This is a genomic window from Arenimonas composti TR7-09 = DSM 18010 (assembly GCF_000426365.1).
Taxonomy (GTDB): Bacteria; Pseudomonadota; Gammaproteobacteria; order Xanthomonadales; family Xanthomonadaceae; genus Arenimonas; species Arenimonas composti.
This window is the reverse complement of sequence record NZ_AUFF01000008.1, coordinates 1-56,467: the sequence shown is the minus strand read 5'-3', so window position 1 is coordinate 56,467 and position 56,467 is coordinate 1. Positions and strand designations below refer to the sequence as shown.

The 56,467-nt window shown below is 71.8% G+C and carries 49 protein-coding genes and 1 riboswitch (1 of these 50 cut by a window edge); of the genes, 24 read left to right on the top strand and 25 right to left on the bottom strand.

Annotated elements, in window-relative coordinates; all coding sequences use genetic code 11:
- From K311_RS0111115 to K311_RS0111095, 5 genes are all read right to left on the bottom strand, one after another.
- Positions 1-377: the 5' end (the start) of a M16 family metallopeptidase gene (locus K311_RS0111115; protein ID WP_026817377.1), read on the bottom strand. It extends 1,021 nt beyond the left edge of the window; 377 of the gene's 1,398 nt are visible here — the first part of the coding sequence; its start codon is at positions 375-377; the stop codon falls past the left edge of the window.
- 89 nt (positions 378-466) lie between these two features.
- Positions 467-2,764, bottom strand: a complete 2,298-nt coding sequence (locus tag K311_RS17805) for a putative bifunctional diguanylate cyclase/phosphodiesterase (protein WP_051239994.1) — start codon at positions 2,762-2,764, stop codon at positions 467-469.
- A gap of 75 nt (positions 2,765-2,839) precedes the next feature.
- Positions 2,840-3,601, bottom strand: coding sequence for a glycosyltransferase (locus K311_RS0111105; protein WP_051239992.1), 762 nt, complete (start codon positions 3,599-3,601; stop codon positions 2,840-2,842).
- 64 nt (positions 3,602-3,665) lie between these two features.
- The gene (locus K311_RS0111100) at positions 3,666-6,740 is read right to left on the bottom strand and encodes an efflux RND transporter permease subunit (RefSeq protein WP_245570657.1); all 3,075 of its coding nucleotides are present in this window, start codon (positions 6,738-6,740) and stop codon (positions 3,666-3,668) included.
- Positions 6,741-6,742: 2 nt separating this feature from the next.
- Positions 6,743-7,843 carry an efflux RND transporter periplasmic adaptor subunit gene (locus tag K311_RS0111095; RefSeq protein WP_026817374.1) on the bottom strand — a complete coding sequence of 367 codons (1,101 nt, stop codon included), beginning with the start codon at positions 7,841-7,843 and terminating at the stop codon, positions 6,743-6,745.
- A gap of 126 nt (positions 7,844-7,969) precedes the next feature.
- Here K311_RS0111095 and K311_RS0111090 point away from each other — a divergent pair, with 126 nt between their 5' ends.
- The 3 genes from K311_RS0111090 (at position 7,970) to glnE (ending at position 13,527) form a co-directional block, all read left to right on the top strand.
- The gene (locus K311_RS0111090; protein WP_026817373.1) at positions 7,970-9,199 is read left to right on the top strand and encodes a magnesium transporter; all 1,230 of its coding nucleotides are present in this window, start codon (positions 7,970-7,972) and stop codon (positions 9,197-9,199) included.
- 155 nt (positions 9,200-9,354) lie between these two features.
- The gene (locus K311_RS0111085) at positions 9,355-10,569 is read left to right on the top strand and encodes a magnesium transporter (protein ID WP_051239990.1); all 1,215 of its coding nucleotides are present in this window, start codon (positions 9,355-9,357) and stop codon (positions 10,567-10,569) included.
- A 174-nt stretch (positions 10,570-10,743) separates the two neighbouring features.
- Positions 10,744-13,527: a bifunctional [glutamate--ammonia ligase]-adenylyl-L-tyrosine phosphorylase/[glutamate--ammonia-ligase] adenylyltransferase gene (glnE, locus tag K311_RS0111080; RefSeq protein ID WP_026817371.1), complete on the top strand. Its 2,784-nt coding sequence runs from the start codon at positions 10,744-10,746 to the stop codon at positions 13,525-13,527.
- 25 nt (positions 13,528-13,552) lie between these two features.
- Here the strand turns inward: glnE and K311_RS0111075 are convergent, their stop codons facing one another.
- Positions 13,553-14,527 (bottom strand): mitochondrial fission ELM1 family protein, encoded by a 975-nt coding sequence (locus tag K311_RS0111075; protein WP_051239989.1) that lies wholly within the window; start codon positions 14,525-14,527, stop codon positions 13,553-13,555.
- A 46-nt stretch (positions 14,528-14,573) separates the two neighbouring features.
- On the bottom strand, positions 14,574-15,467 hold the full coding sequence (locus K311_RS0111070; protein WP_026817369.1) for a hypothetical protein: 894 nt from the start codon (positions 15,465-15,467) through the stop codon (positions 14,574-14,576).
- 243 nt (positions 15,468-15,710) lie between these two features.
- Between K311_RS0111070 and K311_RS0111065 the strand changes: the two genes are divergently transcribed.
- The 5 genes from K311_RS0111065 to K311_RS16585 all read left to right on the top strand — a co-directional run bounded on the left by K311_RS0111065 (position 15,711) and on the right by K311_RS16585 (position 19,921).
- On the top strand, positions 15,711-16,292 hold the full coding sequence (locus K311_RS0111065) for a YceI family protein (protein ID WP_026817368.1): 582 nt from the start codon (positions 15,711-15,713) through the stop codon (positions 16,290-16,292).
- A 99-nt stretch (positions 16,293-16,391) separates the two neighbouring features.
- A complete protein-coding gene (locus K311_RS0111060; RefSeq protein ID WP_026817367.1) occupies positions 16,392-16,595 on the top strand; it encodes a zinc-finger domain-containing protein in 204 nt (67 codons plus the stop codon).
- Between the two features lie 15 nt (positions 16,596-16,610).
- Positions 16,611-17,720, top strand: coding sequence for a glycosyltransferase (locus K311_RS0111055; RefSeq protein WP_026817366.1), 1,110 nt, complete (start codon positions 16,611-16,613; stop codon positions 17,718-17,720).
- Entirely contained in the window at positions 17,698-19,032 is a 1,335-nt protein-coding gene (locus K311_RS0111050; RefSeq protein WP_026817365.1) for an O-antigen ligase family protein, read from the top strand. The genes K311_RS0111055 and K311_RS0111050 overlap by 23 nt, the downstream gene beginning before the upstream one ends.
- A 7-nt stretch (positions 19,033-19,039) precedes the next feature.
- Entirely contained in the window at positions 19,040-19,921 is an 882-nt protein-coding gene (locus tag K311_RS16585) for a lysophospholipid acyltransferase family protein (protein ID WP_154659540.1), read from the top strand.
- A 101-nt stretch (positions 19,922-20,022) separates the two neighbouring features.
- Here K311_RS16585 and lpxL read toward each other — a convergent pair whose 3' ends face one another.
- Positions 20,023-20,922, bottom strand: a complete 900-nt coding sequence (gene lpxL, locus K311_RS0111040; protein ID WP_026817364.1) for an LpxL/LpxP family Kdo(2)-lipid IV(A) lauroyl/palmitoleoyl acyltransferase — start codon at positions 20,920-20,922, stop codon at positions 20,023-20,025.
- A gap of 42 nt (positions 20,923-20,964) precedes the next feature.
- Between lpxL and waaA the strand changes: the two genes are divergently transcribed.
- Complete coding sequence (gene waaA, locus K311_RS16580; RefSeq protein WP_051239983.1) at positions 20,965-22,290, top strand: lipid IV(A) 3-deoxy-D-manno-octulosonic acid transferase; 1,326 nt, start codon at positions 20,965-20,967, stop codon at positions 22,288-22,290.
- 107 nt (positions 22,291-22,397) lie between these two features.
- On the opposite strand, the gene K311_RS0111030 is transcribed toward waaA, so the two are convergent.
- The 3 genes from K311_RS0111030 to K311_RS0111020 form a co-directional block, all read right to left on the bottom strand.
- Positions 22,398-23,735 (bottom strand): TolC family outer membrane protein, encoded by a 1,338-nt coding sequence (locus K311_RS0111030; protein WP_043797904.1) that lies wholly within the window; start codon positions 23,733-23,735, stop codon positions 22,398-22,400.
- Between the two features lie 17 nt (positions 23,736-23,752).
- Complete coding sequence (locus K311_RS0111025; protein WP_026817362.1) at positions 23,753-24,406, bottom strand: protein-L-isoaspartate O-methyltransferase family protein; 654 nt, start codon at positions 24,404-24,406, stop codon at positions 23,753-23,755.
- A gap of 150 nt (positions 24,407-24,556) precedes the next feature.
- Positions 24,557-25,198 carry a TetR/AcrR family transcriptional regulator gene (locus K311_RS0111020; protein WP_026817361.1) on the bottom strand — a complete coding sequence of 214 codons (642 nt, stop codon included), beginning with the start codon at positions 25,196-25,198 and terminating at the stop codon, positions 24,557-24,559.
- Positions 25,199-25,269: 71 nt separating this feature from the next.
- On the opposite strand from K311_RS0111020, the gene K311_RS16575 reads away from it, so the two are divergent.
- The 5 genes from K311_RS16575 (at position 25,270) to K311_RS0110995 (ending at position 33,039) form a co-directional block, all read left to right on the top strand.
- Positions 25,270-26,424, top strand: a complete 1,155-nt coding sequence (locus tag K311_RS16575) for an efflux RND transporter periplasmic adaptor subunit (protein WP_081683421.1) — start codon at positions 25,270-25,272, stop codon at positions 26,422-26,424.
- 7 nt (positions 26,425-26,431) lie between these two features.
- A complete protein-coding gene (locus K311_RS0111010; RefSeq protein ID WP_026817360.1) occupies positions 26,432-29,512 on the top strand; it encodes an efflux RND transporter permease subunit in 3,081 nt (1,026 codons plus the stop codon).
- 50 nt (positions 29,513-29,562) lie between these two features.
- Positions 29,563-30,258 (top strand): hypothetical protein, encoded by a 696-nt coding sequence (locus K311_RS17800; protein ID WP_052049146.1) that lies wholly within the window; start codon positions 29,563-29,565, stop codon positions 30,256-30,258.
- Between the two features lie 25 nt (positions 30,259-30,283).
- Positions 30,284-30,380, top strand: a riboswitch (TPP riboswitch).
- A 127-nt stretch (positions 30,381-30,507) separates the two neighbouring features.
- A complete protein-coding gene (gene thiC / locus K311_RS0111000) occupies positions 30,508-32,391 on the top strand; it encodes a phosphomethylpyrimidine synthase ThiC (RefSeq protein ID WP_026817358.1) in 1,884 nt (627 codons plus the stop codon).
- A 75-nt stretch (positions 32,392-32,466) separates the two neighbouring features.
- The gene (locus tag K311_RS0110995) at positions 32,467-33,039 is read left to right on the top strand and encodes a DUF4136 domain-containing protein (protein WP_026817357.1); all 573 of its coding nucleotides are present in this window, start codon (positions 32,467-32,469) and stop codon (positions 33,037-33,039) included.
- Between the two features lie 86 nt (positions 33,040-33,125).
- On the opposite strand, the gene ppa is transcribed toward K311_RS0110995, so the two are convergent.
- Positions 33,126-33,674 (bottom strand): inorganic diphosphatase, encoded by a 549-nt coding sequence (gene ppa / locus K311_RS0110990; RefSeq protein ID WP_026817356.1) that lies wholly within the window; start codon positions 33,672-33,674, stop codon positions 33,126-33,128.
- A gap of 183 nt (positions 33,675-33,857) precedes the next feature.
- On the opposite strand from ppa, the gene K311_RS0110985 reads away from it, so the two are divergent.
- Complete coding sequence (locus K311_RS0110985) at positions 33,858-34,214, top strand: Hpt domain-containing protein (protein ID WP_026817355.1); 357 nt, start codon at positions 33,858-33,860, stop codon at positions 34,212-34,214.
- On the opposite strand, the gene K311_RS18455 is transcribed toward K311_RS0110985, so the two are convergent.
- The 7 genes from K311_RS18455 to K311_RS0110945 form a co-directional block, all read right to left on the bottom strand.
- Positions 34,193-35,836: a hypothetical protein gene (locus tag K311_RS18455; protein ID WP_154659539.1), complete on the bottom strand. Its 1,644-nt coding sequence runs from the start codon at positions 35,834-35,836 to the stop codon at positions 34,193-34,195. The genes K311_RS0110985 and K311_RS18455 overlap by 22 nt on opposite strands.
- 131 nt (positions 35,837-35,967) lie before the next feature.
- Positions 35,968-38,034 carry a sodium-translocating pyrophosphatase gene (locus K311_RS0110970; RefSeq protein WP_026817352.1) on the bottom strand — a complete coding sequence of 689 codons (2,067 nt, stop codon included), beginning with the start codon at positions 38,032-38,034 and terminating at the stop codon, positions 35,968-35,970.
- A gap of 192 nt (positions 38,035-38,226) precedes the next feature.
- The gene (locus K311_RS0110965) at positions 38,227-38,532 is read right to left on the bottom strand and encodes a hypothetical protein (protein WP_026817351.1); all 306 of its coding nucleotides are present in this window, start codon (positions 38,530-38,532) and stop codon (positions 38,227-38,229) included.
- A 75-nt stretch (positions 38,533-38,607) separates the two neighbouring features.
- The gene (locus K311_RS16570) at positions 38,608-40,023 is read right to left on the bottom strand and encodes a hypothetical protein (protein ID WP_043797902.1); all 1,416 of its coding nucleotides are present in this window, start codon (positions 40,021-40,023) and stop codon (positions 38,608-38,610) included.
- Positions 40,020-40,811, bottom strand: a complete 792-nt coding sequence (locus K311_RS16565) for a D-alanyl-D-alanine carboxypeptidase family protein (RefSeq protein ID WP_051239980.1) — start codon at positions 40,809-40,811, stop codon at positions 40,020-40,022. Before K311_RS16565 ends, K311_RS16570 begins: the two co-directional genes overlap by 4 nt.
- A 68-nt stretch (positions 40,812-40,879) precedes the next feature.
- Positions 40,880-41,974 carry a DUF3617 domain-containing protein gene (locus K311_RS0110950; RefSeq protein WP_026817350.1) on the bottom strand — a complete coding sequence of 365 codons (1,095 nt, stop codon included), beginning with the start codon at positions 41,972-41,974 and terminating at the stop codon, positions 40,880-40,882.
- Positions 41,975-42,083: 109 nt separating this feature from the next.
- Positions 42,084-43,337: a 6-phosphofructokinase gene (locus K311_RS0110945; RefSeq protein WP_026817349.1), complete on the bottom strand. Its 1,254-nt coding sequence runs from the start codon at positions 43,335-43,337 to the stop codon at positions 42,084-42,086.
- A 163-nt stretch (positions 43,338-43,500) separates the two neighbouring features.
- Between K311_RS0110945 and K311_RS0110940 the strand changes: the two genes are divergently transcribed.
- The 3 genes from K311_RS0110940 to K311_RS0110930 are packed head-to-tail and all read left to right on the top strand — an operon-like array spanning position 43,501 to position 46,054.
- Positions 43,501-44,079: an adenylate kinase gene (locus K311_RS0110940; protein WP_026817348.1), complete on the top strand. Its 579-nt coding sequence runs from the start codon at positions 43,501-43,503 to the stop codon at positions 44,077-44,079.
- 24 nt (positions 44,080-44,103) lie between these two features.
- On the top strand, positions 44,104-45,462 hold the full coding sequence (gene mpl / locus K311_RS0110935) for a UDP-N-acetylmuramate:L-alanyl-gamma-D-glutamyl-meso-diaminopimelate ligase (RefSeq protein ID WP_026817347.1): 1,359 nt from the start codon (positions 44,104-44,106) through the stop codon (positions 45,460-45,462).
- A 1-nt stretch (position 45,463) separates the two neighbouring features.
- Positions 45,464-46,054, top strand: coding sequence for an LON peptidase substrate-binding domain-containing protein (locus K311_RS0110930; protein ID WP_026817346.1), 591 nt, complete (start codon positions 45,464-45,466; stop codon positions 46,052-46,054).
- A gap of 22 nt (positions 46,055-46,076) precedes the next feature.
- Here K311_RS0110930 and K311_RS0110925 read toward each other — a convergent pair whose 3' ends face one another.
- Positions 46,077-48,074 (bottom strand): bifunctional DedA family/phosphatase PAP2 family protein, encoded by a 1,998-nt coding sequence (locus K311_RS0110925; RefSeq protein WP_026817345.1) that lies wholly within the window; start codon positions 48,072-48,074, stop codon positions 46,077-46,079.
- A 71-nt stretch (positions 48,075-48,145) separates the two neighbouring features.
- Between K311_RS0110925 and K311_RS0110920 the strand changes: the two genes are divergently transcribed.
- The 5 genes from K311_RS0110920 (at position 48,146) to K311_RS0110900 (ending at position 51,745) form a co-directional block, all read left to right on the top strand.
- The gene (locus tag K311_RS0110920) at positions 48,146-48,994 is read left to right on the top strand and encodes an SDR family oxidoreductase (RefSeq protein WP_026817344.1); all 849 of its coding nucleotides are present in this window, start codon (positions 48,146-48,148) and stop codon (positions 48,992-48,994) included.
- Positions 48,991-49,410: a VOC family protein gene (locus tag K311_RS0110915; protein ID WP_026817343.1), complete on the top strand. Its 420-nt coding sequence runs from the start codon at positions 48,991-48,993 to the stop codon at positions 49,408-49,410. Before K311_RS0110920 ends, K311_RS0110915 begins: the two co-directional genes overlap by 4 nt.
- An 80-nt stretch (positions 49,411-49,490) precedes the next feature.
- Positions 49,491-50,021 (top strand): RNA polymerase sigma factor, encoded by a 531-nt coding sequence (locus K311_RS0110910; protein WP_043797901.1) that lies wholly within the window; start codon positions 49,491-49,493, stop codon positions 50,019-50,021.
- On the top strand, positions 50,018-51,055 hold the full coding sequence (locus tag K311_RS0110905; protein WP_026817341.1) for a FecR domain-containing protein: 1,038 nt from the start codon (positions 50,018-50,020) through the stop codon (positions 51,053-51,055). Before K311_RS0110910 ends, K311_RS0110905 begins: the two co-directional genes overlap by 4 nt.
- Before the next feature lie 111 nt (positions 51,056-51,166).
- Positions 51,167-51,745, top strand: coding sequence for a hypothetical protein (locus tag K311_RS0110900; RefSeq protein ID WP_026817340.1), 579 nt, complete (start codon positions 51,167-51,169; stop codon positions 51,743-51,745).
- Between the two features lie 28 nt (positions 51,746-51,773).
- On the opposite strand, the gene K311_RS16560 is transcribed toward K311_RS0110900, so the two are convergent.
- The 3 genes from K311_RS16560 to thiE are packed head-to-tail and all read right to left on the bottom strand — an operon-like array spanning position 51,774 to position 54,378.
- A complete protein-coding gene (locus K311_RS16560; protein ID WP_043797900.1) occupies positions 51,774-52,412 on the bottom strand; it encodes an HAD-IA family hydrolase in 639 nt (212 codons plus the stop codon).
- The gene (gene hemL / locus K311_RS0110890) at positions 52,409-53,701 is read right to left on the bottom strand and encodes a glutamate-1-semialdehyde 2,1-aminomutase (RefSeq protein WP_026817339.1); all 1,293 of its coding nucleotides are present in this window, start codon (positions 53,699-53,701) and stop codon (positions 52,409-52,411) included. Before hemL ends, K311_RS16560 begins: the two co-directional genes overlap by 4 nt.
- Complete coding sequence (thiE, locus tag K311_RS16555) at positions 53,698-54,378, bottom strand: thiamine phosphate synthase (protein WP_051239978.1); 681 nt, start codon at positions 54,376-54,378, stop codon at positions 53,698-53,700. The genes hemL and thiE overlap by 4 nt, the downstream gene beginning before the upstream one ends.
- A 26-nt stretch (positions 54,379-54,404) precedes the next feature.
- Here thiE and K311_RS0110880 point away from each other — a divergent pair, with 26 nt between their 5' ends.
- Entirely contained in the window at positions 54,405-54,626 is a 222-nt protein-coding gene (locus K311_RS0110880) for a rubredoxin (RefSeq protein WP_026817338.1), read from the top strand.
- Positions 54,627-54,641: 15 nt separating this feature from the next.
- On the opposite strand, the gene K311_RS0110875 is transcribed toward K311_RS0110880, so the two are convergent.
- Positions 54,642-55,493, bottom strand: a complete 852-nt coding sequence (locus K311_RS0110875) for a SirB1 family protein (RefSeq protein WP_026817337.1) — start codon at positions 55,491-55,493, stop codon at positions 54,642-54,644.
- A gap of 22 nt (positions 55,494-55,515) precedes the next feature.
- Entirely contained in the window at positions 55,516-55,968 is a 453-nt protein-coding gene (locus K311_RS0110870) for a DUF192 domain-containing protein (protein WP_026817336.1), read from the bottom strand.
- Between the last annotated feature and the right edge of the window lie 499 nt (positions 55,969-56,467).

Sequence of the window (56,467 nt, the reverse complement as noted above, 5' to 3'; positions counted from 1 at the left end):
TTGTTGGCGCCGCCGGCGGCTTCCATCGTGCGGTCGAATTCGCCGGGCGCGCGTGTCTTCGTGCCGTTGAACATCATGTGCTCGAAGTAGTGCGCCATGCCGGTGATGCCCGGGTACTCGTTGCGCCCGCCGACGCGGTACCAGGTGTACATCGCGACGTTCGGGATGTCGTGGTCGGGCCAGATCACGATCTTCATGCCGTTGCCGAGCGTATGCACGACGATGTCGGCGGCACCCGGCACGACCGCGCCGGGCTCGGCGGCGGCCGCGGCGCCGGTGGCGGCCGGGGTCGCCGGCGGCGCGGCCGGGCCGGCGGCATGGAGGGGGCTCGCGAGGGCGATCGCGAGGGCGGCGGCCAGCAACGGGACGCGTGGCATAGGGACTCCGGGTAGGGTGCGGCGAACACGCGCGCCGCAGCGCCGGCCACCCTAACCGCCCGCGTCGCCGGGCGGCAACCGGCCGATGGTCACGCCCGCAGCGGCTCCTGCATCCAGGCCAGGGTCGCGGCCAGCGGCATCGGCGCCGCGAAGTGGTTGCCCTGCAGGGTGTCGCACTTCCAGTCGCGCAGACAGGCGGCGTCCTCGGCGGTTTCGATCCACTCCGCGGTGACCGCGATGTCGAACTCGTGCGCCAGGCCGATCACCGCGCGGCAGATGCGGTCGCCGCCGTCGCGGCGCTGGCGCACGAAGGCGCCGTCGAGCTTGATCCCGGCCGGGCGCAGATGCGCCAGCCGCGCCAGCGAGCTGTGGCCGACGCCGAAGTCGTCGAGCACGACGCGCACGCCGAGCCCGCGCAGGGCTTCCACCGGCGGCACCAGTGCCTGCTCGTTCTCGCTGAAGGCGGTTTCGGTGATCTCCAGGGTCAGCGCCGGTGCCAGCGCCGGAGCGTCGCCGAGCATCGCGCTCACCGCCTCGATGTAGCTGCCGTCGAGCAGGCTCTGCGCCGACGCGTTCACCGACAGCCCGACCCCGGGCGCCGCGGCCTGCAGCCGGGGCAGGGCCTGCAGGGCCTGGCGCAGCACGAGGCGGTCGACCCCGGCGGCGAGGTGGTTGCGTTCGGCGACGGCGATGAAGCGCGCCGGCGCGATCCAGCCGGCGTCGCGGTGGCGCCAGCGCGCCAGCACCTCGAAGCCGCGCACGCGGCCGTCGGCGGCGGCGACGATCGGCTGGAACCAGGGCTCGATGCCGCCGTCGAGGATCGCCCGGTCCAGCGCCCGCGCCAGCGCTGCGTCCTCCTGCAGGGACAGCAGCATCGCCGCGTCGAACATCGCGATGCCGCCGGAACGGCCGGTCTTCGCGGCGTGCAGGGCGACCTCGGCGCGCTGCAGGAACTCCTCGCCGCGCAGGGCCTGGCCGGGTTCGCGCAGGGCGACGCCGACGCAGGCGTGCAGCACGCCGCGCGCCACCCCGGACAGCGCCAGGCCGGCGACCGCCTCGCGCAGCCTTGCCGCGGTGGCGAGGGCATGTTCGGGATCGGCGCCCGGCAGCCGCAGCGCGAACTCGTCGCCACCGATGCGCCAGGCGTCGGCGGCCAGGTCGGCTTCCCGCAGCCGGTGCGCGACGCGGGTGAGCACGTGGTCGCCGAGCGCGTGGCCGAACAGTTCGTTGACCGCCTTGAAGCCGTCCAGGTCGACCAGCAGCAGGGTCGCCGCGGTGTCGCCATGGCCTTCGGCGTCGAGCGTGCGCAGCAGGCTGGCGCGGTTGCCGAGGCCGGTCAGGGCGTCGTGCGAGGCCTCGTGGGCCCAGCGCCGGCTGACTTCGCCGAGCTCGCCGACGAGCAGGTTGAAGCGGCCGGCGAGGGCATCGATCTCGTCACCGGCGCCGCTGACCGCCAGCGCCTCGCGGCGGCCGCCGGCGAGCGCATCCAGTTCGGCATGCATGCGCTCGAGGCGGCGGATCAGCCGGCGGTCGACCAGCTGCCAGACGAGCAGGCTGCCGACGACGAAGATGCCGACCGCCATCGCCAGCAGCAGGATCCGTGCGATCCGCGTCTGCGCCGCCAGTGGCCGCGGATGATGCAGGTCGAGCCAGGCGGTCGGCTCGCCGTCGCTGTCGAGCAGCCGCCGCACCGTGTGCACCTCGTCGCCGTCGAGGCGCGAGCCGAGCGGGCCGGCGGGTTCGGTCGTCAGCCGCAGCGGCAGCTTCGCCACCGCCTCGATCTCTTCGCCGCGGCGGCCGCTGATCGCGCTGGCGAAGCCGATGACGCCGGCATCGCGGCTGCCTGCGAGGTCATTCGGATCGATCACCGCCGCGACCGCGACCAGGAACCACTCGCCGTCGATCGGCATCAGGAAGGCGCGACCGCCGCGGCGATTGTGGATGCCGCGCACGCGGCTGTCGGCGAGGACCGGACGCAGGCGCTCGGCCGGCAGCGCCTGCAGCTTCGGCGCCCGGCCAGGGGGCAGCACCAGTTCGCTGGCGTCGCGCACCTCGAGCGCGGGGCCGAGCACGAATACCCGGTCGACGCCGAAGTTGTCCATGCCGTCCGCGGTGATGTTCTCGGCGATGAAGCCGTTGTCGGCGCCGCGCATGTAGTCGACCGCGTCGACCCATTCGGCGTAGTCGACGACCTGGGCGCGCAAGCGCTCCATGCGTTCGGAAAGCAGCAGCTGCAGGCGGTCGGCGTCGTCGCGCGCCTTGCCCACCTCGAACGCGCCGAACTTCACGCCGATCACCGCGTCGGCCAGCGGCAGGGCGATGCCGACGACGACCAGCGCCATCAACAGTGTCGTCATCAGCAACCGCGAACGGATGCCGCGTGCCATCGGATTCCCCCTGGGTCCCGGCTGGCTTCCCCCGGACCAGCCTACTCCAGCCGGCGCCGGCCGGGGCCTCCGGGCTCAGCGGCCGTCGTACCAGTAGCGACGGGCGAAGTCGGGCAACGCCCGCGGATCGCGCAGCAGGCGCCAGCCGACCGCCGGCATCTGCAGCAGGTAATGCCAGTCGCCGTGCTCGTCCCACTTGCGGGTCGAGGTCACCGTCCTGGCCCGGCGCAGCCGGCGCAGGCGCTGGCCGCGACTGCGCCCCAGCCGCGACAGGCGGCGCATGAAGTCGACGTCTTCGGCGATCGCCCGGTCCTCGTCGTAGCCGCCGAGGGCGCGGAAGTCGGCGCGCCGGCAGAACACGATGCCGCTGTCGAAGCCGGTCGCCCAGACCACCGGCAGGCCGAGTGCATAAGTCAGGGCGATGCCGGCCGACCAGCGTTCCATCGTCACCCCGGTGGCGCCGCCGACGACCGCCGGGTCGGACATCGCCGCGTCGATCGCGAGGAAGGCATCGGGGTGGATGCGGCTGTCGGCATCGACGAAGCCGATCAGTTCGCCACGGGCCACCGCCGCGCCGCCGTTGCGGGCGGCGGCGATGCGCCGCGGCAGGACCTCGGCGACGCGGGCGCCGCGCATCGCCGCGATCGTCGGCGTGCCGTCGTTGCTGCCGTTGTCGGCGACGATGATCTCGATCGCCTGCGGATCGCGGCCGGCGAGGATCCAGCGGCCGCGGGCGGCGTCGATCGAGTCGAACAGCGCCGGCAACCGCGCCGCCTCGTTCCAGGCCGGCACCACCAGGGAAAACCGCACTTCGCCGACCGCGAGCGACATGTTCATGCGCGCATCGTCGCGCCGTCGGCGGCAGCGGCGGGTGAATGCGCCGCGCCGCGGTGCCGCCCGTTCAGGCGGCAGCCGGCTCGCGGCGGCGCCAGCGGGCCTTCAGCCAGCGCAGGAAGCTTTCGAGGCTCGCGAACGCCGCCGGGATCACCACCAGGCTCAGCACCGTCGAGGTGATCAGGCCACCGATCACCGCGACCGCCATCGGCTGCCGGAACGCCGCATCGGCGCCGAAACCGAGCGCGATCGGCAGCATGCCGGCACTCATCGCGATCGAGGTCATGATCACCGGCCGCGCGCGCTTGCGGCAGGCGTCGACCAGCGCGTCGTGCATCGACAGCCCGTGCTCGTCCTCGGCGACCACCGCGTAGTCGACCAGCAGGATCGAGTTCTTCGTCGCGATGCCGATCAGCATCAGCAGGCCGATCAGCGCCGGCAGCGACAGCAGGGTACCGGTCAGGAACATCAGGCCGAAGGCGCCGCCGGCCGACAGCGGCACCGCCATCAGGATGATCAGCGGGTGGCTGGCGTGGTTGAACAGCAGGAGCAGCACGGCGTACACGCAGAACAGGCCGGCCGCCATCGCCAGCGCGAAGCCGACGAACAGCTCGACGAAGATTTCGGCGTCGCCGTAGGGCTGGGTGCGCACGCCGGGTGGCAGGCTCGCCAGCGTCGGCAGCGCGTTGACCTCGTTCATGACGTCGCCGAGCGGGCGGCCACCGAGCTCGGCGGTGAAGGTCACCTGGCGGGCGCGGCCGAGGCGGTTGATCACCGCCGGGCCGCTGCCGCGGGTGATCTCCGCCACCGCCGCCAGCGGCACCGTGCCGCCGTTCGCGCTCGGCACCCGCATCAGCGCCAGCAGGTCCTCGTCGGAGAGTTGCTCCTCGGCCATGCGCACGCGGATCGGGATCTGGCGGTCGGCGAGGTTGAGCTTCGCAAGCCGCTGCCGGTAGTCGCCGCTGGTGGCGATGCGCGCGGCCTCGGCGATGTCGAAGGTCGAGACGCCGAGGTCGGCGGCGCGGCGCGCGTCCGGCACGATCACGATCTCCGGCCGCAGCAGCGCCGCGGTCGAGCTGATCGTGCCCAGGCCCTGGATCGTGCGCAGCTCGCGGTCCAGCGACTGCGCCGCCGCGTAGAGCGCACGCGGGTCGTCGCCGGCCAGCACCACCTGCATCTGCTCGCCCGGTTCGCTGCTGATGAAGCGCTGGCGCACGCCCGGGATCACCGCGAGCCGCTCGCGCACGATCGCCTCGAGCTCGTCCTGGGAACGGTCGCGGTCGCCGGCCGGGCCCCAGTCGAGCACCATCACCGCCTTGCGGGTGTCGGGGATGCCGCTGACGTTCGGATCGCCGAAATCGACGACGCCGCCGACCGTGGCGTAGGCCTGGCGCAGCTCCGGCAGGTCGGCGAGCAGGGCGCGGGCGCGTTCGGACACCGCCACGGTCTGCTCGAGCCGCGCCCCCGGCGGCAGCTCCAGGCTCAGGTTGCTGCGGCCGAGGTCGGAGCCGGGGATGAAGGTCGCCGGAATCGCCGCCGCGATGCCGAGCGAACCGATGAACATCAGCAGCGCGGCGAGCAGCGTGAGGCCGCGGTGCGCCAGCGCCCACTCGACGCAGCGCAGGTACCAGCGCATCACCCGGCCTTCCTTCTCCTCGTGTGCCTTCGGCTTGAGCTGGTAGGCCGCCATCATCGGCGTCAGCAGGCGCGCGACCAGCAGCGAGAACAGCACCGCGGTCGCCGCGGTCCAGCCGAATTCGAGGAAGAACTTGCCGGCGACGCCCGGCATGAAGGCCACCGGCACGAACACCGCCGCCAGCGTCGCCGAGGTCGCGATCACCGCCAGGCCGATCTCGTCGGCGGCATCGGTGGCGGCCTGCTTCGGCGCCTTGCCCATCGCCAGGTGGCGGTCGATGTTCTCGACCTCGACGATCGCGTCGTCGACCAGGATGCCGACCACCACCGCCAAGGCCAGCAGGGTCACCATGTTCAGGCTGAAATCGAACAGCCACATCACCCCGAAGGTCGGGATGATCGACAGCGGCAGCGCCACCGCCGAGATCCAGGTCGCGCGCCAGTCGCGCAGGAAGAACCACACCACCAGCACCGCCAGCAGCGCGCCCTCGTAGAGCATCGTCATCGACGATTCGTACGAGGCGTGCACTTCCTCGACCGTCGAGAACACCTGGGTGATGCGCACGCCCGGGTGCGCCGCCTCGAGCGCGCGCACCGCCGCCTCGACGCCGGCGCCGACCTCGATCTCGCTGCTGCCGCGGGTGCGGCTGATCGAGAACGCGACCACCGGCTTGCCGTCGAGCAGGGCGATCTGGCGGCGTTCCTCGTGGCCGTCGTGCACCTCGGCGAGGGTCGACAGCGGCACCTGGCGGCCGTCGGGCAGGCGGATCGGGAATTCTCGCAGGTCCTGGGCGGTGCCGACCGTGCCGACGGCGCGGATGGCCTGCTCGCCGCTGCCGAAGGTGGCGCGGCCGCCCGACCGCTCGAGCTGGCTCGCGGCCAGCTGCTGCGACACCTGGCCGGCGGTGATGCCGAAGGCCTGCAGCACGCCCGGGCGCAGGTCGACCTGCACCTCGCGGTCGACGCCGCCGGAGCGCCCGACCTGGCCGACGCCGGCGACGCCGAACATCGCCCGGGTCACCTCGTTGTCGACGAACCAGCTCAGCTCGTCCTCGCTCATGCCGTCGGCGGCGACCGCGTAGGTGACCAGGGTGCCGCCGACGACCTCGAGCTTGGCGACGACCGGTTCCTCGATGTCGGCCGGCAGGTCGGTGCGCACGCGCGTGGTGGCGTCGCGCACGAGGTCCAGCGCCTCGTTCTCGTCCTTGCCGATCGGGAACTCGACGAAGGTCGTCGAGCTGCCCTCGACCACGGTCGACACCAGGTTCTTGATGCCGGGGATCGTCGCGATCGAGTCCTCGACCTTGCGCGTGACCTCGGCCTCGAGCTGGGCCGGGGTCGCGCCGGGCTGCACGATCGTGACGGTGATGCCGGGGAACGAGATGTCCGGGAAGCGCGACACCGGCAACTGGCTGAAACCGACGAAGCCGACGATGCCGAGCAGGATGAAGGCGAGGATCGCCGGCAGCGGCCGGTTGATCGACCAGGTCGAGACGTTGATCGCCATCGTCAGTCCCCGGTGGCGGCGTCGGCGGCGTCGACGACGCGCACACGGTCGCCTTCGGACAGGAAGCCGGCGCCTTCGGTCACGACGCGCTCGTCGCCCTGCAGGCCGGAACGCACCTCGACCAGGCCGCCGCTGCGGGTGCCGGTCTCGACCCGGCGCTGCGCCACACGGTCGCCGTCGGCGAGCACGAACAGGTAGCGGTGGCCGTCGCGTTCGACGACGGCGGTGTCGGGCACGGTGAGGGCCGGGGCGCTGCCGAGGGTGAACTCGCCGGCCGCGAACATGCCGGCGCGCAGCGCGCCCGGCTGCGGCAGGTCGGCATAGACGGTGCCGGTGCGGCTGCGCGCGTCGAGCGCCGGGGCGACCGTGCGCACGCGGCCTTCGACGGCGTCGCCGACGTTGTCGCGCAGGCGCACCGCGGTGCCCGGGGTGATCCGCACGAGGTCGGCTTCCGGCAGTTCGGCGCGCCATTCCAGCCGGTTGTCGCGGATCAGCCGCAGCAGTTCCGTGCCGGCCATCGCCACCTGGCCGGGCTGCACGCTGCGCGCCGAGATCGTGCCGGCGTAGGGCGCGCGCAGCGTCGCGAAGCCGAGCTGCAGGCGGGCGTTCTCGAGCTGGGCGAGGGCGGTCTGCCGCTGCGCCCGCGCGGTCAGCTCGCCGGCGATCAGCTGGTCGGCGTCGCTGGCGGCGATCAGCTGTTCTTCCTTCAGCCGGCGCCCACGCGCGGCATTGGCCACCGCGACCTCGAGATTGGCGTCGGCCTGGGCCAGCGCCGCCTCGGCCATGCGTACCTGCATTTCCAGGCTGCGGGTGTCGAGCTGCAGCAGCGGCTGGCCGGCGGCGACTTCGTCGCCGACCTCGACCAGCACCTTCGCGATCCGCTGGCCGCCGACCTCGACCCCGAGCGCCATTTCCTCCCAGGCGGCGATCTCGCCGGAAGCGGCGATGCGCAGCGGCAGGTCGCGGGTCGCCGGCGTGGTGACCGCGACGCTGAGCGCGGCGGCGGACTCGGTGGTGTCGGGGGCGTCACCGGTGCCACCACAGGCGGCGAGCAGCAGGGCGACGAGCAGGACCGGGACGGAGCGCGAGGCGGTCGGGAACATGCGTGGAGGTCGGCGACGTGGGCCGGCGATTGTGGCAGATGCCCGTGTGAGCGCCGGCGCATGCGGGCTCCGTCCGTTCGGCTAGGCTTTAGCCCGACAACCCGATGCGACGTCCTGGAGACGACCGTGGCCGAAGTGCTTCCGTCCGCAACGCTTCCGGCCGCGCCGGACCTGTCCGCCCGCGCCACCCGCCTCGCCGCGCTCGATACCGCCGCTGCGGTCGACCGCCTCGCCGACTCGCCGGCGGCCGACGTCGCCCGCTTGCTGGCGTGCATGCCACCCGCCCGCGCGAACGACCTGCTGGCGGAAATGCCCCCGGAGCGGCGCAGCGCGGTCATCGCCGCGGCGCCGCCCGGCGTCGACTGGCAGGACAGCCAGCGCTATCCGGAAGGCAGCGTCGGCCGCCTGATCGAGGATCCGCCGGCGGTGTTCGCCAGTGGCACTCCGGTTTCGGTGGCCATCGAGACGCTGCGGGACGTGGTCAAGGTGCGCCTGGTCACCTACCTGTGGGTGGTCGATGCGCAGCAGCGGCTGCTCGGCGTCGTCGCCTTCCGCGACCTGCTCTACGCGGACCGCGAGCGCGCGCTCGACGACGTGATGATCCGCTCGCCGTTCGTGCTGCGGCCGGGCGCACGGCTGGTCGAGGCGATGCGCGAGGTGGTCACCCGCCACTACCCGGTCTATCCGGTCTGCGAGGACGACGGCCGCCTGGTCGGGCAGGTGCGCGGACAGGTGCTGTTCGAGCAGCAGGCCTTCGAGATCTCGGCGCAGGCCGGCGCGATGGTCGGTGTCGACAACGAGGAGCGGCTGGCGTCGTCGCTGTGGACCGCCTTCAAGTTCCGCAATCCGTGGCTGCTGGTGAACCTGCTGACGGTGTTCGTCGCCGCGGCGGTCGTCGGCTATTTCGAGGACACCGTCGACAGGGTCGTCGTGCTGGCGATGTTCCTGCCGGTGCTCGGCGGCCAGAGCGGCAACTCCGGCTGCCAGGCGCTGGCGGTGATGCTGCGCGGCATGACCCTGGGCGAGCTCAAGGGCATGCGCATCGGCGCGCTGGTCACCAAGGAGGCCGTGCTCGGCACCCTCAATGGCCTGGTCACCGGCGGCATCGCCGGCATCGCGATGTGGTTCGTGGTCTGGCGGCAGGACGGCGACAGCGCGCTGCTGCTCGGGCTGATCACGATGTTCGCGATGGCCTTCGCCTGCATGGTCGCGGGGCTGTCGGGGGCGACGATTCCGCTGATCCTCAAGCGCTTCGGCGCCGATCCCGCCACCGCCTCCAGCATCTTCCTCACCACGCTCACCGACGTCGTCTCCATGGGATCCTTCCTCGGCCTCGTCACCTGGCTGGTGCTGTGACGTAAGGCGCGTTCGCGCGGGCGGTTCGTTGCCGGTTGCGACCGCTGTGGTTGCGTCGGCAGCGCCGCCGCGGCGACCAAGCCCACGACGGCCGCACGCGCTTCGCGCGCCGGCGACGCTATGCTCCGCGACTTGTTTGGAGTGGGGAGTGGGTGATGACGGTGATCGACGATCCGGTGGTGGATCTGGAGGCGCGGGCGCAGCGACTGGCGGCGCTGGATCCGGCCAGTGCGCTGAAGCGCCTCGAGGGGCTGGCGACGACCGACGTCGCGGCGCTGCTGGCGAAACTGCCGCCGGCGCGCGCGAACCTGATCCTGGCGGCGATGGACGCCGCCTGGCGCGAGCGCGTGCTGGCGGCGGCGCCGGCCGGAACCGACTGGCGCGACAGCCAGCGCTATGCCGAGGGCACGGTCGGCCGCCTGCTCGAGGACCCGCCGGCGACGTTCCGCTCCGGAACGAAGGTGGCCGCGGCGATCGAGGCGCTACGCAGCGTCGTTCGCGAGCGCCTGGTCACCTATCTGTGGGTCGTCGACGGCGAACAGCACCTGATCGGCGTCGTCGCCTTCCGCGACCTGCTCTACGCCGACCGTGACGCCACGCTCGACGACGTGATGATCCGCAATCCCTTCCACCTGCGCCCGGACATGCAGATGGTCGAGGCGATGCGCGAGGTCGTCACCCGTCACTTCCCGGTCTATCCGGTCTGCGACGAGCGTGGTTTCCTCGTCGGCCAGGTGCGCGGGCACGTGCTGTTCGAGCAGCAGGCCTTCGAGATTTCTGCGCAGGCCGGTGCGATGGTCGGTGTCGAGAAGGAGGAGCGGCTGGCGACGCCTTTGCTGCGCGCGTTCCGCTTCCGCAACCCGTGGCTGCTGATCAACCTGCTGACGGTGTTCATCTCGGCGGCGGTGGTCGGCGTGTTCGAGGCGTCGATCCAGCAGATCGTGGTGCTGGCGATGTTCCTGCCGGTGCTGTCGGGCGTGACCGGCAACCTCGGCTGCCAGGCGCTGGCAGTGATGCTGCGCGGCATGACCCTGGGCGAGCTGCGGGCGCACAAGGTCGCGGCGATCGTGGGCAAGGAGGGCCTGCTCGGCCTGCTCAACGGCGCGGTGACCGGCGCCCTCGCCGGGACCGCGATGTTCGTGCTCGAGATGCGCGACGGCAATCCGGCGGCGCTGACCCTCGGCCTGGTGACCCTGGTGGCGATGGCCGGCAGCTGCGGGGTCGCCGGTGTCGCCGGCTCGCTGGTGCCGGTGCTGCTGCGCCGTTTCGGCGCCGATCCGGCGACCGCGTCGAGCATCTTCCTGACCTCGCTGACCGACGCGACGAGCATGGGCAGCTTCCTGCTGCTGGCCACCTGGCTGGTGCTCTGACCCGGTTTCCGGGACGCCGCCGCAACGGAATGTTGCGCTGCAACGTGCAAGCGGCGTGAACCCGGGCGCAGGATGCGCTGGCTTCCGACGTGGGGGAGGGAGCCGAAAAGCCTGCAGCTGCGACGCGCTGCAGGCTTTTCTTTTTTTCCGGGCCCCGATGACACAATCCGGCGCATGAGCACGCCGCCGGACCCCGCCCTCGAAACGATCGTCGACCGGGCGCTGTCCCGGCTGGCCGAGCGCACGCCGCTGCCGGCCTCGCCGAAACAGCGCGCGGCGCTGGCGCGGCTCGCGGTCGCCAGCGATTTCGCCCTCGACACCCTGTGCCGGCAGCCGGAACTGCTGGCGACGCTCGACGCCGCCGCGGCACCGCCACCGGCGCTCGCGCAGGGCCAGGAAGCCGACTGGCCGGGCCTGCTGCGGCGCTGGCGCACCGCCGAATCGACCCGCCTCGTCTGGCGCGACCTGCAGGGTCTCGACGACGTCGACGCCACCCTCGCCGGGGCCAGCCGGCTCGCCGACCAGGCGCTGCAGGCGGGGCTGGCGGCGTTGTCCGGATCGCTGGCGGCGCGCCACGGCGTGGTCCGCGATGCGAATGGGGCGCCGCAGTCACTGGTGGTGTTCGCGCTCGGCAAGCTCGGCGGCGGCGAGCTGAACTTCAGCTCCGACGTCGACCTCGTCTATGCCTACCCGGAATCGGGCGTCAGCGACGGCGCCCGCGCCCTCGACGCCGAGGCCTGGTTCACGCGCCTCGGCCAGCGCCTCGCGCAGCTGCTGGGCGACGTGACCGCCGACGGCTTCTGCCACCGCGTCGACCTGCGCCTGCGCCCGTTCGGCGCCAGCGGCCGGCTGGTGCTGAGCTTCGCGGCGATGGAGCAGTACTTCCAGCGCGAAGGCCGCGACTGGGAGCGCTATGCCTGGATCAAGGCGCGGCCGGTGGCCGGCGATGCCGCCGCCGGCGAGCGCCTGCTGGAGACGCTGCGGCCCTTCGTCTACCGCCGCTACCTCGACTACGGCGCCCTCGACGGCCTGCGCGAGATGAAGGCGCTGATCGCCGCCGAGGTGCAGCGGCGCGAACTCGCCGAGGACCTCAAGCTCGGCCCCGGCGGCATCCGCGAGATCGAGTTCCTGGTGCAGTCGCTGCAGCTGATCCGCGCCGGCCGCGAACCGGTGCTGCGCGGGCGCTCGCTGCTGCCGGCGCTGTCGGCGCTGGCCGATGCCGGCCACCTGCCGGCCGCGACCGCCGACCGGCTCGCCGCCGCCTACCGCTTCCTGCGCCGGCTCGAGAACCGCGTGCAGATGCTCGCCGACCAGCAGGTGCATGCACTGCCGGAGGCACCGCTGGCGCGGCTGCGCATCGCCCGCGGCCTCGGCTACCCCGATGTCGACGCCCTGCTGGCCGAACTCGACGGCCACCGCGGCGTGGTCGCCGGCGAATTCGCCGGCCTGCTGGAAGCGCGCCGGCGGCGCGCCACGCCGGGCGCGCTGGAGACCTACTGGCGGGCGCTGCCGGACGGCGGCGACCCGGCGGCGCTGGCCGAGGCCGGCTTCAGCGATGTCGATAGCCTCGATGCCGGACTGCGCGATTTCGCGCGCACGCCGGCGGTGCGGACGCTGTCGGCGCGCGGCCGCCAGCGGCTCGACCACGTGCTGCCGCAACTGCTCGCCGCCGCCGCCCGCAGCGAGGCGCCGGATGCGGCGCTGCCGCGCGGGCTGGCGTTGCTGGCGGCGGTCACGCGGCGCACGAGCTATCTCGCCCTGCTCGAGGAACAGCCGGCGGCGCTGGCACGCCTGGTCGACGTCAGCGCCCGCAGTTCGCTGCTCGCCGACCGCCTCGCCGCGCACCCGCTGCTGCTGGACGAACTGCTCGACGCACGCGCGGCCGGGCCACTGCCCGATGCCGCGGCGATCGCGGCCCTGGTCGAAGCAGCCGTCGCCGGCGCCCCGGAAGGCGACACCGAGACGGTGCTGAACGCCCTCAGCGAACAGCGGCAGGCGATCGCCTTCCGTTTCGCGCTGGCGACGCTCGGCCAGCGCCTGTCGCCGCCGGAGACCAGCGCCCGGCTGGCGGTGCTCGCCGAGCACGTCGTGCGGGCGGCGCTGGCGCTGGCCGAGGCCGATGTCGCCGTGGCGCATGGGCGGGTGCCCGGCGCCGGCCTGTGCGTGCTCGGCTACGGCAGCCTCGGCGGCGGCGAGCTCGGCTTCGGCTCCGATCTGGATCTCGTGTTCCTGCACGACGCCGCCGCCGACGCGATGTCGGACGGCCCGCGGCCGCTCGATGCCGGCCGCTGGTTCGGCCGCCTCGCGCAGAAGCTGGTGTCGCTGCTCGGCGCGGTCACCGCCGCCGGCAAGCTCTACGAGGTCGACGTGCGCCTGCGTCCCGACGGCGCCAAGGGCATGCTGGTGTCGAGCCTCGACAGCTTCGCCGACTACCAGCAGCAGCGCGCGTGGACCTGGGAGAAGCAGGCGCTGGTGCGGGCGCGGCCGATCGCCGGATCGGCCGCCGTCGCCGCCGCCTTCGAGGGCATTCGCGCGCGCACCCTGCAGGCACCCCGCGATGCCGCCACGCTGCGCGACGACGTCGTGGCGATGCGCCGGCGGATGCGCGGCGAGCTCGACCGCAGCACGCCGGCGCGCTTCGACCTGAAGCAGGGCGAGGGCGGTCTGGTCGACCTCGAGTTCCTGCTGCAGGCACGCGTGCTCGAACTCGCCGCGGCCGTGCCGTCCCTGCTCGCGCCGCGCGACACCCCGGGCCTGCTCGAGGCGCTGGAGCATGCCGGCGGACTGCCTGCCGCCGCCGCCGCGGCGCTGCGCGCGGCGCATGCGCTGCTGCTGACGCAGGGCCACGAATGCGGCCTCGACCAACGCCCCCGTCTCGTCCCACCGACGCCGGAACTCGATGCCGCCCGCGCCGCCATCCGTTCCGCCTGCGCCGCCGCGGGCCTCGACTTCGCCTGAGCGGTTTCGGGTTCCTTCCCGCGCCCTAGGCGAGGGGCGAACCGAGGCGGTCGCGGACGAGCGCGGCGATGCGCGGCGTCTCGCGCAGCGGCTGCACGTCGAAGGGCGCGAGGCGATCGTCCTGGGCGCGGATGCGGCCGCGCTGGCGCAGGCTCGCGAGCAGGACGGCGATGCGGCCGCCGGCGCGTTCGGGCTCGGCGACGAACACCGGCGCGGGGGTCGCGCAGGCCTCGGAAACCATGTTCGCCGAGTCCGGCGAACAGACGATGCGATCGGCCCAGGCGAGTGCGGACGCGTAGGGATTGTCGCCGTCGCCCGCATCGAACCAGCGCAGACCGGGCGTCCGCGCCCAGCGCCGGCGCGCCTCGGCGGCGATCGCCGGGTCGGTGCGCCGCGAGCCGAGCACGAGCAGGCTGCCGCCGTCGGCCGCGAACACGGCGTCCAGGCGGCCGGCGAGGCTCGCGAAGGCCTCCGCATCGAAGCGCACCGCGGCGGTGGGGCCGCCGAGCAGCACGACGGTGCGCGGGCCGGGCAGCGCGGCGAAGTCCGGGCGTTGCAGGCGCGCCGCCGACAGCCAGGCGGCGTCGATCGGGTTCAGGCTGCCGCAGACGTTGATCACGTTCGCGCCGGGGCGGCCGTCGTGCTCCGGCACGATCACCAGGTCCCAGCCGCGGGTGTCGGTGCGCGGATGCAGGATCTGCACCGCGCGGCTGCCGCGGGTGTGCAGCAGGCGGGTCGCCAGGGCGGCGCGGCGGCCGCAGCCGATCGCCAGCGCCGGCGGCGTCGCCAGCGCGGCGGCGAATTCCGGACCGAAAGCGCGACGGGCGCCGGGCAGGCGCCGCGGAGCTGCCCAGGCCCAGGGCGCCGCGATCTCCAGCACCTGCTCGACGGGCTGGGGATGCAGCGCCGCGGCGAGCGCGGCCGCCTGCCGGCGGTGCCCGGCGAGGCCGTCGTGCAGGAACCAGCAGGCGGAGGAAGGGGCGGAGGAAGGGGCGGCCACCGGCGCAGCCTAGCCGGCCAGTGGCGCCCTCCGCGAGGTCGGTGGTTTACGGGGCGGGAGCCTCGACCGTCGTCGCGTCACCGGTGAAGCGGGTGCCGATGTTGATCACCGCGTCCTCGACCAGGCGGGCACTGCCCTGCAGGCCCATCCGGATCGTGATCGGGCGGCGGAAGAACCGGCGCGCCTGCGCCTTCGTGAAGCCGTAGGAGCCCATCAGCGAATCGCGCGACAGCAGGCCGCCGATGCAGACGCGGGCGCCGTTGACCAGTTCGCTCTCGAACTCGCCCGGCTGCAGGGTGCGGTTGCGGCCGACCGCGGTCAGGCCGAGCTGGATGTAGCCCGGGTAGGGCAGTCCGGTGCTCGGGTCGGTGACCTCGGCGAAGACGTCGCTCTCGATGGTGTAGACCGGGGTCACGCGCAGGTTGAACGAATCCGGATAGGCGCCGTTGTTGGCCGCCCAGTACTGGATCACCGGGGTCTGCCAGTGGCAGAGCACGGTTTCGCTGCTGCGCCCCGGCAGGGTGATGCTGGCGAGGTCGGACAGCACGAAGGTGGTGGTGTTCGGCGCCGGCGCCAGCGACACGCAGTTGCCACCGATCGGCTGGCCACCGGGCGTGCAGTCGGCGGTCAGCACGAGGTTCGCCGACAAAAGGCCGAGCCAGCGCACGTCCTTGCCGAAGGCGCCGGCGTCGCCGACCTGGGCAGCGGTCGGCGCCGCCGTGGGCGCGTTGCCGCCCGCGAGTTCGGCCAGCGCGGCGATCCGGCCGGCGCGCAGCGCATCGGCGATCGGCGGCGACACGAACTGGTCGGCCTCGCGCACGACCGGCAGGCCGTCCGGCCCGAGGGCCGGCGCCGGCGTCGGCGCGCGCGGGGTCGCCGCCTGGGCGAGGGGCAGGGCGACGAGGGCGAACAGAGCGGTGAACAGGGGGGTACGGGACATCGTGATCTCCTGAGGGACTCCGCCCGCCGGCCGGCGGTGCGGGCACCGGGTTTCGGGGGAAACACGGCACGTTTGCTGTCACGCCGGAAGGCGGCCGGATTGGCCGTCACCGACCAGCATTGCAACGATGGGTCGCAGGCATGCGGGTGCGTTGCAGCCTCTCCGTCACCTACATTGCCCTCACCCCACGACCGCGACGCTCGCAAGCCCGTCGTCGCGTCCTTCACATCTCCGGAGTCCGCCATGCTCAAGCGCCTTCTGCTCGCCAGCCTGCTCGCCGCGTCAACGTCCGTGGCCTTCGCCGCCGAGCCCTACGCGATCGATCCCAGCCATACCAATGTGGTGTTCACCTGGAACCACCTCGGCTTCTCGAACCTGTCCGGCCGCTTCGAGCAGGTGCAGGGCGACTTCCAGTTCGACGCCGAGGACCCGACGAAGTCGACGCTGAGCGTGACCATTCCGGTCACCAGCCTGAGTACCGGTGTCGGCCGCCTCGACGAGCACCTGCGCGGTTCGGACTTCTTCGACGTCGCGAAGTACCCGGAGGCCCGCTTCGTCAGCAGCGCGATCACCGCCGTCGGCGAGGGCCGTTACGCGGTCGCCGGCGAGCTGACGATCCGCGGCGTCACGAAGCCGGCGGTGCTCGGCGTCACCGTCAACCGGATCGGCCCGCACCCGATGTCGAAGAAGCCGGCCGCCGGCTTCGACGCGACGATGACGATCAAGCGCAGCGATTTCGGCATGACCTATGCGCTGCCGGCGGTGCCGGACGAGATCCGCATCACGATCAGCACCGAAACCTCGCTGATCACCCCGGCCGAGTGAGCCGCCGCGGCCGGGGCGCGCGCCGTCCCGGCCGCAGGAACACAGCGCGGCCGCAGTGGCCGCGCTAGAATCCGCGCCGGTCCCGCCCGGAACATCGTCATGACCTCCACCGACACCGCCACCGGCCAAGCGCCCGCCAATACCGAGCGCCGCTACGAGGTCGCGCGCACCCAGCTGCCGCTGTGCTGCCCGACCCCGGCGATGGCGCTCTGGAACTCGCATCCGCGCGTCTACCTGCCGATCGAGGCGACCGGCAGCGCCACCTGCCCCTACTGCGGCGCGGTGTTCGTGCTGAAGGACTGAGCCGGGCGCGGTCCGTTGCGCCCCCTCACCGTCGTCCAGCTGCTGCCGGCACTCGACAGCGGCGGCGTCGAACGTTCCACCCTCGAGATCGCCGCCGCCCTGGTCGCGGCCGGGCACCGCTCGGTCGTCGTCGCCGCGGGCGGCCGGCTGGCGCCGGCGCTGACCGTCGCCGGCAGCGAGCACATCGAACTCGACATCGGTCGCAAGTCGCCGCTGGCCGCCTGGCGGGCGGTTCGGGCGCTGCGCGAGCTGCTGCGTTCGGCGAAACCCGACATCGTGCATGCGCGCTCGCGGCTGCCGGCCTGGATCGCGCGTGTCGCCCTGCGCGGCGTGACGCCACGGCCGGCTTTCGTGACCACGGTGCACGGGCTGAACTCGCCGGGCCGCTACAGCGGCGTGATGGCCAGCGGTGATGCGGTGATCTGCGTGTCGGACACGGTGCGCGACCACGTGCGGCGGCAATGGCCAGGGACCGATCCGTCCCGCCTCGTCGTGATCCCGCGCGGCGTCGATCCGGCGGCCTGGCCGCGCGGCTTCGCGCCGTCGCCGGACTGGCGTCGCGATCTCGCGGCCCGATTTCCGGCCCTGGCCGAAGGCCGCCTGCTGCTGCTGCCCGGCCGCGGTACCCGCCTGAAAGGTCATGCGCACGCGCTTCGGCTCCTCGCGACGCTGCGCGCGGACGGCATCGACGCGCGCCTGTGGCTACCGGGCGTCGTGCAAGCCGGGCGCGAGGCCTACCTCGGCGAGTTGCAGGCGCTCGCGGCATCGCTCGGGATCGCCGACGTGGTGGTCTTCGACGCCGCCCGCGACGACCTGCGCGCGGCCTACGCGACCGCCGACCTCGTGCTGCAGCTGTCGGACCAGCCCGAAGCCTTCGGCCGCACGGTGATCGAGGCGCTGGCGATCGGCCGGCCGGTGCTCGGCTGGGATCACGGCGGCGTCGGCGAATCGCTGCGCGCGGCCTGGCCGCAGGGGGCGGTCGGCGTCGGCGATCACGCCGCGCTGGCGGCGCGCGCGCGCGCGTTGCTGGCCGCGCCGCCACCGCCGCCGGTTACCATCCCGTGGACCCTGGCGGCGATGCAGGCCGCGACGCTGGAACTGTATGACCGACTCGCCGCACGCTGACCGCCCGCTGCGCTGGGCCCCCGGGTGGGTGCTCGCCTTCGTCGCGCTGTGGCCGCTGCCGGGGCCGGCCGAGGGCGTCGCCGCGCTCGGCGCGATCGCCGCGGTGGCGGTGCTGCTGCTACGCCGGTTCCGCGGCGGCACCGCGCTGCTCAGCCAGGAGGCGTGGGCGCTGACCGCGGTGCTCTTCCTCGGCTACTGGCTGCCGCAGGCGGTGGCGGCGATCGACGCCGGACAACCGGCGCGGGCGCTGCGCGGCGCCGCCTTCGACCTCAAGTTCCTGCCGTTCCTGTGGCTGGGCGCCGCCGCGGTGGCGCATGCGCAGGGGCGCCGCATCGTTTTCCAGGGCCTGGCACTGCTGGCCGGACTGTGGACGCTCGACGCGCTGCTGCAGGCGCTGCTCGGCCACAGCCTGCTGTTCGCGGCGCTCGATGCCGGCGTCACCGCGGTGCAGGGGCGTTCGGCGTGTGCGGCCGACGAGGTGAACCTGCGCGGCTACGTCGCCGGCATCTTCGGTCCTTGCAATCCGAAGCTGGGGCTGGTGCTGGCGGCGCTGGCGCCGTTCGCGATCGTCGCCGCGGCCCGCCGCTGGGGCGTGGGCGGCTGGTGGGTTTCCGCGGTGGCGATCGGCATCGCCGTGCTGCTGGCCGGGTCGCGGGCGGCATGGATCGCCTACGCGATCGTGCTGGCGCTGTCGGGCTGGAAACTGCTCGGCGGGCGGCAGCTGCTGCTGGCGTTCGCGGTCGGTGCCGGCGCGCTGTTCGCGCTCGGGGCGGCCTCGCCGGAGTTGCGCGAGCGGCTCGAGCGCACTGCGCTGGCGCTGGAGGCCGACGGTGCCGGCGTCGACGCCGCGCTGTCGGGACGTACCCGCGTCTGGGCGGCGGCCAGCTGCATGGCGCTCTCGCACCCGTTCAACGGGGTCGGCGTGCGCGGTTTCCGCGACGCATTCCCGGCCTGCGATCCCGAGCCGGGCGCGCCGCTCGCGTGGGGCGAGGGACCGGCGCACCACGCGCACCAGATCGTGCTCGAGATCGCCTCGGAAACCGGCGCCTTCGGCCTGCTGATGTGGCTGGCGGCGGCAGCGCTGGCCTGGCGGGCGTGGCGCTTCGCCGATGCGGCGGCGCGCGAACGGGCGCGGCCGGCGATGATATCGCTGGTGGCGACGGTGTTCCCGCTCAACACCCACCTGGCGGTGTATTCGACCTTCTGGGGCGGCGTCGTGATGCTGGTCGCCGCGCTGTACGCCGGCAGCCTGCTCGCGGTCGACCGCGACGTCGCGGCCGAAACCGGCGGGCGCCCGGCGCCGCCCCGCTGAGCCGGTGATGCGCTGCTGGTTCACGCCGCTGCTCGCGGCCTTCGCCTGGACCGTCGGACGCCTGCCGCAGCCGCTGCTGCTGGCCTGCGGCCGCGCGCTGGCGTGGCTGCTGTGGCCGCCGTTGAAGGAACGCCGGCGCATCGCCCGCATCAACATCGACCTGTGCTTCCCGGAGCTGCCGCCGCATCGACGCCGGCGGCTCGCCGACGCGTCCGTCGTCAACACGGTGATCGGCGTGTTCGAACTGGTGCGCGCCTGGCATGCGCCGGCGTGGCGGCTGCGCGATGCGGCGCGGATCGAGGGACTCGAACACCTGCAGGCGGCGCTCGCGCGCGGCCAGGGCGTGCTGCTGATGTGCGGCCACTTCACCCACACCGAGCTGGCCGTGCGCCTGCTCGGCGAAGCGCTCGGCCGGCCGGCGCGCGTCGTCGTGCGCCGGCACAACAACGCCTGCCTGGAAGCCTGGTTCGACGCCTCGCGACGCGCGGTGTACGGGCCGACGATCGGCAAGAAGGACATGCGCGCGCTGCTGACCGCGCTGCGCGCCGGCGAGCCCGTCGTGTATTCGGCCGACCAGAACTTCAACTACAACCACGCCTTCGTGCCCTTCTTCGGCGTGCCGGCGGCGACCCTGGTCGCGACTCCGGACATCGTCGAACGCGGCCGCGCGGTGCTGCTGCCGTTCTGGTACCGCCGCGAAGCCGATGGCCGTTACGCGATCCGCATCGAATCGCCGTGGCAAGGCTGGCCGAGCGGCGACCCGGTCGCCGACGCCGCCCGCTACATGGCCGAACTCGAGAACGTCGTGCGCGAGTGCCCGGCGCAGTACCTGTGGGGCCACCAGCGCTTCAAGACCCGGCCGCCCGGCGAACCCCCGCTCTACCAGTAACGAGTAACGGGGATCGTGTAGGAGCGGCTTCAGCCGCGATCCGCGCCACGCGCAAAGCGCGCGCCCTCACTCGTTCCTCGTTGCTCGTTACTCGTTACTCGTTACTCGTTACTCGAGCCCGGCCGCCGCTTGAAGCGCTGGTGCAGCCACAGGTACTGCTCCGGCCGCCGCCGGATCACCGCTTCCAGCGCCGCCATCACCCGGGCGGTGTCGGCCACCGGGTCCTTCGTCGGGAAGTCGGGCAGCGGTGGCAGGATCTGGATCCGATAGCGGCCGTCGGGCAGGCGTTCGTGGAACAGCGGCAGCACCGCGGCGCCGGTCAGGCGGGCGAGCTGGTGGGTCGAGGTGAGGCTCCACGCCGGCTGGCCGAAGAAGGGCACGAACACGCTGTCGCCGCGCCGGGTTTCCTGGTCGGGCGCGAACCACAGCACGCCGCCGCCCTTCAGGTGCTTCACCGCCGGGCGCAGTTCATCACGCGCGAACATCGCCACCGCATGGCGCAGGCGGCCGCGCTTCACCGCCCATTCCAGCGCCGGCTGCGCGTGAGGGCGATACATCGCGGCGAGGTCGATGCGGGTGCACAGCAGGCGCAGGCTCGCCTCCAGCGTCATGAAGTGCGCCGACACCAGCATCACGCCGCGGCCCTGGGCACGCGCGGCTTCCAGGTGTTCCAGACCGCTGAACTCGACGCCCTGGTCGATCGGCGCCAGCCGTCCCCACCAGGCGCGCAGGAACTCGAACACGCCGATGCCGAGCGAGCGGAAGTTCTCGCGCAGCAGTGCCGCGCGCGCGCCGTCGTCGAGTTCCGGGAAGCAGCGTTCGAGGTTGCCGGCGGCGACACGGCGGCGCGAGCGCAGCGTCAACCGCAGCAGGTCGCCGAGGCGCGGCCCGACAGCGCGCTGCAGCCACCAGGGCCAGCGCGCGAGCGTCCAGCCGAAGCCGATCAGCAGCCACGTGGGCCAGGTGCGCGGCGACATCGGCGGTGGCGGCAGTCCGGCCATGCGCGAATTCTAGCGGTCGCGGCCCTCGGGTATCCTGCGCGCATGCATCTTTCCCTCGGGCAGCGGCTGGCGTTGGGCCTGTATTCGCTGGTCCTGCGGATCGCCTTTCCGGTCACCCTCTACCACCTGATCTGGCGCGGCATGCGCCAGCGCGAATACCTGCTGCGCTGGAGCGAACGCTACGCGCTGCCGACCGCCGATCGCCTGCGCCTGGACGGCTGCCTCTGGGTGCACGCGGTCTCGGTCGGCGAAGTGCTGGCGGCGCGGCCGCTGGTCGACGCACTGCTGGCGCGCTATCCAGAGCGCCCGATGCTGGTGACCACGATCACCCCGACCGGTTCGGAGCGCGTGCGCGCGCTGTGGGGCGATCGCGTGCACCACCAGTACCTGCCCTACGACCTCGCCGGCATGGTGCGGCGTTTCCTCGACGCGACGAAGCCGGCGCTGGCGGTGATCGTCGAGACCGAGATCTGGCTGAACCTCTACGTCGAATGCGGCCGCCGCGGCATCCCGCTGGCGATGGTCAACGCGCGCCTGTCCGAGCGTTCGCTGCGCGGCTATCTGCCGGTGCGCTGGCTGGCGCGGCTGGCGCTGCGCGCCGTGCGCCTGGTCGCCGCGCAGTCGCAGGCCGACGCCGCGCGGCTGGCGCGGATCGGCGCCGAGCCCGACCGGATCGTCACCACCGGCAACCTGAAGTACGACCTGCGCCTGCCCGAAGGCCTCGCCGCGCGCGCTGCCGAATGGCGCGCCGCCTGGGGCGAATCGCGGCCGGTGTGGATCGCCGCCAGCACCCACGCGCCCGAGGAGGAGGCGGTGCTGGCGTTGCGCGAGCAGGTCGCCGCGCGCTTTCCCGAGGCGCTGCTGCTGTGGGCGCCGCGGCATCCGGAGCGCTTCGGCCCGGTGCGGGCGGCGCTGGCCGAACGTGGACTGCGGGTGGCGACGCGGCGGTCGCACGGGTTGCCGGGGGCGGACACCCAGGTGTTCGTGATCGACACCATCGGCGAGCTGCTCGGCTTCTTCGCGGCGGCGGACGTCGCCTTCGTCGGCGGCAGCCTCTGCGAGGTCGGCGGCCACAACGTGCTCGAGCCGGCGGCGCTGGGCGTGGCGAGCGTGGTGGGGCCGCACACGTTCAACTTCGCCGAGGTGACCCAGCGCCTGCGCGATGGCGGCGCCCTGCTGCAGGCCGCGGACGCGACGGCGCTCGGCGAGGCCCTGGTCGCGCTGCTGGCGGACCCGGCGCGGCGCCGCGCGATGGGCGACGCGGGGCGGGCGCAGGTGGCCGAACTCTCCGGGGCGCTTGCCAGGACGCTGGAGCTGCTCGCGCCGATGCTCGAGAGGAACGGGGAACGAGGAACGAGGAACGAGTGAAAGCTGGAAAGCCAGGGGCGGAGCACTTTCCCGCGCCGGAAGAAAACTGGGGTCGGAGTACATTCCCTTCGCGGAAAAGTACTCCGACCCCGGTTTTTGTTTCTGGCTTACTCGGCCAGCGCTTCGGCCAGCGCCGCCTCGGCGTCGGCGACCAGCACGCGGTTCACTTCCTGCAGGTCGGCGACGGTGATCGTGCCGGCGGCCTGCTTCAGGCGCAGCTTGTTGACGAGGAAGGCGTGGCGGGCGCGGGCGTATTCGCGCTGGGCGGCGAACAGCGCCTGCTGGGTGATCAGCACGTCGACGATCGTGCGGGTGCCGACTTCCAGGCCGGCTTCGCTGGCCTCGTAGGCGGCCTGCGCGGAGACCACCGCGAGGCGGCGCGCCTCGACCTCGGCCTCGCCGGCCGCCAGCGAACGCTGGGCGCCCAGGGTGGCGCGCTCGACCGCGCGGCGCTGCTGCTCGAGCTGGTCGGCGGCGATGTCGCGGTAGTGCACGGCCTGGCGCACGCCCGACTGGGTGGCGCCACCCGAGAAGATCGGCACGCTCAGGGTCAGGCTGACGGTGGTGCCACCGCCGCGGCTGATCGGGGTGCCGGCGTTGTCCCAGTCGGCGCCGCGGTTCGCGGAGACGCGGCCACCGAGGGTCGGCAGGTGGCCGGCACGGGCGGAAGCGACGTCGCGTTCGGTCGCCGCCAGTTCCAGCTCGCGCGACAGCAGGGTCGGGTTCTGTTCCAGGGCGATGCGCACCCACTCCTCGGCACTGCGCAGGTCGTCATTGGTCGGCTTGTAGTCCGGCGACAGGCCGCGCAGGTTGTCGAGACGGGTGCCGGTGATCTCGGCCAGCGCCTCGTGCGCGTCCTCGAGCGCGGTCGCCGCCGAGATCGCGTTGGCGCGGGCAGCGTCGTAGCGGGCGCGCGCCTCGTGCACGTCGGTGATCGGCGCCAGTCCGACCTCGAGGCGCTTCTCGGCCTGGTCGAGCTGGCGCTTCACCGAACGCTCCTCGGCGCGCGAGGAAGCGAGGTTGGCGATCGCCGTCAGCACGTTGAAGTAGGCCTCGGCGGTGCGCACCAGCAGTTCGTCGGCGGCGGCCTTGTAGTCGAAGCCGGCACGCTCGTCGCGCAGGCGGGCGGCACCCAGGCGGGTCCAGTCGGAGTGGTCGTAGATCGACTGGTCGAGCGACAGGCCGTAACCACGGTCGCGCGCCTCGTAATCGTCCGCGTGCGGACTGCTGCGCGAGTAGGTGACCGAGCCGGAGAGCTGCGGCAGCAGGCGCGCGCGCGCCTGGTCGACGTTCTCGCCGACGGCGTAGCGCTGGGACTCGGCCGCGGCCAGCACCGGGTCGCTCTGGCGCGCCATCTCGTAGGCGTCCATCAGGTCGGCGGCGCTCACGCTGCCGGCCGTGGCCAGCAGGATCGCGAAGGTGATCGGGCGGAGACTCAGGCGCATGGACGGTTTCCTGGAAATCAGAAGTCGAAGCGCGGCGCCGGTTCGGCGCCACGCAGGTGGGGGAGATCGGTTTCGAACAGGCTCTCGCGGTGCAGGCCGTCGTCGCGGCGGGTGATGCGCAGCGCTTCCATCACCGGCGATTCGCCGTGCACGACGAACAGGCGGCCACCGGGGGCCAGCCAGGCACCGAAGCGCTCGGGATCGGTGGCGACCGCGCCGGTGACGACGATCGCGTCGAACGTGCGGCCCGGTTCCCAGGCGAACGCGTCGGCGGTTTCCAGGCGCACGTTGGCGACCGATTCGGCGGCGAGGCGGGCGCGCGTGCGCTCGACGAAGTCGGCGTGGATGTCGAGGCTGACGACCTCGCGTGCCAGGCGTGCCAGGCAGGCGGTCAGGAAACCGGAGCCGGTGCCGATCTCGAGCACGACGTCGGACGGGCCGAGGTCGAGCGACTGCAGCGCGCGGCCCTCGAGCACCGGTTTCATCATCACCTCGCCGTGTTCGAGCGGCAGGGCGATGTCGGCGAAGGCGAGCTTGCGGTGGCGCGCCGGCACGAAGTCCTCGCGGCGCACGTGCAGCAGCGCCTCGAGCACGCGCGGATCCAGCACGTCCCAGGGACGCACCTGCTGCTCGACCATCGTTGCGCGGGCCTGCTCGAAATCAATCGCCATGACTGCTAAATCCTTGATGCACAAGGGCCGGAATTCTACGCCGCGGGGCGCTGCCGGCGAAAGGCCGGGCAAGCATGCTGGCGTGAAACCATGCCTCCGCAGTGCCAGAGGTCACCGCGACTTGGGGATGCGGCGGGAACCGTTCAGCCGTCATTCGCGCAACGGTGCATGTGCACGAACGAACAGGTCCACCGTCGCGTTGACATGGCGGTCGACGTCGTCCGGCCCCCACTGCAGCGGATAGCCGCAGGTCTGGCGGGCGTGGTACTCGCCCTTGAGCAGGCAGAAGAACTGCGAGGCGGCGAGGGTCGGGTCCGGTACGCGCAGGCGGCCCGCCTCGTGCTGGCCGCGCAGGAACGCGGCGAGGGCGTCGCAGACCTGGCGCGGCCCGGCCTCCCAGAACAGCTGTGGCAGGTGCGAGCCGGCGGGCAATTGCACGCACATCATCCGGTGCATCGTCACCGCCTCGGGGCTGGTGATCAGGCGGAAGAAGGCGTGCGCGATCGCCACCAGCTGGTCGCGCGGGCTGCCCTCGACCCGCGGCAGGAACAGCCCGGACGGCATCAGCTCGTCGCAGCGCTCGCGCACCGCCGCGACGAACAGCGTGTCCTTGTCCTGGAAGTGGCTGTAGACGGTCAGCTTGGACACCCCGGCGGCGCGGGCGATCGCGTCCATGCGGGTGCCCTCGTAGCCGCGGGCCGGGAACAGGGCCTTGGCGGCGGCGAGGATCGCGGCGCGCTTCTCGGGGTCCTTGGGGCGGCCGGGGGCGTTAGGTGGGGGTCGTTTCGGCATCGCGGGGATTATTGAACTGCTCGGTTCTGGAAAGATAGTATACCTGCCGGTTCATTAATCAGGCCGCTCCCATGCGCCGCCAGTTCCTGCTCCCCGCGCTGCTCTTCTCGACCCTGACCGTGCTGGCCGGCTGCCGCGGCGGCGATGCCTCCGACGCGCCGCCGCGGCCGGCGATGGTCGTGCAGCCAGGCACTTCGGGCGGCCAGGCCAGCGCGTTCGCCGGCGAGGTCCGCGCCCGCCAGGAGCCGGCGCTGGCGTTCCGGATCGGCGGCAAGATCGCCCGTCGCCTGGTCGACGTCGGCGACCGCGTGAAGGAAGGCCAGGCGCTGGCCGAGCTGGACGCCGCCGATGTCGCCCTGCAGCTGGAGTCGGCTCGGGCGCAGCTGGCGTCCGCCGAGGCCGACCTCGCGCTGGCGGCTTCCGAGCTGGAGCGCCACCGCGCCCTGTACGAGCAGCAGATCGTCAGCAAGTCGCTGTACGACGCCCGCGTTTCGGCCCACGAGGCGGCGCAGGCGCGGGTGCGACAGGCGCGGGCGCAGGCGGCGAGTTCCGGCAACCAGGCGGCCTATGCGGTGTTGCGGGCGCCGGCCGATGGCGTGATCGCGCAGCGGCTCGCCGAGGAAGGGCAGGTGGTCGCCGCCGGGCAGACGGTGTTCGTGCTCGCCCAGGACGGCGAGCGCGAGGTGGTGATCTCGATCCCGGAACAGTCGGCGCGCGACTTCGCCCCCGGGCGGCCGCTGCTGGTCGAGCTGTGGTCGAAGCCGGGCGAACGCATTCCCGGCACCCTGCGCGAGATCGCCCCGGCGGCCGATCCGCAGGCGCGCACCTATGCGGCGCGGGTCGCCTTCGCCGGCGGTGACAGCGACATCGGCCAGAGCGCGCGCGTCTACGCGGTCGACACCGGCACCGCCGTGTTGACCGTGCCGCTCCCGGCGCTGTACGAGCACGACGGCGAGCCGGCGGTCTGGGTCGTCGATCCGGCGACCGCGACGGTGCACCTGCGGCCGGTGAAGACCGGCGCTTTCGGCGAGCGCACGGTGCCGGTGCTCGAAGGCCTGGACGCCGGCGACTGGATCGTCGCCGCCGGCGTGCATCTGCTGCTCGAAGGCCAGAAGGTGCGCCCGGTCGATCGCGACAACCGGGCGGTCGACCTGCGTACCCCGGCGGGCGCCGCCGCAGGCGACGCAGGCGACGCAGGCGTCGCCGGCACCGCCGAACCGCGCTGACGCCGCCATGACTGCCTTCAACCTCTCGGAATGGGCACTGCGCAACCGCGCGCTGGTGCTGTACGCGATGATCGTGCTGGCGATCGCCGGCTTTTTCGGCTACCAGCGCCTCGGCCAGTCGGAAGACCCGCCATTCACCTTCAAGATCATGGTCGTGCGCACGATGTGGCCGGGCGCGACCGCCGCGGAAGTCGCGCAGCAGGTCACCGACCGCATCGAACGCGAGGTGATGGAGACCGGCCGCTACGAGTTCGTGCGCTCGTATTCGCGCCCCGGCGAATCGCTGGTGATGCTGATGTCGCGCGACTCGATGGTCAGCCGCGAGCTGCCACAGCTCTGGTACGACGTGCGCAAGAAGGTCGGCGACATCCGCCACACCCTGCCGCAGGGCGTGGTCGGGCCGTTCTTCAACGACGAGTTCGGAGACACCTTCGGCAACATCTACGCGCTGCAGGGCGACGGCTTCGACTACGCGACGCTGAAGGACTACGCCGAGCGCATCGAACTGGCCCTGCTGCGCCTGCCCGACGTCGGCAAGATCGAGCTGGTCGGCCTGCAGGACGAGAAGATCTGGATCGAGCTGAGCAACACCAAGCTCGCGACGCTCGGCATCCCGCTCGAGCTGGTGCAGCGGGCGATCGACGAGCAGAACGCGATCGCCCCGGCGAGCTTCTTCGAGACCGCCACCGACCGCGTGCAGCTGCGCGTGTCCGGGCCGTTCGACAGCGTCGAGCAGATCCGCGCGTTCCCGATCCGCGTCGGCGACCGCAGCTTCAAGCTCGGCGACGTCGCCGACGTGCGCCGCGGCTTCGCCGATCCGGCGGCGCCGCGCATGCGCTTCATGGGCGAGGACGCGATCGGCATCGCCGTGGCGATGCGCAACGGCGGCGACATCCTGCGCCTCGGCGAGCGCCTCGACGCCGAGTTCGCGCGCCTGCAGCAGGACCTGCCGGTCGGCATGACCCTGACCAAGGTCTCCGACCAGCCCGCGGCGGTGCGCGCCAGCGTGTCGGAATTCGTGCGGGTGCTCGCCGAGGCGGTCGGCATCGTCCTGCTGGTCAGCTTCTTCTCGCTCGGTTTCCGCACCGGGCTGGTGGTCGCGCTGTCGATCCCGCTGGTGCTGGCGATGACCTTCGCGACGATGAGCTTCTTCGGCATCGGCCTGCACAAGATCTCGCTCGGCGCGCTGGTGCTGGCGCTGGGCCTGCTGGTCGACGACGCGATCATCGCGGTCGAGATGATGGCGGTGAAGATGGAGCAGGGCTTCGACCGCCTGCGCGCCGCCGCTTTCGCCTACCGAACCACCGCGTTCCCGATGCTGACCGGCACCCTGGTCACCGCCGCCGGCTTCCTGCCGATCGCGACCGCGGCCTCGAGCACCGGTGAATACACGCGATCGCTGTTCCAGGTGGTGATCATCGCCCTGCTGCTGTCGTGGATCGTCGCGGTGGTGTTCGTTCCCTACCTCGGCGACCGCCTGCTGCCGGCGCCGGCCGCGCACGACGACGAGGGCAAGGCACACGATCCCTACGCGAGCCGCTTCTACCAGCGCTTCCGCGGCTGGGTGGCCTGGTGCGTGCGCTGGCGGCGCACGGTGATCGCGGTGACCGTTGCGACCTTCGTGGTGTCGCTGCTGCTGTTCCGCTTCGTGCCGCAGCAGTTCTTCCCGGCGTCGACGCGGCTGGAGCTGATGGTCGATCTGGAGCTGGCCGAAGGTTCCTCGCTGCACGCCACCGAGGCGGTCGCGCGCCGGCTCGAGCAGGCGCTGCAGGGCCGCGAGGACGTCAAGAGCTACGTCGCCTACGTCGGCACCGGATCGCCGCGCTTCTACCTGCCGCTGGACCAGAAGCTGCCGCAGGCGAGCTTCGCGCAGTTCGTGCTCGAGGCGCCGGACGTGGCATCGCGCGAGGCGCTGCGCGCCTGGCTGATCGCGCTGTTCGAGCGCGAGTTCAGCGACGTGCAGGCGCGGGTGTCGCGACTGGAGAACGGCCCGCCGGTCGGTTTCCCGATCCAGTTCCGCGTGTCCGGTGAGCACGTCGACACGGTGCGCGAGCTGGCGCGCGAGGTCGCGGCGCGGGTGCGCGACAATCCGCACGTGACGAACGTCAACCTCGACTGGGACGAGCCGAGCAAGGTCGTGCGCCTGGTGATCGACCAGGAACGTGCGCGCGTGCTCGGGGTCAGTTCGGCGCATGTCGCCGCGTTCCTGCGCGGTTCGCTGTCGGGGACCACGGTCAGCACCTACCGCGAGGGCAACGAACTGATCGAGATCCTGCTGCGCGGGCCGGAACAGGAGCGGCAGAAGCTGGAACTGCTCGGCAGCCTGGCGGTGCCGACACCGAACGGCAGCGTGCCGCTCTCGCAGATCGCGACGCTCGATTACGGCTTCGAGGACGGCATCATCTGGCGCCGGAACCGGCTGCCGACCGTCACCGTGCGCGCCGACATCTACGGCGAGCAGACGCCGCCGAGCGTGACCGCCGAGATCCTGCCGGCGCTGGAGGAGATCCGCGCGAAGCTGCCGCCCGGCTACCTGCTGGAAACCGGCGGCACCGTCGAGGATTCCGGTCGCGGCTCGCGTTCGGTCGCCGCCGGCGTGCCGCTGCTGGTGTTCGCGGTGGTGACCCTGCTGATGATCCAGCTGCGCAGCTTCGCGCGCACGCTGATGGTGGTGGCGACGGCGCCGCTGGGCATGATCGGCGTGGTCGCCTTCCTGCTGGTGTTCCGGGTGCCGTTCGGCTTCGTGGCGATGCTCGGCACGATCGCGCTCAGCGGCATGATCATGCGCAACTCGGTGATCCTGGTGGACCAGATCGAGCAGGACATCGCCGCCGGGCTGACGCCGGGCGACGCGATCGTCGAGGCCACGGTGCGCCGCTTCCGGCCGATCGTGCTGACCGCGCTGGCGGCGGTGCTGGCGATGATCCCGCTGTCGCGCTCGGTGTTCTTCGGGCCGATGGCGGTGGCCATCATGGGCGGCCTGATCGTCGCGACCGTGCTGACCCTGCTGTTCCTGCCGGCGCTGTATGCGGCGTGGTTCCGGGTGCCGGCGCCGGAGGCCGGTGACCGGACAGTGGCAGCAGGATGAGGTCCGCCGGCGGCCCGCGCTGGCCTGCCGGGCGCCGGCTTCTCGGCGCGATGGTCGTCGGGCTCGTGTCGCTGCCGCTGATGGGGCTGAACGGCTGGTTCGGCATCGGCGTGATGCTGGCGCTGGTGCTCGGCCTCCTGTGGGGCTTCGATTTCGCTGCCGAGCTGCGCGCCTCGCCGCCGGGAGGGCGCTGGGGCCCTTGGGCCGTCCGGCTCGCGGCGGCGCCGAAGGCGCTGTTCGGCCTGATCAGCCTGGGCATCGGCGTGGCGATCGTCGCGTGGCTGCTCTGGAACCTGTTCGTCGCGCGCCAGCCGGAGTTCCAGTGGACCAGCCTGTATGGGCTCTTCGTGCCACTGGGGCTGATCGTTCTGGGCCAACGCTGGCTGGCCGAGGCCGTCGGGAGGAAGCCCGCGGTGTCGAATCCGGAAGCCGCCTGGCAGCTGCGCCACGACGCGGCCGGCGTGACGGTGCAGGACGCCGAAGGGTCGGTGCGCACGCTCGTGTGGGACGAGGTCGAGGTCGTCGCGATCGAGACCAACGACAGCGGGCCCTGGGGCGCCGACGTCTGGTTCGTGCTGACGGGCGAACGCGGCGACGTCGCGTGGCCGATGGGGGCGGACGGCGAGGCGGGGATGCTCGAGGTGCTCCGCTCGCGTTTCCCCGGTTTCGACGACGAGGCCGTGATCGCGGCCATGCGATCGACGGAGAACGCGCGCTTCATCTGCTGGACACGGCGGACTGGCTGAAGCGGCGGCAGGCGTGGAACAATGCCCCCGGAAGCGGGGGTGCCCGGCATGGCCGGGCTGAGACAGTCCCTTCGAACCTGATCCGGCTCGCACCGGCGTAGGGAAGCTTCGTGGCGCGGAATAACGGTGTCAGAGACAGTTATTCGGGAAAGTGGGTCGGTCTCCGGCTGAAGCTCCCCGAATAACTGTCTCTGACACCGTTAGTCCGGCCGCGCCGCCGCTTCGTTCCCGCCACCGAGGACGAAGACGATGAACGCGCTACCGACCGAACTGCTGCGCCAGGCGCAGGCCCTTTCCGAATCCGTGACGCGGCCGATCCCCGGCTCGCGCAAGATCCACGTCGAAGGTTCGCGTCCCGACCTGCGGGTGCCGATGCGCGAGATCGCGCTGTCGCCGACGCCGCGGATGTTCGGCATCCAGGAGGCGAACGCGCCCTTCGTCGTCTACGACACCTCCGGCCCCTATACCGATCCCGAGGCCCGCATCGACCTCGGCGCCGGCCTGCCGGCGCTGCGCGGCGCCTGGATCCGCGAACGCGGCGACGTCGAACCGCTGTCCGGCCTGAGTTCGGACTTCGGCCGCGCCCGTGCCGCCGATCCGAAGCTCGCCGCCGTGCGCTTCCCGGCCCTGCACCCGCCGCTGCGCGCGAAGGCCGGCGCCAACGTCACCCAGATGCATTACGCCCGGCGCGGCATCGTGACGCCGGAGATGGAGTTCATCGCGATCCGCGAGAACCAGCGCCTCGAGGCGATCCGCGAAGCGCACCTGCTGAAGCAGCACGCCGGCGAAGCCTTCGGCGCCGCGCTGCCGCGCCGCATCACCGCCGAATTCGTGCGCGACGAGGTCGCCCGCGGCCGCGCGATCATTCCGGCGAACATCAACCATCCGGAAATCGAGCCGATGATCATCGGCCGCAACTTCCTCACGAAGGTCAACGCCAACATCGGCAACAGCGCCGTTTCCTCGGGCATCGCCGAGGAAGTCGAGAAGCTGGTGTACGCGATCCGCTGGGGCGCCGACACGGTGATGGACCTGAGCACCGGCAGGAACATCCACGAGACGCGCGAGTGGATCCTGCGCAATTCGCCGGTACCGATCGGCACCGTGCCGATCTACCAGGCGCTGGAGAAGGTCGACGGCAAGGCCGAGGAACTGACCTGGGAGATCTTCCGCGACACGCTGGTCGAGCAGGCCGAGCAGGGCGTCGACTACTTCACGATCCACGCCGGCGTGCTGCTGCGCTACGTGCCGCTGACGGCGAAACGGGTGACCGGCATCGTCAGCCGCGGCGGTTCGATCATGGCCAAGTGGTGCCTCGCGCATCACCGCGAGAATTTCCTCTACACGCATTTCGAGGAAATCTGCGAAATCATGAAGGCCTACGACGTCAGCTTCTCGCTCGGTGACGGCCTGCGTCCCGGCTCGATCGCCGATGCCAACGACGCCGCCCAGTTCGGCGAGCTGGAAACCCTGGGCGAGCTGACGAAGATCGCCTGGAAGCACGACGTGCAGACGATGATCGAAGGCCCCGGCCACGTGCCGATGCAGCTGATCAAGGAGAACATGGACAAGCAGCTGCGCGAGTGCGGCGAGGCGCCGTTCTACACGCTCGGCCCGCTGACCACCGACATCGCGCCAGGCTACGACCACATCACCTCGGCGATCGGCGCCGCGATGATCGGCTGGTTCGGCACCGCGATGCTCTGCTACGTGACGCCGAAGGAACACCTGGGCCTGCCCGACAAGAACGACGTGCGCGAGGGCCTGATGGCCTACCGCATCGCCGCCCACGCCGCCGACCTCGCGAAGGGCCATCCCGGCGCGCAGGCGCGCGACAACGCGTTGAGCAAGGCGCGCTTCGAGTTCCGCTGGGAGGACCAGTTCCACCTCGGCCTCGATCCCGAGCGTGCCCGCGAATACCACGACGAGACCCTGCCGAAGGAGGCGCACAAGGTCGCGCACTTCTGCTCGATGTGCGGCCCGCATTTCTGCTCGATGAAGATCACCCAGGACGTGCGCGACTACGCCGCCAGCCACGGGGTCGCCGACGAAACGGCGGCGCTGGAGCAGGGGATGGCGGAGAAGGCGGCGGAATTCCGCGCGGGCGGGGCGCAGGTGTACCGGCCTGAATAGCCCCGTAAAGGGCGGATTCATCCCGCCTTGCACGCCGGCTGCTAGCGTCGGCGCATCACCCCCGGAGACGCCGTCATGAACCTCCCGCGCCTGCTCCCCCGCTTCCTGGCCCTCGCCGCGCTGCTGCTGCTCGCCGCCTGCGCGACCGGTCCGCGGATCTCCACCGACGCCGACCCGGCCGCCGACTTCTCGCGCTACCGCACCTGGGCCTTCCACGCGCCGCTGGCGGTGGAGCGGGAAGGCTATTCGACCCCGGCCAGTTCGACGATGCGGGCGGCCGTCCGCCGGGAAATGGAAGCCCGCGGTTACGTCTACGACGAGAACGCGCCCGACCTGCTGGTCAACCTGAACGCGTACATGAACCAGCGCAGCGACGTCGTGTCGATGCCGGAAGTGCGCTACAGCTGGTACTACAGCTACCGCGCCAACGCCTACTACGCGGTGCCGTACTGGACCGAGCGCGCCAGCGTCTACAACTACACCGAGGGCACGCTGAACATCGACCTGGTCGACGCCCGCGAACGCCGCCTGGTCTGGGAAGGCGTCGCGGTCGGCCGCATGGCCCGTCTGAAGCCGGCCGAGCGCGCGGCCCGCATCCAGCAGACGATCGCGGAGATCTTCGCCGAGTACCCGCACCGGGCGCGGTGAAGCGAGTAACGAGTGGAGAGTAACGAGTAACGAAGAGGCCCGCGCTGCGCGCGGCGCAGGCGGGTCTTCTTCTTACCGGGGGGATCTCAGTAGTTCAGCGTCTCGGAGCTGGCCTCGTAGCGCTGCACCGATTCGACGATCTCGCGGCGGGCGGCGTCGGCGCCGTCCCAGCCGTCGAGCTTGACCCACTTGCCCTTCTCCAGGTCCTTGTAGTGCTCGAAGAAGTGGCCGATGCGCTCGAGCCAGTGCGGGCTGACCTGGGTGATGTCGTGGATGTGCGAGTAGCCGCCGAACACCTTGTCGACCGGCACTGCGAGCAGCTTGGTGTCCTCGCCGGCCTCGTCCTTCATCTTCAGCACGCCGACCGGGCGGCAGCGGATCACCGAGCCGGGGATCAGCGGCAGCGGCAGGATCACCAGCACGTCGACCGGGTCGCCGTCGCCGCACAGGGTCTTCGGCACGTAGCCGTAGTTGCAGGGGTAGCGCATCGGCGTCGACAGGATGCGGTCGACGAAGATCGCGCCGGTCGCCTTGTCGACCTCGTACTTGACCGGATCGGCATCCTTGGGGATTTCGATGACGACGTTGATCTCGTTGGGGACGTCGCGGCCGGTAGGGACGAGTTCGAGCGGCATGGGGGAATCTCCTGCGGAAACACCGGCCTTCACGAGGCTGGCGCGTGGGGAAAAGGGGGCGCAAGGATACGGGAAAGGCCCCGAGCCCGCACTCGACGGAGGTCCGCCGTCGGAGTGGGAGAACGGTTCCAAATACGGTCCCGAGCCGCCACAATGGCCGGGTCGCCCATCGGACCCTCCGCCATGGCCGCTTCGCTCGAACCCAAGGCCCTCGAACTCCTGCGGATGCTCGACCGGGACCAGCCCGGTTCCTTCAGCGAGTTCGTGCGCATGTTCGTGCACGAGGCGCCGGAACTGGTGCGCCGGATGGAGAACGCGCTGCTCGCCGGCGACATCGATACCCTCGGCAAGTCGGCGCACTACCTGCGCTCGGCGGCGCTGGCGATGGGCGCGACCCAGCTGGTTTCGGTCTGTCACGGCATCGAGCAGTTGCAGGCCGAGCAGCTTCAGGACGCGGACATCGGCCGTCGGTTCGACGAACTGCGGCGGGCGACCCGCGACTCGCTGCTCCTGCTCCTTCAGGAAGTCCCGCAGATCTGATTCAGGTCTCGCCGGCGTGCGCCGGCAACTCGCAGCCCAGCCAGCGGGGTGCCTCCGGATCGCCGAAGTCCACCCAGCCGTTGCGCTCCAGGTGCAGCAGGACGCGTCCGTCGCGGCGGATCGCGTCGACCGGCGGCGCCGGCAGCTGCAGCAGCGAGCTCGTCCGCACCGCGCCGTCGACCCGTTCGACCTCCAGCAATTCGGCGGTGAAGCTCGTGCTGGCGCCGTGATCCGCCGCTGAGCCAGCCGCCACTGAAACGCAGGGCCGCACCCAGGTGCCAGGAGTCGACGTCGGCGTGAGTCGCGGCCTCGGCGATCATCGCTTCCGGCGTCAGCAGGCTCTCACCCGGTCCTGCGCTTTCGCCGCTATCGCCCGGGCAGGCTTCCGCGTAGATCGAGAAGCCCGGGAGTTCGATCGGCGACAGCAGGCCGTCGTTTTCCGGCGTATTTCCGGCGTCGCTGTTCGCTTCCCGGGCCGCGAACTCCGTCGCCTCGTCCCGCAACGCCGCCTGCCGCGCCCCCCACGCTTGCTCCAGCTTCGGATACCAGTGGTCGCGGCCGGCGGCGATCGCGATCGCCAGTGTGTCCGGGTCTACCTCTTCGGCGATTTCACGCGCCTCCAGCACGACCTCGATGTCGGCGGACGCCGCGAGCCTCGGAAGCTGTTGCCGCCAGACTTCCGGTGCGATCGCGAAGAGCGCGCGCTGGGAGAACTGACGCAGGTCCGAATCCGGATGGTCGAGCAACGCGACGAAGGCCGGTGCATGCGCCGCAGCCGCGGGGCCGGCGGAATGGATCGCCCAGGCGAGCGCGTGCCGCGGATCATCACGAAGCAGGGCAGGCAGGTCGTCCGCATGTTCCTGCGGTGTCCCCACCCGGGACGGGAAGCCGAGGCGCAGCTGCCGCTGCACGGAGGCCGGCATCGCTGGATAGGCGGTGACGATCCGTTCGGGGAGCGAATGGTTGGTGCCCAGCGCCGAATGCAGCGCGACGGCGGCCCGGCGACGTGCCTCGACCGGGCCGTCGCCGACGACGATCGCCTCCAGTCGTGCCACGACCGCTGATACGTCACTTCCCGCGCGATCGAACAGCCCGCGGATCGCGGGGTCCGGCGCGCGGATCCCGCCCTCGCCGGCGATCAGCGAGAAAGCGAGTTCCGACGCGCGCGTCGCGTCGAGGTGGCGCAGCGCGCTCGCCGCAGGCTCGGGATCGGGCAGCGTTCCAAGCAGCGCGACGAGCGGCTCCCACGCACGCTCTCCGCCTATCGCCGCCAGCACGCTCGCGTACTCGGGCAGCAACGACACGCCCTTCGCCATCTCCGCCAGATGGGCTGCGAAGGCTTGTGGATGCGAGCTCGCGTACCACCATGCGAGATCGCGCAGCTTGCGCAGGTCCGCCGAGACCAGGGGTGCGATCGCAACGACCACCTCCGGCGTCGGGTGTGCATCGAGGAAGCGCTTCGCGTAGTAGCGGTGTTCCGGATGAACGTGGCGACTGGTGACGATCCGCAGGCAGTCGTCGACGGTCGTGCACACCGGGTCGGCGGATTGGTCGGTTCCGCCGGCGTGGGCGGCGGTGGCGAGCGCGAGGGCGAGCGGGAGCAGGGCGAGCGGGCGTGGCATCGGGGCTCCGGCGCGGGTGGGTTCGGACGGGTCGCTGGAAAGAGTTTGCAGTGCGGATGGCGGAAAGAAGAAGCCCCGGCGGGGCCGGGGCTTCTCATCGCGCCTGAAGGCGCTCCTACATGAGCGGAGCGTTAGAGCATCGGGATCAGGAGCAGGGCGACGATGTTGATGATCTTGATCAGCGGGTTGATCGCCGGGCCGGCGGTGTCCTTGTAGGGATCGCCGACGGTGTCGCCGGTGACGGCGGCCTTGTGCGCCTCGCTGCCCTTGCCGCCGTGGTGGCCTTCCTCGATGTACTTCTTGGCGTTGTCCCACGCGCCGCCGCCGGTGCACATCGAGATCGCGACGAACAGGCCGGTGACGATGGTGCCCATCAGCAGGCCGCCGAGGGCGTCGGCGCCGAGCAGCAGGCCGACCAGGATCGGGATGATCAGCGGCAGCATCGACGGGATGATCATTTCGCGGATCGCCGCCTTCGTCAGCAGGTCGACCGCGCGGTCGTACTGCGGCTTGCCGGTGCCCTGCATGATCCCCGGGATCTCGCGGAACTGGCGCCGCACTTCCTCGACCACCGCGCCGGCGGCGCGACCGACGGCCTGCATCGCGTAGGCGCCGAACAGGTACGGGATCATGCCGCCGATCAGCAGGCCGATGACCACGTCCGGGTTGTCGATGGAGAAGTTGGTCGCCGCGCCGGACTCCTTGAGCTTGTGCGCGTAGTCGGCGAACAGCACCAGCGCGGCGAGGCCGGCCGAACCGATCGCGTAGCCCTTCGTCACCGCCTTGGTCGTGTTGCCGACCGCATCCAGCGCGTCCGTGGTCTTGCGGATCTCCTTGTCCATGCCGGACATCTCGGCGATGCCGCCGGCGTTGTCGGTGATTGGGCCATAGGCGTCGAGCGCGACGATCATGCCGGCCATCGACAGCATCGCGGTCGCGGCGATCGCGATGCCGTAGAGGCCGTTGATGTAGCTGCCGGCCGCGCCGCCGCCGAGCAGGAAGCAGCCGTAGATCGCCGCCGCCACCGCCAGCACCGGCGCCGCGGTCGACTTCATCGACACCGCCAGGCCGGCGATCACGTTCGTGCCGTGGCCGGTCTCCGACGCCTTCGCCACCTGCTGCACCGGCGCGTATTCGGTCGCCGTGTAGTACTCGGTGATCACGACCATCGCCGCGGTCAGGCCCAGGCCGATCAGCGCGCACCAGAACAGCGGCATGCCGACGGCCGGATCCGGGAACAGCTCGTTGGTGACCCACCAGAACGCGCCGGCCGCCAGCACGCCCGACACCGCGAGGCCGCGATACAGCGCGTTCATGATCTTGCCGCCGTCGCGCGCCTTGACGAAGAACGTGCCGATGATCGACGCGACGATCGACACCGCGCCCAGCGCCATCGGATAGATCACGCCGTTCCAGCCGAAGGTCGCGAAGGCAATGCCGGCGATCAGCATCGCCGCGATCACCGTCACCGCGTAGGTCTCGAACAGGTCGGCGGCCATGCCGGCGCAGTCGCCGACGTTGTCGCCGACGTTGTCGGCGATCACCGCCGGGTTGCGCGGGTCGTCCTCGGGAATGCCCGCCTCGACCTTGCCGACGAGGTCGGCGCCGACGTCGGCGCCCTTGGTGAAGATGCCGCCGCCCAGGCGCGCGAAGATCGAGATCAGCGAGCTGCCGAACGCGAGGCCGATCATCGGCTGCATCGCGGCGTTGACCACCGCTTCGGTCTGCGCGCCCGAACCGCCCATCACGTACCAGAAGTAGCCGGCGACGCCGAGCAGGCCGAGGCCGACGACGAGCATGCCGGTGATCGCGCCGCCCTTGAAGCTGACGTTCAGCGCCGAGTTCAGGCTCACCGTCGCCGCCTGCGCGGTGCGCACGTTCGCGCGCACCGACACGAACATGCCGATGAAGCCGGCGACGCCCGACAGCACCGCGCCGATCAGGAAACCGATCGCCGTCGGCCAGCCGAGCGCGGGCACGAAACCGATGACCAGGAACAGCACGACGCCGACCATCGCGATCGTCATGTATTGCCGTCGCAGATAGGCGCCGGCGCCTTCCTGCACGGCCGCGGCGATCTTCTGCATCTTCTCGTTGCCGGCGGGCTGGGCGACGATCCAGCGCGCGACGACGATGCCGTAAAGGATGGCCACCGCCGCACAGGCGATAGCGATGTGCAAACCGTACTGCTCGAACATGCGAACCCTCCCCAGAGTCGAATGAATCGCTGTTGCAACGGTGAACACGCGAGGGCGGCCCGTGGGCCGCCCGTGGGCCGAGTATGCCCACGGGGGGCGGGCGGCGCTACACGCACCGGCGGGGACGTTCCGGCCAGGCTGCCGCCGGCGAGGGGAGTTTCGTGAAGGCGGCCGCCGGAGCGGCCGGGAGGCTCAACGCCCGTCGTCGTCGTCCGCGTTCAGCGGCTCGGTGCTGCCGTCTTCCCTGATCTGCACTTCCTCGATCTGCACGCGGCCGACGCGGTCGGGCACGAAGGCCGGCTCGGCCTCGTCGGTCGTGCGCTCGACCCGGGAGCGGCGGGCGGCGTCGGCGGCGGCATCGTCGCGGATCATCGTCTCGGCAGCGCGGTTGGCGTCGACGCCGTGCGCGTTCGGCAGGGACGCCGGGCGATGCTGGGCCGCCGCCGGCAGCGCGAAAGCGCAGGTGAGCGCGAAGACGACCAGGCGAAGGCGGGACATGGCACTGCTCCGGTGGAATGGCCTGGCGCGAAGCCTAGCGCGCCCCGCGTCGCGATGACGAAAACGCAGCGCGGCTCAGCGTTGCTGCGGACAGCCCGGGTCGACTGCCGCCGACCGCGGCGCCAGGGTCGCGAGGTTCCAGGCCGCCTGCCGGTAGTCCGGATCCAGTGCCAGCGCGCAGCGCCACGCCGCGGCGGCGCCGTCGTCGTCGCCGGCCTCGCGCCGGGCGATGCCGAGATTGGTCCATGCACGCGCCTTGCCCGGCGAGGTCGTGATCGTCGCCTGCCACAGCGCCAGCTCGCTGCGGTAGTCGTGATTGCGCTGCCCGGTGCGCAGGCCCGCTGCGAGCGCCAGGATGGCCAGCAGCGCCGCCGCGGCGCGCAGGCGCAAGGCCGCCAGCATCAGCGCCGGCAGCAGCAGCGGCCCGGCCAGCGCCGGATACAGATGCCGGTCGTTGCCGAGGTCGAAGCGCGGCAGCAGCGAGTTCGCCGGCGCCAGCATCAGCAGGTACCAGGCGAGCGCGAAACCGATCCACGGCCGCTGCCGGCGCTGCCACCACGCGATCGCCGTGGTGCCCGCCAGTCCGGCGAGCAGCAGCAGGTGCCGCGCCGCCAGCGCCGCCGGCACCTGCAGGTCCGGATCGATGTCGAGCACCCGACCCGGCAGCGGTGCCGAAAGCAGCCACGCATGCGCCTCGAGCTGCCCGAGCAACTGCTCGCCGGGCGGCCGCGCCTCGAGGCTGCGCGCGAAGAACACGTGGTAACCGGGCGTCGCCGCCAGCGCGATCGCCGCGACCGCCAGCACGCCTGCGCTCGCGGCGAGCGGGCGCAGCGCCTGCCGCCAGCCGAGGCCGCCGCAGCGTGCCAGCAACAGCCAGGCCAGCGGCGCGACCACCGCGGTCTCGCGCACCGCCAGCGCCGCGGCGAACCAGGCCGCCGCCAGCACGCCGCTGCCGCGCCGCGGCTTGGCGCCGGCGTTCGGGGCGGTGTGCGCGGCGGTGTGCGGACCCGGCATCGCCAGCAGCATCGCCAGCATGCATGTCGTCGACAGCAGCAGCGAACGCCCGCTCGCATAGGTCACGACTTCGGTCGCCGCCGGATGCAGCGCGAACAGCAGCGCCACCGCGAAGGCCGCGAACGCCGGGCGCGGCGACCGCGGGGCCAGCACCGGCAGCCAGCGCCGCAGCAGCGCCCACAGCAGCAGCGCGTTCGTCGCGTGCAGCACGATCGCGACGACGCGGAAGCCGCTGGCGTGCGGCGTCGCCAGCCAGTTCAGCGTGTTCACCAGCTTCAGCAGCGGGCGGATGCCGGGCAGTGCCTGCCACCAGCCCGACAGCGAATGCACGGACGGGTTGTCGACGATCGACCACCAGTCGTCGAACTGGAACGGCCCGGCGAGCGCGCCGGTGTACGCGGCGATCACCGCCAGCACCAGCGCCGCCGCACCGGCCGGTGGCGGCCAGCGTCGCGGCCCCGGCGCGCTGCGCGTCATCGCGCTTCCGTGAGCGCCACTTCGAGCACCGCCGCGGTATGCGACCAGCGGTCCGGCGAGTTCAGGAAGACCGCCAGCACCTCGTGGCCGTCACGCTGCGCGACGGCGATCACGCAGCGGCCGGCGCCGGGCGTGTAGCCGGTCTTCAGGCCGGTGGCGCCGTCGAAGCGGCCGAGCAGGGCGTTCGTGGTGTTCATCGTGAATACCCGGCCGTCGAGCGTGCTGAAACGGAAGTCGGGCCGCGCCGCCGCGGCGACGATCTCCGGGCGGGCCAGCGCCGCGCGCGCCAGCACGGCGAGGTCGCGCACGCTGCTGTACTGCTGCGGCGAGTCGTGGCCGCAGGCGTCGGCGAAGCGGGTGTTCTTCAGGCCGAGCTGCCAGGCACGCAGGTTCATCGCCTTCACGAACGTGGCCTGGTCGCCGCCGTGCCAGTCGGCGAGGGCGCGGCAGGCGTCATTGGCCGAGCGCACCAGCATCGCCTCGAACAGGTCGCGGGCGCGGACGCGCTCGCCTGCGCGCAGGCCGATACGGCTGCCGGTCTCGCGCGCGACGCCGACGCCGATCGTCACCACCGCCTCGAGGTCGGCGGTTTCGGCGATCAGCAGCGCGGTCATCAGCTTGGTCAGACTGGCCATCGGCAGCCGGCGGTCGGGCTGGCCGGCCCAGCGCGGCACGCCGTCGACCTCGACCCAGTAGGCGGCGGCCACCTGCGGGAATTCGTCGACGGGTTCGACCGGGGGCGGCAACGCGCCGGCGATCGGCGCCAGCATCAGCAGCAGCGAAAACACGACGGCGGACCAGGAGGTCCGCCGTCGGGCAGCATGGACGCGAGGGTCCGGGGCCGGCATCGCCGGCATCAGCCGCCGATCGCGTCGCGCAGGCGGTCGCGCAGCGAACGGCGCGCCGGCGGCTCGTTCGCCGGCGCCGCCGGGGCGTCCGCCGCCGGCGCGCCGTCGGCCGGCGTCTCGCCACCGGCGTCACCGCCGCGCAGGCGCTGGCCGGTGAACAGGTCGCAGAAGCGGCGGTACGGATTCGCACGATCGGCGGTGTAGCCGCGCGAGACGCAGTGCTGGCGGGCGGTCGTCTCGGCCAAGGCCTGGCAGTGACGGACCACGAAGTCCGGTACCTGGCGCGGATCGGCACCCGCGCACAGCCGCGGCGCCACGTCGGGGCAGTGCGCCGACACGAACACGTAGTTCTTCGTGCGTTCGGCGGTCGCGCAGGCCTGCGTCATCACCGCCGTGCGGGCCAGGCCGCAGCCCTGCAGCGATTCCCACAGGCCGCCGCTCATGCCGCCCTGGCCGCGCATCCGCTCCTCGAGCGCCATCGCCTCGGACAGTGCGTTCAGATCGCCGGTGATCGGGGTCACGCGGGCGCAGAACTTCGGCTTGTCGGAGGCGCACATCGCTTCCGGGCCGACGAACTGGCCGTGCAGCATCAGCGGGTAACCGGTCTGGCCGGTCAGCGCATCGGCGCAGCCGCGGGCGAGCATCGCGCGGCCCTGCGCCTCCGGGCTTTCGGTCGCGTAGTTGCAGTCGCGGATCCGGCGGCCCTCGAAGCTCGTGCGCATGTCGATCGGCTCGCCTTCCACCGTGCCGCGCATGTGCATCGAGCCGCGGTAACCGTCGGCCAGCGACTCGAACTCGCCGGTGCCGGTCATCGGGTTGTCGCCGCGGCAGGTCATCGTGAACGTCGACTTGTTGCCGTTGACGCGGAAGTCGGTGACAGCGCAGTCGCCGTCGTCGGACTGCGGGATCATGCGCTCGCCGGCCGGCTCCTTCGGGCCGCAGATTTCGCTGGTCTGTGGCGGCATCTGGAACGGCATGCCGACCATTTCCATGCGGGTGGTGACGCGGTACAGGCTGCCGGTGCCGGCCTGGGCGAAGGCCGGGCCGGTGATGCACACGACGCTCGCGATCGCGAGCGCGGACAGGATTCGGATCGGATTCAAGGGGGATCTCCGTGATCACGCGAAAGGGGCGAAGCTTGCCCGCGCGATCACCGCGGCCGGATGGGCAGGAGGTCATCCTGTCATCCGGCCGGTACAGCACGCGGACCGGTCAGCCGAAGGGCGCGAGCTTGCGCGCCACCGGCACCAGTCGCAGACGAACGTAGGCCGGCAGGCCATCCGGACGGAACGGCGGCGGCGCCTCCCCACGCACCAGCGGCTGCAGGTAGCGCCGGCAGGCCCCGGTGATGCCGTAACCGCTGCGGTCGATGAACGACTTCGGCATCTTCTTCTCGGCGTTGGCGATCTTTTCCAGCGGTGCCGGCTCGATCTTCCAGCGGTAGGGCGAATCGGAGGTCCGTACGATCACCGGCATCACCCCGTTCATGCCCTTCAGCGCGTACTCCACCGCCTTCGCGCCGACCGCCTGCGCCTGGGCGAGGTCGGTCTTCGAGGCGAGGTGGCGGGCCGAGCGCTGCAGGTAGTCGGGCACGGTCCAGTGCACCTTCAGGCCCAGCCTGTCCTTCACCGTGGCGGCGATCGCCGGGCCGACGCCGCCGAGCTGCGAATGCCCGAACGCGTCCGTGCCGCCGCCGGCATCGGCGACGAAGCGGCCGTCGGCGTGGCGCAGGCCTTCGGACACGACGACCACGCACCAGCCGACCCGCTTCACGACCTCGGCGACGCGGGCGAGGAACTTCGCCTCGTCGTACGCCACCTCCGGGAACAGGATCACCTGCGGCGCCTCGTCGCGCCCCTGGCCGGCGAGACCGGCAGCGGCCGCGAGCCAGCCGGCGTGGCGGCCCATCACCTCGTAGACGAAGACCTTCGTCGAGGTGTCGGCCATCGCGGCGACGTCGAGCGCCGCTTCGGCGACCGAGACCGCGGTGTATTTCGCGGCCGAGCCGAAGCCCGGGCAGGTGTCGGTGACCACGAGGTCGTTGTCGACCGTTTTCGGTACGCCGATGCAGGTCAGGTCGTAGCCGGACTCGGCCGCCATGCGCGACAGCTTCAGCGACGTGTCCGCCGAATCATTGCCGCCGTTGTAGAGGAACCAGCGCACGTCATGCGCCTTCAGTACCTCGAGCAGGCGCCGGTACTTCGCCGCGTCCTGCTCGGGCGACTTGAGCTTGTAGCGGCAGGAGCCGAAGGCGCCGCCCGGCGTATGCGCGAGTGCGCGGATCGCGGCGGCGGTTTCCTTCGAGGTATCGACGAGGTCCTCGCGCAGGGCGCCGAGGATGCCGTTGCGGGCGGCGAGCACTTTCACCTTCTTCGCCCGCGCGGCCTGGATCACCGCGCTGGCGGTGGCGTTGATGACGGCGGTGACGCCGCCGGACTGTGCGTAGAGGAGCGTTCCCTTGCCCATGAATATCCCGGTTCTGGCCGCCGGCGTCCGCCGGCTTCTGGTTTGACTTGTCGCGGCGCGGCCAGTAGCGTTCCTGAGTCCGCACGGCCTGTCGGCGGCCCCACTATAGCCAAACGGGGTGAAGACGGCGCCGTGCGTCCTTGTTTATAGAGGTCTGAAAGCGATGCGACTGGTACTCCTCGGCGCGCCCGGCTCGGGCAAGGGAACTCAGGCCGCGCGCCTGAAGGAACACCTGCAGGTGCCGCATATCTCCACCGGCGACCTGCTGCGCGCCGCGGTCGCCGCCGGTACCCCGCTCGGCCTGCAGGCGAAGGCGGTCATGGATGCCGGCCAGCTGGTTTCCGACGAGATCGTGCTCGGCATGCTCGAGGAGCGCCTGGGCCGCGACGACACCGGCAATGGCTTCATCCTCGACGGCTATCCGCGCAACCTCGTCCAGGCCAATGCGCTGGACGCGCTGCTCGATCGCATCGGCCAGCCGGCCGACATCGCCGTGCAGCTGGACGTCGACACCGAGCTGCTGATCGAGCGCCTCGCCGGCCGCGCGCTGGCCGAGGGCCGCGCCGACGACACGCCGGAGACCGTGCGCAACCGGCAGAAGGTCTATCACGAGGCCACCGCGCCGGTGATCGAGTTCTACCGCAACAGCGGCCGGCTCGCCGTCGTGAACGGCGTCGGTTCGCTCGACGACGTGTTCGCCCGCATCATCGAAGTGCTCGCGCCCACGCCCGAAGTCGGCTGAGCCGCGGGCGCGAGGCCGCGCCGAATGAAACTGCACATCCTGGGCATCTGCGGCACCTTCATGGGCGGCGTCGCCGCGCTCGCGCGCGAGCTCGGGCATGCCGTCGACGGTTCCGACCAGAACGTCTATCCGCCGATGTCCACCCAGCTCGAGCAGCTGGGCATCGCGCTCGCGACCGGCTGGTCGCCCGGACACATCGCCGCCGATACCGATGTCGTCGTCGTCGGCAACGCGCTGTCGCGCGGCAACCCGGCGGTCGAACACGTGCTCGACGCCGGCCTGGCCTACACCTCCGGCGCGCAGTGGCTGGGCGAGGAGGTGTTGCCGGGCCGCGAGGTGCTGGCGGTCGCGGGCACCCACGGCAAGACCACCACGACCTCGATCCTCGCCTTCCTGCTGCAGGCCGCGGGCCGGGATCCGGGCTTCCTGGTCGGCGGCGTGCCGGAGAACTTCGGCGTCTCGGCGCGGCTGGGCAGCGGCCCGGAGTTCGTCGTCGAGGCCGACGAGTACGACACCGCGTTCTTCGACAAGCGCAGCAAGTTCGTGCACTACCGGCCGCTGGTCGCGATCCTCAACAACCTCGAGTTCGACCACGCCGACATCTTCCCGGACCTGGCGGCGATCCAGCGCCAGTTCCACCATCTGGTGCGGATCGTGCCGCGGCGCGGCCGGCTGATCGTCAACGGCGAGGACGCGGCGCTGGCGGAAGTGCTGGCGATGGGCTGCTGGACGCCGGTCGAGACCTTCGGCATCGACGGCGATTTCGCCTGGACCGCGACGCTGCAGCGCGAGGACGGCAGCGCCTTCGACGTGCTGCACGACGGCGCGGTCGTCGGCACCGTGCGCTGGAACCTGGTCGGCCGCCACAACGTGATGAATGCGCTGGCGGCGATCGCGGCCGCGAATGCGGTCGGCGCCGATCTGGCGAAGGCGATCGCGGCGCTGCCGGACTTCGTCAGCGTGAAGCGTCGGCTGGAGAAACTCGGCGAGATCGCCGGCATCACCGTCTACGACGATTTCGCGCATCACCCGACCGCGATCCGCACCACGCTCGAGGGCCTGCGCGCCCGCGTCGGCAGTGCCCGCATCGTCGTGGCGATGGAACCGCGCAGCAATTCGATGCGCCTCGGTGCGCATTCGGCGCAGATCGCGCCCTCGCTGCAGGAGGCCGATGCGGTGGTCTTCCTGCAGCGGCCGGAACTGCCCTGGGACGCCGGCAGCGTCATCGCCGGCCTGCGCGGCGAAGGTGTCGCGGTCGCGACCGTCGCCGCGCTGGTCGACGAACTGCGGGGACGTACCCGCGCCGGCGACCATGTCGTGTTCATGTCCAACGGCGGTTTCGAGGATGCGCCGCGGCGCTTCCTGGCCGCGCTGCGCGACTGACATGGCGACGGTCGCGCTGCCGCTGTTTCCGCTGGGGGCCGTGCTTTTCCCCGGCGGCCGGGTGTCGCTGCGGGTCTTCGAACAGCGCTATCTCGACCTCGTCGCCCGCTGCAGCCGCAGCGGCGAGGGTTTCGGCATCTGCCTGATCGCCGCGGGCGAGGAGGTCGGCGAACCGGCCGTGCCCGCCGGGGTCGGCACCGAGGCGGTGATCGTCGATTTCGCGCAGACCGACGACGGCCTGCTGGCGATCACCGTCGAAGGCCGCCGCCGTTTCCGCGTCGCCGCCTGCGGCGCGCAGGACGACGGCCTGGTCGTCGCGGACGTCGAATGGCTGCCGGAGACGCCGCCGCAGCCGCCGCATGCCGAACACGCGCTGCTCGCGGTGCTGCTCGCGCGCATCCTCGACAAGGCCGGCGAAGAGCATTCCGGCGTCGGCAAGCGCGAACTCGCCGACGCGGCCTGGATCGGCTGGCGCCTGGCCGAATGGCTGCCGCTGGAGAACGACGAGCGGCAGGCGCTGCTCGAGCTCGACGATCCGCACGCGCGGCTGCAGGCCCTGGTCGAGCGCCTGCCGGATTTCCAGGCCGAATAAGGCCCCGGGAACGCCGCTTCGCTCAGCGCGCGCGCAGGCGCAGCGTCGGTTCGCCGTCGTCGGCGCGGCGTTCGAGTTGCGCGTCGAGGTCGCCGATGTCGCGCGCCAGCGCCTGCAGCAGGGCCGGATCGTCGGTACGTGCCTGCCAGAAGCTGAAGAAGTCGAGCCGGCGGGTGAAGCGCAACTGCTGCACGCTGCCGACCCATACCGGCAGCGATTCCGGCTGCAGCCGGACCGGGCTGGCCCAGAGCCGGAGCACCGTCAGGGTTCCCGGATCCTCGCCGCGGCGGACCATCACCAGCGCCTCCGCCCGCCCCTGGTGCGCGGCGCCGAGCACCGGCAGGTCGCCCGCCTCGATGTCCTTGTCCAGCGTCTGCAGCAGGCCCGGCCAGCCGCCGGTCTCGTAACTTTCCCAACCGGCGAGCAGCAGCCGTGCGCGCAGCGCGTCCAGCGGCCCCGCAAGCTGCACGTTCAGCGGCCAGGCGTTGTGGCCGTGCACGTCGTTGCGCCGCGCCGGCAGCGCTGTCTGCCAGTCGCCGTTCCACCAGGCCTGTTCGGCGACCGCGACCGGCACCAGCGGTGGCTCGAAGCGGGCGAGCAGCGCTTCCGCATTGCGGCTGCCGTGCCAGGCGGCCATCGCCGCGACCAGCACGAAGAAGATCGTCGCGGTCGGGCGCACCCAGAACGAGCGCACCACGCGCCGGCGGTAGGCGATGCCGAGCGCGGTGATCCAGACGACGCCGAGCAGGATCCCGGCGAGCACGTCGCTGAGCCAGTGCGCGCCGAGATAGAGGCGGGCGAAGCCGAGCAGGCCGACCAGCAGCGCCGCCAGCACGTAGGGCCAGGCGCGCTTGCGGCCGGGCAGCTCGCGCGCGATCAGCACCGCGAAGAAGCCGTAGACGACGGTCGCCAGCGTCACCGTCGCCGACGGGAAGCTGAAGCCGGACACCGCGGTCGACGCCGGCGGCTTCGGCATGTCGAGCAGGTAGCCCATGAACCACGTCAGCACCAGCGCGAAGGCCGGCGCCGCCAGCCAGTGCCAGGCGGCGATGTGGCGACGCCGCCACAGCAGCCACGCGAACACGCAGAGCACCGCCGGCGCCAGCACGATCGCGTCGCCGAGCGAGGCCAGGAAGCCCATCGGCACATCGGCGAGCGGATTGCGCAGCGAGAACATCAGCTGGTGCACGCTCAGGTCCATCGCCGACGGTGCGGCGCCGGCCCCGACCGAGATCAGGATCGTGAACACGCCCCAGGCGGCCGCGAGCAGGACCACGCCGAGCAGTACCAGCGACGCCGATTCCGGCCGGTTCGGGTCGATCAGCGCTTCCGAATAGCGGCCGAGTACCGGGTGCCGGTGCGACCAGGCCAACGCCTTCTCCAGCAGTTCCTCGGTGTGGTCGCCGAGCCAGCGCCAGGCGTAGAACACCACCGCCCAGATCGCCGCGACCATCGCCAGCACCACCGCCAGCACGACCGCCAGCCGGCCGGCGACGGCGGCGACCAGGTCGAGCGAGGTGCCGAACACCCAGCCCGGCGCGAGGAAGGTCGCCGACCAGACCAGCGCCGCGAACACGCTCGCCGGCACGTACTGCCGCAGCGGCATCCGCAGCATCCCGGCGATCGCCGGAACGAAGGGCCGGATCGCGCCGATGTAGCGCGCCATCACGATGCTCTTCATGCCGTGGCGGCGGAAGGTGAGCTCGCCGCGCTCCAGCCATTCCGGATGCCTGCTGAAGGGCCAGCGCTGGCGCAGCTGCGAGCCGTAGCGCAGGCCGACCCAGTAGCTGAGGCCGTCGCCGATGAAACAGCCGAGGGTGGCGCAGACGAGCGCATAGGTGCCGTCCACGTGGCCGAGGCCGACCAGGGTGCCGACGGCGAACAGCAGCGGCACCGCCGGCACGGCGACGCCGACGATCACCAGGGCATCGCAGAACGCGATCAGGAAGATCACCAGCCCTGCCAGGAGCGGGTGCTGGCCGATCCAGGCGACCGTGGCTTCGAAGCTGGCGGAATCCATAAGCGGGCAATTATAGGCCGCGCACCCGCCCCGGCCCGGTAAAATCGATGCCCTCTGATCCGGAGGCATTCATGTCCAGCCTGAGCGGCAAGACCCTCTTCATCACCGGTGCCTCGCGCGGCATCGGCCTGGCGATCGCGCTGCGCGCCGCCCGCGACGGCGCCAACGTGGCGATCGCCGCGAAATCGGCGGTGCCCAATCCGAAGCTGCCCGGCACGATCCACTCGGCCGCCGCCGCGGTGGACGCCGCCGGCGGCCGCGGCCTCGCCCTGCAGTGCGACATCCGCGAGGAGGAGCAGGTGCAGGCGGCGGTCGCGGGCACCGTGGCCGAGTTCGGCGGCATCGACATCCTCGTCAACAACGCCAGCGCGATCTGGTTGCGCGGCACGCTCGACACGCCGATGAAGCGCTTCGACCTGATGCAGCAGGTGAATGCGCGCGGCAGCTTCCTCTGCGCCCAGGCCTGCCTGCCGCATCTGCTGAAGGCGGCGAATCCGCACATCCTCACCCTGGCGCCGCCGCCCAGCCTCGACCCGAAGTGGTGGGGCGCGCACACCGGCTACACGCTGGCGAAGATGGGCATGAGCTTCGTGACGCTCGGCCTCGCCGCCGAATTCGGCCCGCAGGGCGTGGCGGTGAACGCGCTGTGGCCGCGTACCGTGATCGCCACCGACGCGCTGAAGATGATCCCGGGCACCGAACCGGCGAAGTGCCGCACGCCGGAGATCATGGCCGATGCCGCGCACGCGATCCTGACGACGCCGGCGCGCGACTTCAGCGGCAACTTCCTGATCGATGAAGCGGTGCTGCGCGAGCGCGGCGTCACCGATTTCGGCCGCTATGCGGTCGACCCCGCGCAGCCGCTGCTGCCCGACCTGTTCCTGGACGATCCCGAACTGATGGAGGCCCTGCGCCGATGAAGTACTTGCATGCGATGGTCCGTGTCCGCGACCTCGAAGCATCGATGCGCTTCTACCGCGATGCCCTCGGCCTGGTGGAGACGCGCCGACGTGACTACCCGCAGGGCCGCTTCACGCTGATCTATCTCGCCGCGCCGGCGAATCCCGAGGTCGAGGTCGAGCTGACCTTCAACTACGACGACGAGGACTACGGCAGCGCCCGCAACTTCGGCCACCTTGCCTTCGCGGTCGACGACATCTACGCCGCCTGCGAACGCCTGCAGGCGCACGGCGTGACCATCAACCGGCCGCCGCGCGACGGCCACATGGCCTTCGTGCGCTCGCCGGATCTGATCTCGATCGAGCTGCTGCAGGCCGGCGAACCGCTGCCGCCGAAGGAACCCTGGGCGTCGATGCCGAACACGGGCCAGTGGTGAGCCTGCGGCGCGCCGGTCCGGCTCCGCGTTAACACGCCGCCCGGCCTTGCCGTCCGATACGGTTGGATCGAGCGAGGCCGATGGACGGAAGCAGCACGACGACGGCGTTGGTGAAGGCGGCGCGCGCCGGCGATGGCGACGCGATGGACCGCCTCTACCGGCGTTTTGCGCCGGTGGTGCACGGCATCCTGCTGTCCCGGGTGCAGGCCGCAGATGCCGACGACCTGACCCAGGACGTGTTCGAGACCGCACTCCAGCGCCTGCACGAGCTGCGTGAGGACGCGGCCTTTCCAGGCTGGATCAGCCGCATCGCGCGCCGCGCCGCCCTCGATGCCTGGCGGCGGCGCGCCCCGTTCACCGGCGAGATCCCGGAAGCCGCGAGTCCCGCCGACAGTGTCGAGTCGCATCGGGATGCGGAACAGGCGCTCGCCGCGATCCGCAGCCTGCCGGAGGCCTACCGCGAGACCCTGGTGCTGCGCCTGGTGGAGGGTCTGACCGGCCCGGAAATCGCCGAACGCACCGGCCTGACCCCCGGCAGCGTCCGGGTCAACCTGCATCGCGGCATGGCGCAGCTGCGCGAACGTCTTGGCCTGCGGGAGCACGAGCGATGAGCGGCGAACGCAACGACGACTACCTGTGGGACCGCAGCGGCCCGGTGGATCCCGAGGTCGCTGCGCTCGAGGATCTGCTGGCGGCGCAGGCCTGGCAGCCGCGGCAACGCCGGCGGCGAAGGCATTGGCGCCTCGCCGTGGCCGCGGCGCTGGCCCTGATCGCGATCGGCCTTCCGGGCTGGCTGCACCACCGCTTGCAGTGGCCGGTGGGGCAGCCGTGGCGGATCGCCGCGGTCGAGGGTCGGGTGACGGTGGCAGGAACGCCGATCGCCGGCGCCGCCGTGCTGGCGCCCGGACAGGTGCTGGAGACCGGGCACGCCGCCAGCGCCCGCCTGCGTGTCGCGCGCATCGGCGAACTCGTGCTCGGGGAGGGATCCCGCCTCGTCCTCGTCGAGACCCGCGACGGCCGCCATCGCACCCGTCTGGAACAGGGCCGGCTGTGGGCGCGCGTATGGGCGCCGCCGGGGGCGTTCGGGGTGGCGACACCGTCGATGCAGGTGCTCGACCTCGGCTGCGAGTTCGTCCTGCAGGCCGATCCCGACGGCAGCGGCACGCTGACCGTCCGCAGCGGCTGGGTCCAGATCGACGGCGGCCGTCACGAGGTGCTGGTGCCCGAGGGCGCGCGGGTCGAGTTCGACGCCGACGGGAACCCGGGTCTGCCCTGGGATCTGGGCGCCGATCCGCGCTTCGTGACGGCACTGCGCACACTGGTCGCGCAGCAGGGCACGACCGATGACGACAGCCTGCAGGCGCTGCTCGCGCTCGCGCGCCCGCAGGACGCGATCAGCCTGCTGCAGGCGCTGCAGCGTTACCCGGCACTGGCCGACGGACCGCTGTACGACCGCCTGGCGGGAATGATGCCGGCCGGTGCGGTCGTCGAGCGCGATGCCGTCCGCAAGGGCTGGGCAACGGCGCTGTCGCCCTGGTGGGACGCGCTGCCTTATCCGCGGGCCAAGCGCTGGTGGCTGCAGTGGCCCGATGCCTTCGCCAGCGGCGAGGAGGCAGCGACGCTGCTGCGCGACGGGAAACGCTGAGGACGAGCGCCGGCGACGCCCGTTAACGGCGCGCCGGACACGAACGTCCCTGGATCGCGGCGATCTGCCGCCCCGCGCCCCGCGCGGCTCATCCGATCCGGAGGACTCCCCATGCGCATTCGTTCGACCTCGTTCGCTCTCGCCCTGGCGTTGGTCGCCAGCGTCGCCGCCACGCCTGCGGTCGCCGGCCCGCCGCTGCTCTGCGAGCCCTTCGATACCGCCGGCGCGCCCTCGCTGCCCTGGGGCGAGGGCTGGCGCGACGCCCGCGCCGATTTCCCGCTGCAAACGCTGCCCGAGCGGACCGTGGAACTGCTGGAAACCGGGGTTCCGCTGAGCGCGCGCATGGAAACGCTGCGCCGCGCGGCGATCTACGCCGCGCGCGACGGTGCCGTGCTGCGCGCACTGATGAGACGGCTGGACGAGCGTGTGCACACCGCCGACGATTCCGCGGCGCTCCGCATGGCACTGTTCGACAGTGGCTACTTCCTCGAGACGTTGCAGGACATCGAACGCCTGCAGGGCTACGACATGCCGGGCATCGGCGCCGTGGACCGGGAAGTGTTGCGGGCGCTGCTGCGCCAGCCCGACGGCAGTGAACGCATCGCCCAGGCGCTCGCCCTGCAGCCCGACGACGCCGACATCCGCTTCGCCGCGGCGCTGGTCGCGGCCGCCGACGGCGCCGGACCCTGAGGGATCCTGGGCACTGTGCGGCATCTGCTCATGCGCGGATTTCCCCTGCATAGGCGGCCCGCAGGCCGTGTTGCTGAAAGGCAGCGCGCAGGGAGGCGGCGCCGGTGAAGTGATGGGCGTGCAGGCCGGCCCGGCGTGCGCCCTCGGCGTTTTCCGCCTTGTCATCGACGAACAGCGCGTCTTCCGGCGCGACGCCGAGTTCGCGCAGGCAGGCGGCGAACACGCGCGGATCCGGTTTGCCGATGCGGAACTGCGCCGAACAGAAGACGCGACCGGCGAACACCGGCGCGAGTGCGGGGCACAGCGTGTCGAGGTGCTCGCGCAGCATCAGGCCGTTGTTGGTCAGGATCGCGACCTGCGTTTCCGCGGCGACGGCCGCGGCCAGGGCCAGTACCGCGGGGTCCACGCGCATCGCCGCCGCCCGCGCCGCGAGGCAATCGTCGAGCGTCACCTTCACGCCGAGGCGGCGCGCCAGTTCGGCGACGTGGCCGCCGGTGTCGAACTCGCCGAGATCGCTGGTGTGCTCCAGGCCGGAGCCGAACAGTGCCGCCTCGACCCGCGCCGGCGTCACCCCGAGGCATTGCGCCAGCGTGCCGACGCGGACGTCGTGCCGGTAATGCACCAGCACGCCGTCGAGATCGAACAGCACCAGCGCCGGCGCGCTCATCCCGCGGCGACTTCGCGGAAGGCCTCGCGCGCGGCCTCGAGCGTGTGCGCGATCTCGGCATCGCCATGCGCGCTCGACAGGAACGCCGCCTCGAAGGCCGAAGGTGCCAGGTACACGCCACGGCGCAGCATCGCGTGGAAGAAGCGGTTGAAGGCGACGGTGTCGCAGGCGATCGCCTGTGCGTAGGTCTCGACCTGCTGCTCGCTGAAGAACAGGCCGAACATCGCGCAGCTGCGGTTGGTCGTCAGCGGTACGCCGGCGTCGCGGGCGGCGGCTTCCAGGCCGTCGCAGAGTTCGTGCGTGCGCCGCTCGAGCGCTTCGTGGAAACCCGGCGCCTGGATCAATTCCAGCGTCGCCAGGCCGGCCGCCATCGCCACCGGATTGCCGCTGAGCGTGCCGGCCTGGTAGATCGGGCCGTCGGGCGCGACCTGGCGCATCAGGTCGGCGCGGCCGCCATAGGCGCCGACCGGCATGCCGCCGCCGATGATCTTGCCGAAGGTGCTCAGGTCCGGGGTGATGCCGTAACGCGCCTGGGCGCCACCGAGGGCGACGCGGAAACCGGTCATCACCTCGTCGAAGATCAGCAGCGCGCCGTACCGCGTGCACAGCTCACGCAGGTGCTGCAGATAGCCGTCGCGCGGCAGGATGCAGTTGGCATTGCCGACGATCGGCTCGACGATGACGCCGGCGATGTCCTCACCGGCTTCGGCGAACAGCTTCGTCGCCGCCTCGAAATCGTTGTAGGGCAGGGTCAGCGTGAGGTCGGCGAGCGCCTTCGGCACGCCCGGCGAGTTCGGCAGGCCGAAGGTCAGCGCGCCGCTGCCGGCCTTCACCAGGAAGCTGTCGCCGTGGCCGTGGTAGCAGCCCTCGAACTTGACGATGCGGCTGCGGCCGGTGGCGCCGCGGGCGAGGCGGATCGCCGACAGCGTCGCTTCGGTGCCCGAATTCACCATGCGCGACATCTGCATCGACGGCACGAGCTTGCGCAGGGTCTCCGCCATCGTCACCTCGAGCGGATTCGGCACGCCGAAGCTCAGACCGTCGCGCATCGTGCGTGCAACGGCGTCGAGAACGGCCGGGTGCGCGTGGCCGGCGATCATCGGGCCCCAGCTCAGCACGTAGTCGACATAGCGGTTGCCGTCGACGTCGATCAGGCAGGCGCCTTCGGCACGCTGCGCGAAGAAGGGTTCGCCGCCGACCGAGCGGAAGGCGCGCACCGGCGAATTGACGCCGCCGGGCATCAGGTCGCGGGCGCGGGTGAACAGGTCGTGGCTGGTGTCGGTCTTCATCGTTCGTTTCCTGCGGAAATCCCGGCGCGGGTCGCCGGAGGGGTATGTGCCGCGGCGATCGCGCGGCGGTAGGCATGAAGGGCGGCGACGGGATCGGCGGCGGCGAACACGCCGGAGATCACCGCGACGAGGTCGGCGCCCGCCGCTGCGAGGTCGGCGGCCGGTTCGATGCCGATGCCGCCGATCGCGACGCGAGGCACCGCGGCGCCGAGATCGGCGCGCAGCAGGTCGGGCGTGGCGCGCCGGGTCGCCGCCTTGCTCGGGCTCGGGAAGAAGGCGCCGAAGGCGACATAGCTGGCACCGGCGACGATCGCGCGGCGGGCCAGCGCGGGTTCGTCGTAGCAGGAGGCCCCGAGGATCACCGCGTCGCCGAGCGCCGCGCGCGCTTGCGCGAGGTCGCCGTCGTCGGCGCCGAGGTGGGCGCCGTCGGCACCGAGTTCGCCGGCCAGACGCCAGTCGTCGTTGACGATCAGCGGCACGCCGGCGGCGCGACATTCGTGCAGCAGCGCCCGCGCCTGTTCGCGCCTCAGCGCCGGCGACGCGCCCTTGTTGCGGTACTGCAGCAGGGCCGGGCCGGCCGCGAGCAGGGGCGTCACCCGCGCCAGCAGGCGCGCGGTGTCGGGGTCGTCGGGGGTGATCAGGTACAGGCCGCGCAGACGCGGCGGCAGGACGCTCATTTCGGCATGCCGGGCGGGATGCGAGAATGATACCGCCCCGCCGCATGAGACCGCCCGCGATGACCGATGCCTCCGCCACGCTCCGCACCTGGATGTGCGTCGTCTGCGGCTTCACCTACGACGAGGCCGAAGGCCTGCCGGAAGAGGGCATCGCCCCCGGCACGCGCTGGGAGGATGTCCCGGACGACTGGATCTGCCCCGACTGTGGCGTCGGCAAGGAAGATTTCGAGATGGTGCCGGTCGGCTGACCGGCGCGGCGCCGCTCAGTTCAGCCGCGGTGGCCGGCTGCCGAGTTCGATCAGCGCGACGCGTACGGCCTCGACGTCGTCGGCTTCCGGCAGCAGCTGCAGGTAGCGCGCGAGGTCCTCGCGGGCGCCGCGCAGATGCCCGAGTTCGCGATAGGCCAGGCCGCGGTCGCGATGGGCCTCGGCGGTGTCCGGGGCGAGCTTGAGCAGTCGGTCGGCGCTGCGTGCGACGCGCACCCAGTCGCCGTGTTCGGCGTAGACGGCCTTCAGGTTGCGCAGCATGCGCATCAGGATCACCCGGTGGGTTGCCGGGTGCAGGATCTGCAGCAGCTGCTGGTCGTCGGGCATCTGTCCGCCGAGATGCGGCGACGCGCGTTCGCGGAGTTCGTCGGCACCGACCGGTCGGCCCTTGTTGTAGGGGTCGAGCACGAGGATGCCGTCGTCGACCGGCATCCTCACCAGGAAGTGGCCGGGGAAGGAAATGCCGTCGAGCGGCAGGCCGACGCGACGCGTCACTTCCATCTGCACCAGCGCGAGCGAGATCGGGATGCCGAGCTTGCGGTCGAGCACGTCGTTGAGATAGCTGTTGCGCGGGTCGTCGTACTGCGTGGTGTTGCCGGCGAAACCGAGCTCCTCGAACAGGAAGCGGTTGATCGCCGTCAGCCGCGCCGGCAGGTCGAGGTCGCGGTCGAGCTGGGGACGCAACGCATCGGCATAGGCGTCGACGGTGGCGGCGTAACCGGCGGCGTCGAGATCCGGATACTCGTCGCGTGCGATCAGCAGCGCGATGTCGAGCAGCGGCAGTTCGTCGTCGGCGATCTTCGCGAGGGCATCCCAGTCGGGCAGGTCGTGGTTCGTCATGACGAGCATGTGGTTGCCTCCTCCGCGCTGTTCAAGGTGCGCCGCGTTCCGGAACGCCGGGTCCCAGCGTCAGCGTGTCGCCGGGAACGAGCCCGAGCGACTCCGCTTCGCCCGCATTGAGTTCGAGCACGTACATCGCCGGGCCGCGCGCCGGATAGGGCGGGCAACGTTCGGCCGAACACGGCGGCGCATTGCTCACGGAAACGAGCCGGCGCTGCGCGTCGAAATACAGGATGTCGAGCGGGATGCGGGTGTTCTTCATCCAGTACGCGAGCGGTTGCTCGCGCTCGTGCACGAACACCATGCCGGTACCGCGCTCCAGGCGGTCGCGGAACATCAGGCCGCGCTGGCGTTCGGCGTGCTCGTCGGCGATCTCGACCGCGATGCGCACGCCCTTGAGTTCGACCCAGTCGCCGTCGGACGCGCAACCGGCCAGCGGGGTCGCCAGCAACGCGATCGCGATCAAGGTCTTCGGGTGGCGCATCGCATGGCTCCTTCGCTTTGGAACCGACGTTCCGGCAACGTGCGCGCGACTGTCAAGCGCAGCGCGCGGGCGCCGCCGCGCCGCGAGATGCGACGCCGCGTCGTCGCGCGCAGGCCGGCATTCGTCGAATGCAGCGCGCGTGCGCACGTATCACTTCGTACCCGTTCGCCCGCTGAACACGACCGCGCGATTCCCCCTTTGCAAAACGGCGGGTCAGGGCTATTCTTCGCGCCCCTTGCAGCGGCGTGCCGCGGCGGGGGCGGCAGGAAGCGGTGAACAGGGTGTTGACGTTCCCGGAAAGTGCTGTAAGATGTGCGGCTCGGTCGGACGAGATGTCCGGCGGAACGCGGAGACCGAAACGGCCCGCGACGCGAACGATCTTTGACAGTGTGCGCAGGAAATTTGTGCGGGCGCCTGGCGGGTGATGGACGAGTCCATTACTTGCAGACGTCTAGCCAAACAAGCTTTTAGTTGTATTGCTATGCAAGCGACGTGAAGC

Bases quoted from the DNA above. Each gene is read 5' to 3' on its own strand.
- K311_RS0110985 (WP_026817355.1), top strand. From the start codon at position 33,858: ATGGCCGCTTCGCTCGAACCCAAGGCCCTCGAACTCCTGCGGATGCTC.
- K311_RS0110910 (WP_043797901.1), top strand. From the start codon at position 49,491: ATGGACGGAAGCAGCACGACGACGGCGTTGGTGAAGGCGGCGCGCGCC.
- K311_RS0111070 (WP_026817369.1), bottom strand. From the start codon at position 15,467: ATGTCCCGTACCCCCCTGTTCACCGCTCTGTTCGCCCTCGTCGCCCTG.
- K311_RS0111030 (WP_043797904.1), bottom strand. From the start codon at position 23,735: ATGCGCCTGAGTCTCCGCCCGATCACCTTCGCGATCCTGCTGGCCACG.
- K311_RS0110995 (WP_026817357.1), top strand. From the start codon at position 32,467: ATGAACCTCCCGCGCCTGCTCCCCCGCTTCCTGGCCCTCGCCGCGCTG.
- mpl (WP_026817347.1), top strand. From the start codon at position 44,104: ATGAAACTGCACATCCTGGGCATCTGCGGCACCTTCATGGGCGGCGTC.
- K311_RS0110915 (WP_026817343.1), top strand. From the start codon at position 48,991: ATGAAGTACTTGCATGCGATGGTCCGTGTCCGCGACCTCGAAGCATCG.
- K311_RS17805 (WP_051239994.1), bottom strand. From the start codon at position 2,764: ATGGCACGCGGCATCCGTTCGCGGTTGCTGATGACGACACTGTTGATG.
- thiC (WP_026817358.1), top strand. From the start codon at position 30,508: ATGAACGCGCTACCGACCGAACTGCTGCGCCAGGCGCAGGCCCTTTCC.
- glnE (WP_026817371.1), top strand. From the start codon at position 10,744: ATGAGCACGCCGCCGGACCCCGCCCTCGAAACGATCGTCGACCGGGCG.
- K311_RS17800 (WP_052049146.1), top strand. From the start codon at position 29,563: ATGGTCGTCGGGCTCGTGTCGCTGCCGCTGATGGGGCTGAACGGCTGG.
- K311_RS16585 (WP_154659540.1), top strand. From the start codon at position 19,040: ATGCGCTGCTGGTTCACGCCGCTGCTCGCGGCCTTCGCCTGGACCGTC.
- K311_RS0110930 (WP_026817346.1), top strand. From the start codon at position 45,464: ATGGCGACGGTCGCGCTGCCGCTGTTTCCGCTGGGGGCCGTGCTTTTC.
- K311_RS0110875 (WP_026817337.1), bottom strand. From the start codon at position 55,493: ATGCTCGTCATGACGAACCACGACCTGCCCGACTGGGATGCCCTCGCG.
- K311_RS0111050 (WP_026817365.1), top strand. From the start codon at position 17,698: ATGACCGACTCGCCGCACGCTGACCGCCCGCTGCGCTGGGCCCCCGGG.
- K311_RS0110965 (WP_026817351.1), bottom strand. From the start codon at position 38,532: ATGTCCCGCCTTCGCCTGGTCGTCTTCGCGCTCACCTGCGCTTTCGCG.
- K311_RS0111060 (WP_026817367.1), top strand. From the start codon at position 16,392: ATGACCTCCACCGACACCGCCACCGGCCAAGCGCCCGCCAATACCGAG.
- K311_RS0110925 (WP_026817345.1), bottom strand. From the start codon at position 48,074: ATGGATTCCGCCAGCTTCGAAGCCACGGTCGCCTGGATCGGCCAGCAC.
- K311_RS18455 (WP_154659539.1), bottom strand. From the start codon at position 35,836: ATGCCACGCCCGCTCGCCCTGCTCCCGCTCGCCCTCGCGCTCGCCACC.
- waaA (WP_051239983.1), top strand. From the start codon at position 20,965: ATGCATCTTTCCCTCGGGCAGCGGCTGGCGTTGGGCCTGTATTCGCTG.
- K311_RS16560 (WP_043797900.1), bottom strand. From the start codon at position 52,412: ATGAGCGCGCCGGCGCTGGTGCTGTTCGATCTCGACGGCGTGCTGGTG.
- K311_RS0110945 (WP_026817349.1), bottom strand. From the start codon at position 43,337: ATGGGCAAGGGAACGCTCCTCTACGCACAGTCCGGCGGCGTCACCGCC.
- K311_RS0111105 (WP_051239992.1), bottom strand. From the start codon at position 3,601: ATGAACATGTCGCTCGCGGTCGGCGAAGTGCGGTTTTCCCTGGTGGTG.
- K311_RS16570 (WP_043797902.1), bottom strand. From the start codon at position 40,023: ATGACGCGCAGCGCGCCGGGGCCGCGACGCTGGCCGCCACCGGCCGGT.
- K311_RS0110920 (WP_026817344.1), top strand. From the start codon at position 48,146: ATGTCCAGCCTGAGCGGCAAGACCCTCTTCATCACCGGTGCCTCGCGC.
- K311_RS0111085 (WP_051239990.1), top strand. From the start codon at position 9,355: ATGACGGTGATCGACGATCCGGTGGTGGATCTGGAGGCGCGGGCGCAG.
- K311_RS0110905 (WP_026817341.1), top strand. From the start codon at position 50,018: ATGAGCGGCGAACGCAACGACGACTACCTGTGGGACCGCAGCGGCCCG.
- K311_RS0110880 (WP_026817338.1), top strand. From the start codon at position 54,405: ATGATACCGCCCCGCCGCATGAGACCGCCCGCGATGACCGATGCCTCC.
- K311_RS0110940 (WP_026817348.1), top strand. From the start codon at position 43,501: ATGCGACTGGTACTCCTCGGCGCGCCCGGCTCGGGCAAGGGAACTCAG.
- ppa (WP_026817356.1), bottom strand. From the start codon at position 33,674: ATGCCGCTCGAACTCGTCCCTACCGGCCGCGACGTCCCCAACGAGATC.
- K311_RS0111010 (WP_026817360.1), top strand. From the start codon at position 26,432: ATGACTGCCTTCAACCTCTCGGAATGGGCACTGCGCAACCGCGCGCTG.
- K311_RS0110870 (WP_026817336.1), bottom strand. From the start codon at position 55,968: ATGCGCCACCCGAAGACCTTGATCGCGATCGCGTTGCTGGCGACCCCG.
- K311_RS0110970 (WP_026817352.1), bottom strand. From the start codon at position 38,034: ATGTTCGAGCAGTACGGTTTGCACATCGCTATCGCCTGTGCGGCGGTG.
- K311_RS16575 (WP_081683421.1), top strand. From the start codon at position 25,270: ATGCGCCGCCAGTTCCTGCTCCCCGCGCTGCTCTTCTCGACCCTGACC.
- K311_RS0111100 (WP_245570657.1), bottom strand. From the start codon at position 6,740: ATGGCGATCAACGTCTCGACCTGGTCGATCAACCGGCCGCTGCCGGCG.
- K311_RS0110900 (WP_026817340.1), top strand. From the start codon at position 51,167: ATGCGCATTCGTTCGACCTCGTTCGCTCTCGCCCTGGCGTTGGTCGCC.
- K311_RS0111020 (WP_026817361.1), bottom strand. From the start codon at position 25,198: ATGCCGAAACGACCCCCACCTAACGCCCCCGGCCGCCCCAAGGACCCC.
- K311_RS0111065 (WP_026817368.1), top strand. From the start codon at position 15,711: ATGCTCAAGCGCCTTCTGCTCGCCAGCCTGCTCGCCGCGTCAACGTCC.
- hemL (WP_026817339.1), bottom strand. From the start codon at position 53,701: ATGAAGACCGACACCAGCCACGACCTGTTCACCCGCGCCCGCGACCTG.
- lpxL (WP_026817364.1), bottom strand. From the start codon at position 20,922: ATGGCCGGACTGCCGCCACCGCCGATGTCGCCGCGCACCTGGCCCACG.
- K311_RS0111025 (WP_026817362.1), bottom strand. From the start codon at position 24,406: ATGGCGATTGATTTCGAGCAGGCCCGCGCAACGATGGTCGAGCAGCAG.
- K311_RS0111095 (WP_026817374.1), bottom strand. From the start codon at position 7,843: ATGTTCCCGACCGCCTCGCGCTCCGTCCCGGTCCTGCTCGTCGCCCTG.
- thiE (WP_051239978.1), bottom strand. From the start codon at position 54,378: ATGAGCGTCCTGCCGCCGCGTCTGCGCGGCCTGTACCTGATCACCCCC.